Source organism: Ramlibacter agri (assembly GCF_012927085.1).
Lineage (GTDB): Bacteria > Pseudomonadota > Gammaproteobacteria > Burkholderiales > Burkholderiaceae_C > Ramlibacter > Ramlibacter agri.
The window spans coordinates 1,052,992-1,106,379 of the sequence record NZ_JABBFX010000001.1 but is presented as its reverse complement, the minus strand read 5'-3'; the positions used below and the strand labels follow the sequence as shown (position 1 = coordinate 1,106,379).

Below are 53,388 nucleotides of genomic sequence, written 5' to 3'. Positions count from 1 at the left end.
AAGCTGGACCACTGCCTGGTGAACCCGGTGATGACCGAACTGGACGTGTCCTGCCTGCCGGCCGAACTGCCCGAGTTCATCGAGATCGACCTGTCCGGCCTGAAGAAGGGCACGACCCTGACGCTGAAGGACATCAAGCTGCCGAAGGGCGTGAAGGCCGTGACGCACGGCAAGCCGAACCCCGTGGTGGTGTCCGTGGTGACCCCGGCTGCCGAGGAATCGGCTGAAGCCGCTGCCGCCGGTGCCGAAGGCGCCGCTGCTGCCGCTCCGGCCGCTGCCCCCGCCAAGGGCGGCAAGGACGCGAAGCCGGCTGCGAAGGCTCCCGCCAAGAAGTGACGTCGTGCCGCGAAGGCGGCACATCGTCATCCCCGCGCAGGCGGGGATCCGGAAAGGCCCGCGAAAGCGGGCCTTTTTGCATTTCGAGCCGGTGACAATAAGCGCATGTGCGCCCCGGCGCTTTCCACTACCTTCGCACCATCATGATCAAGCTGTTCGTCGGCCTGGGCAACCCCGGCCCCGAGTATGAAGCCACCCGCCACAACGCCGGTTTCTGGTGGGTGGACGAGCTCGCGCGCCAGTTGAAGGTGAACCTGGTGGCGGACCGCGGCTACCACGGCCTGGTCGCGCGCGCCAACGTCCACGGGCAGACGGTGTGGCTGCTGGAGCCGCAGACCTTCATGAACCTCTCGGGCAAGTCGGTGGCGGCGCTGGCGCGCTTCTACAAGATCGCCCCGCAGGAGATCCTGGTGGCGCACGACGAACTCGATGTCGTGCCCGGCCAGGCCAAGCTCAAGCTGGGTGGCAGCCATGCCGGCCACAACGGCCTGCGTGACATCCACGCGCAGCTGGGCACGGACGATTACTGGCGCCTGCGCATCGGCATCGGCCACCCCGGCGTGAAGTCCGAGGTGGTGAACTGGGTGCTGAAGAAACCGGCGCCCGACCAACGCACGGCCATCGAGGACTGCATCATCCGCACGCAGAAGGCCGTGCCGGCCTTCCTGGCAGGCGAGATGGACAAGGCCACGCTGGTCGTGCACACGCACAAGCCGCCGCGCCCGAAGCCGCCCCGGCCGGACGCGCCGCCGCCGGCGCCCTGACGCACGCGTCGGGCGTCGGGCCACGCATCACGTAGGGTGCCGCAGCTTCGCTGCGCACCGCGCGAGGAGGAGGACGCATGAAGACGCTATTCGCAACGGCACTCGCCATCCTGGCAACAACCACCGCCGCCCAACAAGTCTGGCGCTGCGGCAGCAGCTACCAGCAGAAGCCCTGCGAAGGCGGCGCGCAAATCGAGGTTTCCGACACGCGCACCGCAGCCGATGCGGCCAATGCGCGCGCCTCGGTGCAATCCGACCTGAAGACCGCCGCCGCCCTGGAAAAATCCCGCCACGACGCGGAGAAGAACGCGCCGAAGGCGCTGGTGATCGGCGGCGTGCCCAAGGAAGCCGCCTCAGCGCCCAAGCAGGTGGCGCAGCATCACAAGGACAGCAAGGGCAAGAAGAAGGAGCCGGAGAACTTCACGGCCGTCGCGCCGAAGAAATGACGCCCTGGGTTCCCGCCTCCGCGGGAATGAGGATCAGGAAGGTTTCGCCGCGGCCGTGAGGCGCAGGTACTTCTGGTATAGCGTTTCCTTGTCCTCCACCCGCTCGGGGTTCAGGGGGATGCACGCCACCGGGCAGACCTGCACGCACTGCGGCTCGGGGAAGTGGCCGACGCATTCGGTGCACTTGTCCGGGTTGATCTCGTAGATCTCCGGCCCGAGGAAAATGGCCTCGTTCGGGCACTCCGGCTCGCACACATCGCAGTTGATGCACTCGTCGGTAATCATCAATGCCATGGCGTGCAGAAACCTCCGGATACGACTTCTGGCATTATCCCCGGCTTCATGAGCCTGTTCCTCTTCAAGCGCCTGATCACCCTGATTGCGACGCTGGTAGGTACCTCGGTGGTCGTGTTCCTGGTGCTGGAGATCCTCCCGGGCAATGCCGCCCAGATCCTCATGGGCCCGGACGCCTCGCCGGAGGCCGTCACCGCCCTCGCGCACAAGCTGGGCCTGGACCAATCCGGGTGGGACCGCTATTGGCATTGGGTCACCGGCATGGTGCACAGCGACCTCGGCCTCAGCTACGCGTACAGCTCGCCGGTTTCCGAACTGATCCTGGAGCGCCTGTCGCTCACCGTGCCGCTGGCGCTGCTGGCCATGGCGCTGACCATCGCCATCGCTCTCGTCGCCGGCGTCTACGCCGCCGCCCGCCACAACAAGCTGGGCGACGTGGCGATCATGAGCTTCACGCAGGTCGGCATCGCGGTCCCGAACTTCTGGTTCGCCGTGCTGCTGATCCTGCTGTTCTCGGTGCACCTGAAGTGGTTCTCCGCCGGCGGCTTCTACGGCTGGAGCGACGGCATCCTGGAAGGCGCGAAGGCGCTGCTGCTGCCCGCCATCTCGCTCGCGGTGGTGCAGTCGGCCATCCTGGCGCGCATCACGCGCTCCTCGGTGCTCGAAGTGATGCGCGAGGACTTCGTGCGCACCGCCCGCGCCAAGGGCGTGTCGCAGGGCGGCGCGCTGTGGGGTCACGTGCTCCGCAACGCGCTGATTCCGGTCGTCACCGTCATGGGCCTGCAGTTCGCCGAGTTGCTGGCCGGCACCATCGTGGTGGAAAAGGTGTTCTCGTTGCCGGGCCTGGGACGCCTGATCTTCGAATCGATCTCCAACCGCGACCTCATCGTCGTGCGCAACTGCGTGATGCTGCTGGCGGCGATGGTGGTGGTGGTGAACTTCGCGGTGGACCTGCTGTACGCGGTGATCGACCCGCGCGTGAAGGCGAGCGACATATGAATGCCGTCATGCCGACGCCGCCCGTGACGGCTCCGGCGCAAGCGCCGGGCTTCTGGAAGCGCGCCTTCCGCAACCCCAGCTTCGTCATCGGGCTGGTGCTGAGCCTGCTGCTGCTGGCGGCCGCGGCGATCTCCTTCGTGTGGACGCCGCACAACCCGTACGAGATCGACATGGCGCTGAAGCTGCGGGCGCCGGACCTCCAGTACTGGCTGGGAACCGACCCCTACGGCCGCGACATCGCCTCGCTGCTGCTGGTGGGCGCCCGCGCTTCCATCGTGGTGGGCGTCATCGCTGTCGGCATCGGCCTCGTGATCGGCACGGCGCTGGGCCTGCTGGCCTCGGCCCGGCGTGGCTGGGTCGAGGAAGTGATCATGCGCGTGGCCGACTTCGGCTTCGCCTTCCCGGCCATCCTGTCGGCCATCATGCTGACGGCGGTGTTCGGCCCGGGCATGGTGAACGCCATCATCGCCATCGGCATCTACAACATCCCCACCTTCGCCCGCATCACGCGCGCCTCGGCCAACGCGGTGTGGGGCCGCGAGTACGTGCTCGCCGCGCGCGCCTGCGGCAAGGGCAGCTTCGCCATCACGATCGAGCACGTGCTGCCCAACATCCTGTCGGTGCTGATCGTGCAGGCCACGATCCGCTTCGCCATCGCCATCCTCGCCGAGGCCGCGCTGTCCTACCTGGGGCTGGGCACGCAGCCGCCGCAGCCGTCGTGGGGCCGCATGCTCAGCGAAGCGCAGAGCCTGCTGTTCACGGCGCCGCTGCTTGCGGTGTTCCCTGGCATAGCCATTGCATTGGCAGTGATGGGCCTCAACCTGCTCGGGGACGGCCTGCGCGACCTGTTCGATCCTCGCCTGGCCCGCAAACGATAGATGGCATTGCTCGAAGTCCAGGACCTCTCGGTCCAACTGCAAACCCACCGCGGCCCGGCCTACGCGGTGCGCAATGCCAGTTTCTCGCTGGAGCGCGGCGACTCGCTGGGCCTGGTCGGCGAGTCCGGCTGCGGCAAGTCCATCACCGTGATGGCGCTCATGGGCCTGCTGCCCGAGAACGCCAAGGTCACGGGCAGCATCCTGTTCGACGGCCAGCAGCTGGTGGGCAAGCCCGAGCGCGCGATGTGCGCGCTGCGCGGCGACCGCATGGGCATGATCTTCCAGGAGCCGATGACGGCGCTGAACCCGGTGCACAGCGTGGGCCGGCAGGTCGCCGAGCCGCTGCGCCTGCACCGGGGCATGAACGCCACCGATGCGCGCAAGCAGGCCATCGCCTTGCTCGATCGCGTCGGCATCCCGGACGCGGCGCGCCGCATCGACGCCTATCCGCACCAGTTCTCCGGCGGCCAGCGCCAGCGCATCACGATCGCGATGGCGCTCGCCTGCGGGCCCGACCTGCTGATCGCCGACGAGCCGACGACCGCGCTGGACGTGACGATCCAGCGCCAGATCCTGGACCTGATCCGCGAGCTGGTGGCCGAACGCGGCATGGCCCTGATGCTGATCTCGCACGACCTGGGCGTGATCGCGCAGAACGTGCGCCGCATGCTGGTGATGTACGGCGGCATGGTGGTGGAAAGCGGGCCGACCGCTTCGGTCTTCGCCAATCGCAGCCATCCATACACGCTGGGCCTGTTTTCAGCGCGGCCGGGATTGCATTCGGGCAAGGGCAAGCGCCTGGCCACCATCCCGGGCACGGTGCCGGAGCTGGTCGACCTGCCCAAGGGCTGCCCTTTCGCGGGGCGCTGCAGCTACACCATCGCTGACTGCCACAGCGTGGTGCCGCCGGCCGTCGAAGTGGGGAGCGACCATCGTGCGCGCTGCATCCGGCTGGACGCGGTGGCGGCGGCGGCCCTCACCCCAACCCTCTCCCAGAGGGAGAGGGAGGAACAGCCATGAGCGAAGCGCTGCTGAAGGTCGACAACCTGGTCAAGGACTACACGCTGCCGCGCGAAAAGCTGCTGCAGCCGCCGGCCAGGGTGCAGGCGCTCAAGGGCGTGAGCTTCACGATCGAAGCCGGCCGCAGCCTGGGCATCGTGGGCGAGTCCGGCTCCGGCAAGTCCACGCTGGCCCGCCTCGTCATGGCGCTGGACACACCCACCTCGGGCAGCGTGCGCATGCTGGGACGCGACCTGCACGCGCTGCGCAAGGAAGAACTGCGCCTGGCACGGCGCGACTTCCAGATGGTGTTCCAGGACCCCTACGGCTCGCTGGACCCGCGCCAGACCGTGGAGCGCATCGTCTGCGAGCCGCTGGCCGCGCAGGGCGGCGCCACGCGCGAGGAGCAGCACGCGCGCGCCGCCGAAGCGCTGCAGGCCGTGGGCCTGCGCGCCAACGACCTGGGCAAGTACCCGCACGAATTCTCCGGCGGCCAGCGCCAGCGCATCGCCATCGCGCGCGCGCTCATCACGCGCCCGCGCCTGATCGTCGCCGACGAACCCGTGAGCGCGCTGGACGTCTCCGTGCAGGCGCAGGTGCTGAACCTGATGCAGGACCTCCAGCAGGAGTTCGGCATCACCTACATGTTGATCAGCCACGACCTCGCGGTCGTGCATCATCTGTGCGACGACGTCGCCGTGCTCTGGCAAGGCCGCATCGTCGAACAGGGATCGCCCGAGCGCCTGTTCTCCGCGCCGGAGCATCCATACACACGTACCCTGCTGGCCGCGGTGCCGGAGGCCGAACCCCGGTGAGGCCCTCTTGCGAACGCGCGCCGATCTCGGGGATGATCATCGTTCTCAACCATTCCAAGTCGTCGGAGCTTTCGCCATGATCAAACGCCGCAGCGTCCTCACGCATTCCGCATCCCTCGCCGCGCTCGCCACCATGCCCATGCACGTGCTGGCGCAGGCCCGCGGGAAGGACCAGATCGTGATGGGCATGGCGCTGGAGCCCAGCCCGGGCCTGGACCCCACCGGCGGCGCCGCCTCCTCCATCGGCGAGGTGACGCTGTACAACGTCTTCGAGCCGCTCACCAAGATCAACCCCGACGGCTCCGTCACGCCGCTGCTGGCCGAAAGCTGGGAGGTCTCGCCCGACCTCACCACCTACACCTTCAAGCTGCGCAAGGGCGTCAAGTTCCAGAACGGCGAGCCCTTCAACGCCCAGGCCGTCAAGTTCTCCTTCGACCGCGCCGGCGGCGAGAAGAGCACCAACAAGGACAAGCGCACCTTCGCGGCGCTGACCACCAAGGTCATCGACGACCACACGGTGGTGATCCTCACCAAGGAAATCGACCCCGACTTCCCCTTCCTCCTCGGCCAGGCCACCGCGGTCATCGTGGAGCCCAAGAGCGCCGACACCAACATGACCAAGCCGGTGGGCACCGGGCCGTTCCAGCTGGAGAACTGGGTCAAGGGCTCGTCGATCACGCTCGCCAAGTGGGACGGCTTCCGCAACGCCAGCGCGATCCGGATCAAGCGCGCCACCTTCCGCTTCATCGCCGACCCCGCGGCGCAGGTCGCGGCGCTGCTGGCCGGCGACATCGACGCCTTCCCGCGCGTCACGCCGCGCAGCGTCGACCAGTTCAAGGGCAATCCGAAGTTCCAGGTCGTCGTGTCCGGCTCGCGCGCCAAGACCATCCTGGCGATCAACAACAAGAAGAAGCCCTTCGACGACGTGCGCGTGCGCCGCGCGATCTCGATGGCCATCGACCGCAAGGCCGTGATCCAGGGCGCCGGCGACGGCTACGGCGCTCCCATCGGCAGCCACTACCCGCCCAGCGCGCCGGGCTACGTCGACACCACGGGCGTCAACCCCTTCAACCCCGAGAAGGCCAAGGCGCTGCTGAAAGAAGCCGGCATCACCGGCCCGCTGAACGTCACCATCACGCTGCCGCCCCCGCCGTATGCGCGCCAGGGCGGCGAAGTGATCGCCGCGGAACTGGCCAAGGTCGGCATCACCGCCAAGCTGGAAAACGTGGAATGGGCGCAGTGGCTGTCCAACGTGTACGGCGGCGCGCACAACTACGACATGACGATCATTTCCCACGTCGAACCCTTCGACCTGGGCAACTTCGCCAAGCCGGACTACTACTGGGGCTACCACTCGGCCAAGTTCGACGAGCTGTACAACAAGTACAAGACCACGGCCAACGCCAAGGACCGCACCAAGCTGCTGGGCGACCTGCAGCGCCTGCTGGCCGAGGACGCCGCCGCCGGCTTCCTGTACCAGCCGCAATGGGTGACGGTGGCCAACAAGAACGTGCGCGGCCTCTGGAAGGACATGCCGATCTTCGCCAACGACCTGTCCGCCATCTACTGGGGCTGATTCCGCGATGACGAAGCAGTCCCCGACCGCGCTGCACGAACTCGGCGCGGCCGAACTGGTGGCGGGCTACCGCCGCCGCGAGTTCTCCCCGGTGGAAGTGGCGCGCAGCGTGCTGGGACATGCGGAGCGCTGGGAACAGCACCTGCAGGCGCTGTTCCTGCTGCGCCCCGAGCGGGTGATGGAGCAGGCCCGCGCCAGCGAAAAGCGCTGGCTGCAAGGCGCGCCGCTGGGCCTGATCGACGGCGTGCCCGTCACGATCAAGGACAACATCGCGACGCAGGGCGACCCCACGCCGCTGGGCACGGCCGCCACTGACATGGCCCCCGCGCTGCAGGACGCGCCGCCCGCGGCGCGCGTGCGCGAACACGGCGGCGTGGTGCTGGCCAAGACGACGATGCCGGACTACGGCATGCTGTCCTCCGGCCTTTCCAGCTATCACAAGCTGGCACGCAACCCCTGGGACTTCAGCAAGACGCCGGGCGGCTCCAGCGCCGGCGCGGGCTCGGCCGCCGCGGCCGGCTACGGCCCGCTGCACATCGGCACCGACATCGGCGGCTCGCTGCGGCTGCCGGCCGGCTGGTGCGGCATCTTCACGCTCAAGCCCAGCCTGGGCCGCATCCCGATCGACCCGCCCTACACGGGGCGCGCCGCCGGCCCGATGACGCGCACGGTGGCGGACGCCGCGCTGTTCCTGGACGTGCTGTCGCGCCCCGACGAGCGCGACAGCATGAGCCTGCCGGCGCAGCACATCGCCTGGTCCGCCTTCGATGCCGGCGTGGACAAGCTGCGCGGCCTGCGCATCGGCCTGCTGCTGGAAGCCGGCTGCGGCCTGGCCGTGGAGCCGGAGGTGAAGGACGCGATCCAGCGCGCCGCGGCGCTGTTCGAGCGTGCCGGCGCCGTGGTCGCGCCCATGCAGCCCTTCATGACGCAGTCCATGCTCGATGGCATGGATCACTTCTGGCGCATGCGCTCGTACGCCGACATGCGCGCACTGCCGGCCGAGACCAAGGCCAGGGTGCTGCCCTATATCCAGCAGTGGGCCGACAGCGCCGCCGGCATGACCGGCGAAGCGGTCTACCGCGCAGTCCACCAGTTCCACCACACGCGGGTGACGACGGTGAACGCCTGCCGGCCCTTCGACTACGTGATCTCGCCGGTGTCGCCGGTGCCGGCGCCGCCGGCGGAGTTCGCGTCACCGACGAACGACCCGATGCGGCCGCTGGAACACATCGGCTTCACCGTGCCCTTCAACATGTCGGAGCAGCCGGCCGCCAGCATCAACTGCGGCTACACGCGCAGCGGCTTGCCGATCGGCCTGCAAATCGCCGGCAAGCGCTTCGACGACCTCGGCGTGCTGCAGGTCGCGCGCGCCTTCGAACTGGTCCGCGAGGGCCAGCGCCCCTGGCCGCAGCCGCCCTCGGAAGCGCTGCACCATGTCGACTGATGCGCTAGGCAACGCCGTCACGCTGGAGCGCGAGGCCAGCCTCGCGCCGGTGAACGACTTTGTCGAAGGCTTCATCGCCAGCGAGGCGCGGGCGGTGAACGTGCTGCAGGCGCAGGACGACCCCGGCGCCATCGTGCAGGCGTACTGCGCGGCGCTGCACATGTTCGCCGAGACCGGCGATGCGCCGCGCAACGCCAGGCCCTTCCTCGAGAAGGCGCAGGCCAGCGCGGCGCGCGCGACGATGCGCGAGCAGCGCTTCGTCGCGGCGGTCGCGGCCTGGGTCGCCGGCGACATCGCGCGCGCGATCGCGCTGCACGAGGAGCAGGCGCGCGCCTTCCCGCGCGACCTGGCCTCGCTGAAGCTGGGCCAGTACCACCTGTTCAACCGCGGCGACGCGCCCGGCATGCTGCGCATCGCGCTGGCCGCCCTGCCCGCGGCGGGCGACGTGCCTTTCCTGCATGGCATGCTGGCCTTCGGCTGGGAGCAGTGCCATTTCCTGGAGCAGGCGGAAGCCTCCGCCCGCCAGGCCATCGCGATGCGGCGCAAGGAGCCCTGGGCCCATCACGCGCTGGCGCACGTGATGCTGACGCAAGGCCGGCTGATCGAGGGCCACGCGTTCCTGCAGGAGGTGAGCTCCACCTGGACCGGGCTCAACTCCTTCATGGTCACGCACAACTGGTGGCACCAGGCGCTGTTCGCGCTGGACCTCGAGCACTTCGAAGAGGCGCTCGCCATCTACGACCAGCACGTCTGGGCCGAGGTCAAGGACTACAGCCAGGACCAGGTGAACGCCGTCTCGCTGCTGGCGCGGGTGGAGTTGGCCGGCGGCAGCGTCGGCAATCGCTGGCAGGACCTGGGCGACCACCTCGCGCGGCGCGGGCACGACCACGTGCTGCCCTTCCTGGACATGCAATACCTGTACGGGCTGGCGCGCGCCGGCCGCGAAGACGAAGCGCGCGCGCTGTTCGCCAGCATGGAGCGCCATGCCGCGCAGCTGCCGGCCGATTCCGCGCCGGCCTGGCAGCGCGTCTGCATCCCGGCCAGCCAGGGCTTGCTGGCGCATGCGCGCGGCGACTGGAAAGGCGCCATCGAAGGCCTGGGCGCGGCGCTGCCGCGGCTGCTGGAGATCGGCGGCAGCCATGCGCAGCGCGACCTGTTCGCGCAGGTGCACCTCGATGCGATGCTGAAGGGCGGCTCGCTGTCCGGCGCGCAGGACCTGTTGCAACAGCAGGTGCGCACCCAGCCGGAATCGCGGCGCTTGAAGCGCCAGGCCGCCAAGGTCTACGCCGCCTTGGGCTTGCCCGCGCTGGCCGCGACCTTCTTCTGATCGTAGACCGGCTGCGGCGGCAGGTCCGCCAGGTGGCGCGTGTCAGCCCAGTGCAGGATGTCGATGGCGCCTTCCTTGCCAACGCGCACCCGGTTGAGGCCCGCGTTGGGGATCTCGCTCTGGCGCGGCCCGCCCAGGCCCAGCGAACGCGCGGTGCGGTAGATCATGTCCAGCACGCCGCCGTGCGTCACCAGCACCATCCGCTTGCCGGCGTGTTGCGCAGCCAGCCGGTGGACGGCTTCCATCACGCGGGTGTGGAATTGGCGCGTGGACTCGCCCTCGGGCATGGCGAAGTCGGGCTCGAAGCGGGTCCAGGCTTCCCATTGGCCGGGATGCTGCTGCTTGATGTCGTCGACGCGCATGCCGTCGACGCGGCCGAAGGACTGCTCGCGCAGGCCGGTGTCGGCCACCGGCTGCAGCGCCAGGCTGGCGCCGATCGGCTGCGCCGTCTGCTGTGCGCGCAGCAGGTCGGACGCATAGAGCGCGTGCGCGCTCTCGCCGGCCAGGCGCGCGGCCAGGCGGCGGGCCTGCTCCAGGCCCATCGCGTTCAGCGCCACGTCCACATGGCCCTGGAAGCGCAGCTCCCGGTTCATGTCGGTCTCGCCGTGGCGGATCAGGACGAGTTCGGTCATTCCACCCCCAACGCATTATTGGTGCCTGCGGGCAGTGCAGAATTCGCGCAAATCAACGAACGGTTCACGGGACCCGCCGAATGGACAGATTGATCCTGATTCCGGGGCTTGCCGGCAACGCGGCCATGTGGCGCGAACAGCTTGCCGGCCTCGCCGACCTGCAGCCCACGGTCACCGACGTGAACATGCGGCATCGCAGCATCGTCGACATGGCCGCGGCCCTGCTGCACGAGCACGAAGGGCGGCTGGTGCTGTGCGGCGCGTCCATGGGCGGCATGGTCGCCATGGAAGCCGCGCGGCTGGCGCCGCAGCGCATCGCCGGCCTGGCGCTGCTCGGCACCAATGCATCGCCCGAGACGGACGACATGCGCCGGCTGCGCGAGGACGCGATCGTGCTGTTCGCGCAGGGCAAGGTGCGGGAGGTCATCGAGCCGAACGTAGCCTTCGCCTTCCATCCGGCCAACGCCGACGCGCTGGCGCAGCCGTACCTGGACTTCGTGCTGGAAGCGGGCGCGGAGCAATTGATCGCGCAGAACCGCGCCGTGATCGCCAGGCCCGATGCGCGGCTGCATCTCGCGAGCCTGCGCTGCCCGGTGCTGGTGATGTGCGGCGAGGACGACCGCCTGACGCCGCCGGAGCATTCGCGCGAGATCGCGCAACTCGTTCCGGACGCGCGGCTGGTGATGGTGCCCCGTTGCGGGCACATGCTGACGATGGAGCAGCCGGAGGTGGTGAACGCCGTCCTGTGGGACTGGCTCACCGCCTTGTAGTCAATCGCGGCCGAGGCTGCGCACCTTTTCGACCAGGCGCTGCTGCACGGTCGGCGAGGTGAACTGGTGGACTTCGCCACCGAGTACCGCGATCTCGCGCACGAAGGTGCTGCTGATGAACTGGTACTTGTCGCTGGGCGTGAGGAACACGGTTTCCACGTCCGGCATCAGGTGGCGGTTCATGCCGGCCAGCTGGAATTCGTAGTCGAAGTCGGTCACGGCGCGCACGCCGCGGACCATGGCCTTGGCGCCGCGGGCGACGACGAAGTCGCGCACCAGGCCCGAGAAACCTTCCACCGTCACCTGCGGATGCCCGCCCAGGGCCTCGCGGGCCATGTCGATGCGCTCCTGCATGGTGAACAGCGCCTTCTTGTGGTGCCCCGCGGCGACGGCCACGATGATGCGGCCGAATAGCTGGCAGGCGCGCCGCACCACGTCCTCGTGGCCCAGGGTCATGGGATCGAAGGTACCGGGGTAGACGGCGATGACGTCGTTGGCCATGGTGGTGCTCTCCTCAATGGCCGCCTCGGCGCATTGCTGCGCTGCATTATGCAACGCGCTGCAACAGGTGGCCGTGCACCGCCCCGGCTCGCGTGTGCCGCAGCAGGCCCAAGCCGTGGCGGCCCACCGCTTCGGCGTTCCATTCGGCCGGCGCTTCCAGGTAGACGTAGCCTTGCGGCGCCAGCGCCGGCAGGGCCGCGGCCAGCGCCTTGTCGAAGAGGTCCGCCTCGAAGGGCGGGTCCAGGAACACCAGGTCCACGCTGGCAGCGGCAAGCGTCGGCAGGACATTCAACGCGTTGCCACGTTGCACGGTGACGTTGGTGGCTTCCAGCTTCCTAGCGACCGCGCGCAGCTGGTCGACCAGGTCTCCCTCCGCTTCGACCAGCAGCACTTCGGCCGCGCCGCGCGAAGCGGCTTCCAGCCCCAGGGCGCCGGTGCCGGCAAAGGCGTCCACGCAGCGCCAGCCTGTGAGGTCCTGGCCCAGCCAGTTGAACAAGGTCTCGCGCACGCGATCAGGGGTGGGGCGCAGGCCGGGGCGGTCGGCCACTTCGAGCCGGGTGCGTTTCCACTGGCCGCCGATGATGCGGATCTGGTGCGGCGCGGTGCGCGCCACGGCGGCGGCGGAACGGGGAATATTGCGAGGCATGGCGCCGAGCATAAAAAAAAAAGGGGCACGGCCACAGGCCGTGCCCCCACTCTCTCCCTGTGAACCAGTCGGAATCCTTGTTCGCCTGGGTTTTGCGTGACAGCGCATCGCCATTGTTCAGGCTTCGCAAAACGTCCGCTTGAAACCCCCTGTCAACATTGACAGGGGCCCACCCGGCAAGAGGGGGTTACTGTCGGGTGGATGCCACGGGGGCGCCCACAACGACCGTCACCATCCGGTCCGGCTGCAACTTTCGTTCGAAGGCCGCCTTGACCTGGGCCGCGGTCACCTTTTCGACCTCCTTGGTCCAGGTGTCCAGGTAATCCAGGGGCAGGTCGTTCCAGGCGATGTTGGCCAGGTTGTCCAGCAGCTTGCTGTTGCTGTCGATGCGCAGCGCGAAGCCGCCGATCATGAAGTCCTTGGCCGCCTTCATTTCCGCCTCGGTCGGCCCTTCGGCGACGAAGCGCCGCAGCACGTCGCGCGACACCTGCACCGCCTGGGCGGCCTGGTCGGGGCGCGTCTGCAGGCCCAGCGTGAAGGCGCCGGCGTGCATGCCGGGATTGAAGTAGCTGTAGACGCTGTAGCTCAGGCCGCGCTTTTCGCGCACTTCCTGCGACAGGCGCGACACGAAGCCGCCGCCGCCCAGGATGTAGTTGCCCACCAGCAGCGGGAAGTAGTCCGGGTCGGAGCGCTTGTAGCCCGGCTGGCCGATCAGCACCTGCGCCTGCGCGGCCTGGAAGGGGATGTCGCGCTCGGCTGCGGCCTTCAGCGCGGGCACCTCGGGCACCGCCGGCAGCGGCGTGCAGCTGCCCGCGGGCAGCCGCGCCAGCAGCGCAGTGGCGATCTGGTCGGCCTGTGCCTTGTTGACGGCGCCGACGATGCTCACCTTGGCCCGGCAGGGCTGGACCAGCTTGTAGACCTCCTTCATGTCGGCCACGGAGATGTGCGACAGCGACTCCTCGGTCGTTTCGTAGCCGTAGGGATGCCCGCTGTACACGGCCTGCGAGAAGGCGCGGCCGGCCACGGTGCCGGGGCGCGTGTTGGCCTCGCGAATGGAGGCGGACAGGCGCTGGCGCTCGCGTTCCCAGATGTTCTCGGGGAAGGAGGGCTCGCCCAGCTGGCGCGCGGCCAGCGCCACGGCCTTGGGCAGCAGGTCGGGATAAGTCAGCGAGCGCAGGGTGAAGCTCATGCGGTCCGCGCCGGCGCTGGCGCCGAAACCGGCGCCCAGGTCGGCCCAGGCCTCGGACAGCTGGTTCTCGTCCAGCGCCGGCTGGCCGTCGCGGGCCAGCAGGCCCTTGGACGTCATTTCCGCCGTGACGCTGGCCAGGCCGGCCTTGTCGGCCGGGTCGCGGCGGTCACCGGCGTCGAAATCCAGCTCCACGTCGACGATCGGCAGGCTGGGGCTTTCGACCAGGAAGACCTGCGCGCCGCTGGCTTGCTGCCATTTCTGGATCGGCAGGGCGGCATGCGCCGGCGCGGCCAGGCTGGCGGCCACGAAGGCGGGCGCCGCCCACTTGAAGAGGGTGTTCATCGTTCGGGTCATGGCTTATTCGTGGTGGATCTGGACCGTCGGCGTGCGCGGCTTGCGGTTCGGATCGACGGGCAGCGGGCGCAGCACGCCCACCGTGAGCTGGTCATCGCCGAAATACTTGGCGGCGACCGCCTTCACTTGGTCGGCGGTGACGGCGCGCAGGCGATCCAGCAGGCGCTGGTCGGCGTCGAGCGGCAGGCCCACGATCCAGTTGCCTCCCAGTTCGCGCGCCTGGTTCATCAGGGAGTCGAGCTTGTAGACCTCGCCGGCGACCCAGCGGACCTTCACGCGATTCAGTTCGGCCTCGCTGACGCCATCACGCGCCACCTTGGCGATCTCGGCGCGCAGCGCCGCTTCCACCTGTTCCGGGGTCTTGCCCTTGGCGGGCACCCCGGTCATCGTGAACATCTGCGGCCCACGGCCCGACAGGCCGTTGCCGGCGCTGACGCTGTCGGCCACGCGGTCCGGGCCCTGCGTCAGGGCGCGATCGAGGCGCGCGCCTTCGTAGCCATCGAGCACGGCGCCCAGCACCGTCAGCGCCAGGGCGTCATTGGTTTCCACCGAGTTGTCGAAGTTGCGCAGCTGCGGCACCTTGAAGGCCAGTGCGACGTAGGACTGGTCGGCCGGCGCCTTGAAGTCCAGGCGGCGGATGCCGTGCTGCTCCGGCTCCTCGCGCGGCTTGCGCGTGGGCACGGCGTGCGCGGGGATGCTGCCGTAGTACTTGTCGACCAGCTGGCGGACCTTGGCGACGTCGACGTCGCCGGCGATCACCACCGCGGCGTTGGCCGGCACGTACCAGCGCTTGTAGAAGTTGCGGGCATCGTCCGCCTGCATGGAATCGAGGTCGCTCATCCAGCCGACCACCGGCCGACGGTAGGGCGAAGCCATGTAGGCCTCGGCACTGAGCTGCTCGAACAGCTGCGCGCGCGGGTTGTCATCGGTGCGCATGCGGCGCTCCTCCTTCACCACCTCCAGCTCGCGCTTGAATTCGTCGTCCGGCCACTGATTGTGGGCGAAGCGGTCGGATTCCAGCTTGATCACGTCCTCCAGCCGGGAAGCGGGGATCTGCTGGTAGAAACCGGTGTTGTCGCGGGTCGTGAAAGCGTTCTCGCGGCCCCCCAGGGCGGCCACGCGGCGCGAGAATTCGCCCGGCTTCACGTCCTTGGTGCCCTTGAACATCATGTGTTCCAGCATGTGGGCGAGGCCTGTGGATCCATCCACTTCGTCCATGGAACCCACTCGGACGTAGACCATGTGGACGGCCGTGGGCGCCCGGCGGTCGGGCTTGATGATCACCGTGAAGCCGTTGGGCAACTGGTATTCGACGGGTTTTTCCTGGGCCGGGGGCGGGCCGGAGATCTGGGCCGGGGCGGAAGTTGCCGAGAGAAGCGCCAAAGTTGAGAAGAGGGGGAGGACAAAAGCGCGCAGATGCCGTTTCATAGAATCAGTGTGATTCAAGATCGGGTTCCGATGTTCAGTTTCTTCCGCAAAAAAGCTCCGCCGGCGCCGCCGCCCGAGCAGAAACCGGCCACGCCGGCATCCACGCCCGCGCTGGCGCCCGCTCCGGTCGTGGCGCCCGCGCCAGCCCCGGTTCCGGCCCCAGCGCTGGCCCCGGTCCCGGCTTCGGTGCCCATTCCGGTCCCAGCGCCGGTTTCGGCCCCGGTTTCGGCCCCTGCCCCTGCGCCAGCCCGGACCGGCTCCCTGATCGGCAGCCAGCTCGGCGCCGCCCTGGAAATCCCCGCGCCGGCGCCCGTCGCGCCCGAACGGCAAAGCTGGCTGGACCGCCTGAGCGCCGGGTTGCGCAAGACCGGCTCCAATATTTCGCAGGTCTTCACCGGCGCCCAGATCGACGACGCGCTCTACGAGGAGCTCGAGACGGCGCTGCTGCTGGCCGACACCGGCGTGGCCGCCACCGAATTCCTGCTGGCCGAGGTGAAGCGCAAGGTGGCCGCCACCGGCGCCACCCGCCCGGTGCAGGCCAAGAACATCCTGGTGGACGCCCTCACCCAGCTGCTCAAGCCGCTGCAGAAGGAGCTGGTGATCGGTGAGCACCAGCCCACCGTCATCATGGTGGCCGGCGTCAACGGCGCGGGCAAGACCACCTCCATCGGCAAGCTGACGAAGCATCTCGCCGACGCCGGCGAGACGGTGCTGCTGGCCGCGGCCGACACCTTCCGCGCCGCCGCCCGCGAGCAGCTGGCCGTCTGGGCCGACCGCAACCGGGTGGAGATCGTCAGCCAGGAAGGCGGCGACCCGGCAGCCGTGAGCTTCGACGCCGTTACGGCGGGCCGCGCGCGCAAGAAGGACGTGGTCATCGTCGACACCGCCGGCCGCCTGCCGACGCAGCTGCACCTGATGGAAGAACTGCGCAAGATCAAGCGCGTGGTCACCAAGGCCGAAGCCAGCGCGCCGCACGAGGTGCTGCTGGTGATCGACGGCAACACCGGCCAGAACGCCTTGCAGCAGGTGAAGGCTTTCGACGGCACGCTGCAGCTCACGGGCCTGGTCGTCACCAAGCTCGATGGCACGGCCAAGGGCGGCGTGCTGGCGGCCATCGCGCAGGAGAAGCCGATCCCGGTCTATTTCATCGGGGTGGGCGAGAAGCTGGAAGACCTGGAGACCTTCGACGCGCGGGAGTTCGCGCTGGCGCTGTTGTCGTAAAACGGCGCGGCGCGGGTGCCGGCCGTGGTGGTGACGGCCAGGATGTCGCGGTCTTTACAGCCGTCCATGGCGCGGCCTTCCACAATGGTCCCATTGTCCCGCCGTCCGCAGGAGAGCGAAGCATGTCCACGATGATCGAAGCCCGCAAGGTCGACCAGCTGCTGACGCACTACGAAGAGAGCCACCGCAACCCGGCCAACGAGCGCATCCACTTCGTGGCCATCCCGCTGATCATGCTCAGCCTGCTGGGGCTGCTGGCGGCCATCCACCCCTGGGTGCCCTACGCCTTCGTGCTGGCCAGCATGGCCTACTACGCCCGGCTGTCCACGGTCTTCCTGGCGGCCATGACGCTCCTGTCCCTGGTCGGCCTGGGCCTGGTCCATGCCATGGGCGACCAGGTGCTGGCCATCTCGGCCGCCATCTTCGTGGGCGCCTGGATCGCCCAGTTCGTGGGCCACAAGCTCGAGGGCAGGAAGCCGTCCTTTTTCGAGGACTTGCAGTACCTGTGGGTCGGCCCCATCTTCGTCCTGAGCAAGTTGTTCCTGAAGCTGGGCATCCGCTGGTAAGCGCACGCTTACGGCTCAGCTACGGCCGGCCGGCCGTCGGGTTGCCACCCCTTGCTCATTCTCGGGTAAACAAGGGATTACCCGGAATCGGCTATTCTGACTACGGAACCCAAGCCTTAGCACTCTCTCTAACAGAGTGCTAATATGAAAATGAAGGAAGGAGTTTCGGTCATGTCCTCAACCATTGGAACCGCAGGAACCACCGCGCTGGCTGTCGCCAACCCGTGGGCCGTCGTTCCGTCGCTGGGCAACCTGGACGCCTACATCTCGGCGGTCAACCGCCTCCCGATGCTGACGCCCGAAGAGGAAGTCGAGTACGCGAAGAAATACCGCGAGACCAACGACCTGGAAGCCGCCGGAAAGCTGGTGCTGTCGCACCTGCGGCTGGTCGTGTCGGTGTCCCGCAAATACCTGGGTTACGGCCTGCCCCACGGCGACCTGATCCAGGAAGGCAACATCGGCCTGATGAAGGCCGTGAAACGCTTCGACCCCAACCAGGGCGTGCGCCTGGTGAGCTACGCGCTGCACTGGATCAAGGCGGAGATCCACGAGTACATCCTGAAGAACTGGCGCATGGTCAAGGTCGCGACGACCAAGGCCCAGCGCAAGCTGTTCTTCAACCTGCGCTCGATGAAGCAGGGCTTCAAGGACGACGCCAACGCGGAAACGCACCGCGACACGCTGACGGACGCCCAGATCGAAGTGATGGCGCGCGAGCTGAACGTCAAGCGCGAGGAAGTCATCGAGATGGAAACCCGCATGTCCGGCGGCGACGTCATGCTGGACCCGGGCCCGGGCGATGACGGCGAGGAGTCCTTCGGCCCCATCGCCTACCTCGCGGACGCTTCGCACGAGCCGACGGCGGAACTGGAGAACCGCGAGCGCGACACCATGGCCAGCGACGGCATCGCCGCGGCCCTGGAGCAGCTCGACCCGCGCAGCCGCCGCATCGTCGAAGAGCGCTGGCTCAAGGTCAACGACGACGGCTCCGGCGGCATGACGCTGCACGAACTGGCCGCCGAATACGGCGTGTCGGCCGAGCGCATCCGCCAGATCGAATCGGCGGCCATGAAGAAGATGAAGAAGGCACTGGCGGCATACGCTTAAGCCTGCGCCCTGCCCCGACGTGAAAGCCCGGCCCCGCCGGGCTTTTTCGTTGTGGGAGCGCGCCAAAGCAGGGCCCGCGCGAGCCAAAACAGGTGCTGAACTCAGCCGTGCCTGCAACAATCGTGGGCGATGCTGAGGTTCGTATTCCAGACGCTGTGCGCCCTGCTGCTTGCCTGCGCCACGGCAATGGCCGCGGCGCCCGCGCGGCTCCCGGCCGGTGACATTCCCATTGCGGAACCGCAGGGCGAAGAGCCCACTCCGCTCTACCCTTTCATGCGGTCCTGGATCGACGACGAGGGCCTGGCGAAGATCGACCAGGTCGAGAAGCAGGCCGAGACCCTGCCCTGGACGCGCCGCCGCGCGGAACAGTCCGACCGCCTCGACGGCAAGGCCTTGTGGCTGCAGTTCGACGCCCGCATCGCGGACGCGGATGAATGGTTCGTCGAGGTCGGCGGCGCCGGCATCGACCGCGTGCAGCTGTTCTACCGCAACAAGGCAACTGGCGCCTGGGTGGTCCAGGAAGCCGGCGACAGCCAGCCCACCTCCGTCTGGCCCATCCCGGGCCGCTACCCCACCTTCGAGCTCGCGCCCGCGAGCAATGGCGTGGTCCGCTACTGGATGCGGATCGAGCACACCCACCTGGACTTCGCAGCCCCGGTGACGCTGTACCGCGAGCGCACGTTGCTGTCCAAGCGGGACCGCGAGCAGTTCCTGCTGGGCGCCTACTTCGGCGTCTCCGCCCTGCTGGCGCTGGCCGCGCTGGCGAGCGGCCTGGCCTTCCGCGACCGCGCCTTCCTGGCCTTCGCCGCCTACATCGTGGTGGTGGGCGCGAGCCAGCTGGCACGCGCCGGCCTGGGCGCGGAGCACATCTGGCCCGACTGGCCTTACTGGAACGACCTGGCGGTGCTGGCCTGGCCAGGGCTGCCGGTGGCCGCGGGACTCTGGTTCGTGCGCCTGGTCACCGAGCCGGCGCGGCTCTCGCGCGGGCTGGACCTCGGCGTCTTTGGCCTGGTCGCGGCGATCCTGCTGGCCGTGGCGCTGGACGCCATGCTGCAGACGCGCGGCACCATGGAGCTGGTTCTGATCTTCAGCGGCCTGGCGCTGGCGGCGCTGGTGGCGATGATGGTCTGGGGCTGGATCGACGGGCGCGACCGCGACCTGCGGTTGATCGCCCTGGGCTTCCTGCCCCTGGTCGTGCTGGCGTTGTTCCCGCTGGCGCGCGCCTTCAACCTGATCCCGGTGAGCCTGCTCACGCGCTACGCCGTGTTCTTCGGCACCGCGCTGCAGATGCCCGTCCTCTATTACGCGCTGCAGGTGCGCAGCGTGCGCCGGCGCGAGGCCTCGGTGCGGGCCGCGGCGCTGGCCCACACCGACGCGCTCACCGGCCTGGCGCACCGCGGCACGCTGGTCGGGCGGCTGGAGACTTCGCTGGTCCGCGCGCGCAACCAGAAGGTGAAGCTCGCGCTGCTGGGCGTGCGCATCGCCAACCTCGGCGCCATCGCCGACGAGTTCGGGCGCGAAGCGGTCGACAAGGCGCTGGTGGTGGCGGCCTCGCACCTGCGCCGCTGCATCAACGACATCGAGATGGCCGCGCGCGTCGGCGACGCCGAGTTCGCCGTGCTGATGGAAGGCCCGATGGACGGCCCGTCCGTGACGTCGCGGGCCCAGCAGATCGTCGCCAGCGGCTTGCGCCAGACCGAAGCCTTGCCGGCGGCGCTGACGCTCAAGTTCAACGTGACCGTGGCGCTGATCCCGCACGAGGCGCTGGATGGAGCCACCACGCTGCAGTGGGTGGTGGACGCGCTGGACCTGTTCGAGAAGGATGCGCGGAAGCTGATCCGGCCGTTGAATTTCTAGGCCATGCTCCGGCGGGCGCGCTTGACGATGTACGCGGTCGCCGGGGAAGCATCGGAAGCCGCCCACTCTTCGCACACCCGATCCACCCACTCCGGCTGGGTCTTCGCCGCGTCGTTCAGCCAGTTCGCCACCGAGTTCTGCACGTAGCGGCTGGCGTCGGCGCGCAGCGGCTGCAGCAGGGGCAGGCCGCGCCAGGGCTCGGCCTTCAGCGCGTCGATCTGCGCGCACCAGACGCCACGCGGGCGCGTCGCCTCGCTGGCGAAGCGGCGGATGTTGGGGTCGGGATGCGTGGCCCAGGGCGCGAGCAGGCACACGGCGGTCTCCACGTCGCCCGCGATCTCGTCGCGCACCGCCATCCACGCCATCTCGCGGACGCCGAAATGCGGATCGGCGGCGAAGCGGAAGACCGCCTGCAGTTTCTCCGGCAGCGGCATGCGCGCAAAGGCGACCCACTGCGCGGCCCAACAGCGCGCGACGTCGCTGGCGTGCGTGGCCAGAGCGTGCGCGATCGCATCGCGATCGACGCGCGGCTCGGCCAGGTCGTAGAAGGCGCGCGCCACGTGCGAGTGGCGCTTCACCGGCGGGAAGGCTGGGAGCATCGCCAGCGTGTCCTGCAGGCGCTCGGCCTGCGGCTCCAGGCCGATGTGCTGGGCGACGTTGGCGGCCAGCAGCGGCAGGTCCAGTGCCAGGAACTCGTTGAGGTTGACCGTGGGAATCGCGCCGGCGTTCAGCGCCAGCAGCACCTCGGGCGGGATCAGCGCGATGCGCGCGGCGCCCTTTCGCCCAAGGAGCTGTTCCATCACGCCTGCTGCTGGATCAGCAGCTTGATGTCGTCGGCCAGCGCCTGCGGGCCGCTGCCGAAGCGCGTGTACAGGCGCAGCCGCCCTTGCGGGTCGTAGACGAAGCTGGCCGCCGAATGGTCCATGGTGTAGCTGCCGGGCGTTTTGCCTTCGACCTTCTTGTAGTAGACCTTGAAGTCCTTGGCGACGGCGGCGGTCTGCTCGAGGTTGCCGCGCAGCGCGATGAAATTCGGGTCGAAGTTGGCCATGTAGGCCTTCAGGATCTCGGGCGTATCGCGCTCCGGGTCGACCGTGATGAAGATGCCCTGCACCTTGTCGCCGTCCGGCCCCAGCAGCTTCTTCGCCTGCGCGATCTCGGCCAGCGTCGTCGGGCAGACGTCGGGGCACTGCGTGTAGCCGAAGAACACCACCACCACCTTGCCGGCGAAGTCCTTCAAGGTGCGGACCTTGCCGTTCTGGTCGGGCAGCTGGAAATCGCGGGCGTAGTCGACGCCGGTGATGTCCACGGCCTTGAACTGCGGCTTGCTCTCGGTGCAGGCCGCCAGCGCGGCAAGCGAAAGAAGGACGGTGCGTCGGTGCAGCATGGCAGCCTCAGAAGAACAGGTAGTGGTCCACCAGCAGCGCCGCGAACAGCACGCTCAGGTGGATCAGGGAGAAACGGAAGGTCTTGCGCGCGAGCGCGTCGGAGTACTCGCGCCACAGCCGGAAGCCGTACCAGGTGAAGCCGGCGCTCAGCACCAGCGCGACGACCAGGTACAGCCAGGAGCTCATGCCGTAGGCGAAGGGCATCAGGCAGGCGGCGAACAGCACCAGCGTGTACAGCAGGATCTGCAGCCGCGTGAACTCGTTGCCGTGCGTCACCGGCAGCATGGGCAACCCGGACTTGCGGTAGTCCTCCACCCGGTACAGCGCCAGCGCCCAGAAGTGCGGCGGGGTCCAGAGGAAGATGATCAGGAACAGGATCAGCGCCTGCGGCCCGACCTCGCCGGTCATCGCAGCCCAGCCCAGCACCGGCGGCATGGCGCCCGAGGCGCCGCCGATCACGATGTTCTGCGGCGTCAGCGGCTTCAGGATGACGGTGTAGATGACGGCATAGCCGACGAAGGTGGCGAGCGTCAGCCACATCGTGAGCGGATTCACCCAGGCGTACAAGACGCAGCAGCCGATCGCGCACAGCACCGCGGCGAACAGCAATGTCTGCCAGTCGCTCAACTCGCCGCGCGCGGTGGGCCGCCAGGCCGTGCGGCGCATCTTGGCGTCGATGCCCTTCTCCACCAGGCAGTTGAAGGCGGCGGCCGCGCCGGCCACCAGCCAGATGCCGGCGCAGGCGATGACCGCCAGCAGCACTTCGTGCCACGAGGGCAGGCCGGGCACGGCCAGCACCATGCCGATCAGCGCGCAGAAGACGATCAGCTGCACGACGCGCGGCTTGGTGAGCGCATAGAACTGGCGCCAGTGCGAAGTCATGCCCGCACCTCCCGCGCGTGCGCGCTGCGCGCCACGGTGTCTTCGGCGCGGCTTTCGCGGATCGCCCAGGTCAGGGCGACCACGAGGCCGGCAGCGCCACCCGTGTGGGCCAGCGCCGCCACCATCGGCCAGCCCAGCACGACGTTCGACAGGCCGGACAGGAACTGCCACCCAAGCAGCACGCCCAGCCATTTCGCGAAGCGGTGCAGCGGACCGCGCCGCAGCTGCCAGGCCAGCACGCCCAGCACCAGGAACACCGCGTAGGCCGCGAGCCGGTGCGTGTAATGGATGGCGGTGAGCGCGTAGAAGGTGATCGGTTCGCCGGCGCCCGTCATGCCCAGGTGGCGCCACAGCTCGAAGCCCTGCGCGAAATTCATCGGCGGCCACCACGAGCCCTGGCAGGTCGGGAAGCTGCTGCAGGCCAGCACCGCATAGTTGGTGCTGACCCAGCCGCCCAGCGCCACCTGCAGCCACAGCAACGCATAGGCCGCGATCAGCCACCCGCGCAACGGCGCGGCAAGCGCCAGCGGCCCCGAGCCGCGCTGGGCCTGGCGGTATGCGACTTCCTGCACCGTCAGCAGCGCCAGCAGCACCATGCCGCCCAGCAGGTGCAGGGTGACGATCGCCGGGAACAGCTTCATCGTCACCGTGAGCGCGCCGAAGGCGGCCTGCACGCAGATCCACAACACGGTCGCCGTCGGCCACCAGGGGCTGACGGCGAGGTCGCGGCGGCGCCACCAGGTCGCGGCGGCGAGGGTCAGCGCCAGGATGCCGATGCCGCCCGCGAGATAGCGGTGGACCATCTCGATCCACGCTTTCGAATGCGTCACCGGGCCTTCGGGCAGGCGCACTTCCTCGGCGCGGATCTGCGCCGATGCGCCCGTGGGGCTGGTGTTGCCGTAGCAGCCCGGCCAATCGGGGCAGCCGAGGCCGGAGTCGGTGAGGCGCGTGAAGGCGCCGAACAGCACCAGGTCGAAACTCAGGAACAGGGTGAGCACCGTCAGGGCCACGACCCACTGGCCGCGCCCGGCCTGGCGATGGCGCAGCCAGACCCAGGTCAGCGGGCCGCTGGCCACGGCAAGGCCCACCAGCAGCAGGCTGATGGCGGGCGTGAGGTCGTACAGCGAAGCGTCCGTCATGCCAGTCAGTTGTTCGGGCGTCCGGGCTGGTCCCAGCCCGCGGAGCCGCGCATCAGCCGCTCCAGGTCGCGCCGCGCCTTCGCCGGTTCCACGCCGGCGGGGAAACGCATCATCCAGTGGCCCATGGGGTCGACCACGTACAGGTGCTCGGCCAGCGCATGGCCAGCCTCGGGTGCCAGCCATTGCGCCAGCTGCGCCGGGTCCATGCGCAGCACGGTGGCGGTGGCCAGGCCGGGCTTGAGCGCCTCGCGCACCGGTGCCTGGTCGTCGACCAGCCAGACCCAGTCCATGCGCTCCTTGTCCCGGCCCAGGCCCTCGCGCAGCTGCCGCTGCAGGTACAGGTGGCGCTCGCACTTCGCGTCGCAGGCGCCGCCGGCCACGCTCACCAGCAGCCACTGGCCCTGCAGGCTGGTCAGGTTCACCGCCTGGCCGTCGAGCGTGCGCGCGGCCACCGGCGGGATCGGGCGCTGCGGCTCGATCAGCTCGCCGTAGCTGCGATGGCCCTCCGGCCGGATCACGTAGTACGTCAAATAGGAGGCGACCACGGGCGCTGCGCACACCAGCATCACGGCCAGCATCTTCCAGCGGCCGGAGCGCGTGCGCTGCTCGTCGACGAGCGCCGCTTCCTGCGGCAGCGGCAGCGAGTGCACCGTCAGCCCGAGCGGCTGGTCAAAGGCCCCGGTGTCGGCGGCGGCGGGGTTGGACGAGTTGGAACCAGACATAGAGGACGGCGATCAGGCCGGCGATGGCCCACCACTGGAAGGCATACCCATAGTTCTTGTCGGCGCCGCTGCCGGCCTGCGGCCACTGCCGCTGCAGGCCTTCGGAGGCGGCGCCTTCCTGCTGCACGGACACGGGCAGCAAAGGCAGGCCGGTTTCCGCACGGAAGCCGGCCACTTCGAGATTCTGCCGGATCGTCCCGGCCTCATCCGGGCCGAAGGAATAAAGCTTGGCCGGCGACGGGGCGACGCGGCCTCGCACCTCCACCGTGCCGGGCGGCGTCTGCACCAGCGGCAGCGCCGTGCGCTGCTGGAAATTGCGCGGCGCCCAGCCCCGCTGCACCAGCACCACGTCGCGGCTGTGCTCCAGCCGCAGCGGCGTGACCACGTAGAAGCCCGGCGCGCCATTCATCTGCCGGTTGTCGAGCCAGACAGTGTGTTCGGGGAGCCACTGGCCACGCACGGTGACCGCCCGGTGCAGGATTTCCGGATCGTCGCCCTTCGGGTGCACGGCCGCACTGCGCACCAGCGCCTCCGCATCGACCGGCGCCAGTTGCTCCTGGCGCACCTGGGCGTCGTGCAAGGCGGTGCGCATCTCGCCGCGGCCCCATTGCCAGAAGCCCAGGGAGACCGTGACCGCGATGCCAATAAGGGCCGCCAGCGCGATGATCACGCGTTTCATCATGCGGCCTGCCCCGGCGGGATAATCGCAGCCATGAAAATCCTCGTGGCCCTGGGCTTCGTCGCCATCCTCGCCAGCCTGGGCTCGGCGCTGTATTTCATGATGACCGAAGGCAGGAACGGCAAGCCCAAGACCAACAACATGGCCCGGGCGCTGGCTTTCCGCGTCGGTTTTTCCATCCTGGTGTTCCTCGGAATCCTGCTGGCCTGGAAGCTGGGATATATCCGGCCCACCGGAATTCCCCTGCACTAAGAAAAAAGGGCCGCGCTTGCGGCCCTTTCCTCAGGCGCCGGGCCCGGCTTCAGAGCCAGTACACCAGCGTGTACAGCCCCAGCCAGACCACGTCCACGAAGTGCCAGTACCAGGCGGCGCCTTCGAAGCCGAAGTGGCGCTCGGGGGTGAAGTGGCCCTTCATGATGCGGATGGTGATGAAGAACAGCATCAGCATGCCGACGAGCACGTGGAAGCCGTGGAAGCCGGTCAGCATGAAGAAGGTGGAACCGTAGGCGCCCGAGCGCAGCGTCAGGTTCATCTCGTGGGCGGCGTGCCAGTACTCGAAGGCCTGCACGCAGACGAAGGTGAAACCCAGCAGCACGGTGACCCACATCCAGAAGATGGTGGCGCCGCGCTTGTTGTCGCGCAGCAGGTGGTGGGCAATCGTCAGCGTGACGCCGGACGACAGCAGCAGCGCCGTGTTGATGGTCGGCAGCCAGAACGGCGTCATCGTCTCGAAGGGCTCGATGATGCCGCCGGGCGAAGCGGTGGCACCGGGCGAGACGCTGGGCCACACGGCCTTGAAGTCGGGCCACAGCAGCGCGTTGTCCACGCTGCCCAGCGCCGGCACGGAGTGCGAGCGCATCCACCACAGGGCGGTGAAGAAGGCGCCGAAGAACATCACCTCCGAGAAGATGAACCAGCTCATGCTCCAGCGGTACGAGAGGTCGATCTTGCGGCCGTACAGGCCGCTTTCGTTTTCGCGGATCGCGTCGCCGAACCACTGGGACAGCACCCAGAACAGCCACAGCAGGCCGAAGGCCAGCGCGTACATGCCGAAGTGCTCGCCGTTGATCCAGTTGGCGGCGCCGAAGATGACGAAGAACAACCCGAACGCCGCGAACACCGGGTGGCGCGAGGGCTGGGGAACGAAGTAGTGGGGCGTGGTGCCCGGTGCGCTAGAGCTCATCTTGACTCCTGATCCTCTATCCGTTTCTTTCTTTCGATCTTCAGTGCTTGACCACCCAGTTCACCAGGGCGATCAGCGCTCCCACAAAGACTGCCACCGCCACCAGCGCCACCGCGATCACCGCGAACGGGTTGACCTTGCCCAGGTCCTCCTCCATCCCGCTGCGCTTGCGGATGCCGATGAAAGACCACAGCACGGTCTTCACGGTGCGCCCGAAACTCATCCCGGCGCCTCCGGCATCTTGCCTCCCACCTCGAAGAAGGTGTACGACAGCGTGATCGTGTTCACGTCCTTGGGCAGCTTGGGGTCGACCACGAAGGCCACCGGCCACTGCCTCTTCTCGCCCGGCTCCAGCGTGTACTGGTTGAAGCAGAAGCATTCCAGCTTGTTGAAGTACGGGCCGGCGTTGCGCGGCGCGTAGCTGGGGATGGCCTGCGCCGACATGCGCCTGGGCTGCGTGTTCTGGAATTCGTACATCACCGTGGCCAGTTCGCCCGGATGCACGGTGACCTGCGCGGTCAGCGGCTTGAACGCCCACAGCCCGTGCGAATTGCCGTCGAACTGCACGGTGATCGTGCGGGCGGCGTCGACCTGGGTGTTGGGCCGCGCGGTGGAACCGCCCGGCACTTCCTTCTCGCCGAACGCCAGGATGTTGATGCCGGTGATTTCGCAGATATGCCGGTACAGCGGAATCATCGCGTAGCCGAAGCAGAACATGCCGGCCGCCACGACGGCCAGCTTGCGCAACATCAGGGCGTTCTCGCGGCGCATTTCAATGGCCCAGGAAAGCCATCTTCGCGAAGAAGCCGAGGAAGAACACCAGCGCGATGGAGGCCAGGATCAGCCCCAGCCGCACGTTGGCCTTGCGGCGTTCCTTGTCGTCCATGTCCATGCTCAGTGGTGCACCGCGCCGGGGTGTTCCGGCTGCACGCGGGCGTCGAGCACGCGGGTGGCGGTCGGGTCCAGGCGGGGCGGCGTCTCGAAGGTGTGGAAGGGCGCCGGCGACGGCACTTCCCATTCCAGGCCCTCGGCGCCCTTGCCGTCCGGGTCGTTCCACGGGCGCTGCGGCGCCGGCTCGCCCTTGCCGCGCAGCATGGGCAGCACGATGGCGAAGAAGAAGTACACCTGGGCGAAGCCGAAGAAGAACGCGCCGACGGAAGCCACCGCGTTGAAGTCGGCGAACTGCGCCGGGTAGTCGGCGTAGCGGCGCGGCATGCCGGCCAGGCCCAGGAAGTGCATCGGGAAGAAGGCGACGTTGAAGGAGATCAGCGACCACCAGAAGTGGATCTTGCCGCGGGCCTCGTTGTACATCACGCCGGTCCATTTGGGGGACCAGTAGTAGAAGCCGGAGAACATCGCGTACAGCGAGCCGGCCACCAGCACGTAGTGGAAGTGCGCCACCACGTAGTAGGTGTCCTGCAGCAGCAGGTCGATCGGCGCCATGGCCAGGATCAGGCCCGTGAAGCCGCCCATCGTGAACACGAAGATGAAGCCCACGGCGAACAGCATCGGCGTCTCGAAGGTCATCGAGCCCTGCCACATCGTCGCGATCCAGTTGAAGATCTTCACGGCCGTCGGCACCGCGATCAGCATCGTCGCGTACATGAAGAACAGCTGGCCCGTCACCGGCATGCCGGTGGTGAACATGTGGTGCGCCCACACGATGAAGGACAGGATGGCGATCGAGCTGGTCGCGTACACCATCGAGGCGTAGCCGAACAGGCGCTTGCGCGCGAAGGCCGGCACGACCTGGCTGATGATGCCGAAGGCCGGCAGGATCATGATGTAGACCTCGGGGTGGCCGAAGAACCAGAAGATGTGCTGGTACATCACCGGGTCGCCGCCGCCCGCGGGGTTGAAGAACGTCGTGCCGAAGTGGCGGTCGGTCAGCGTCATCGTGATCGCGCCGGCCAGCACGGGCATCACCGCGATCAGCAGGTAGGCCGTGATCAGCCAGGTCCAGGCGAACATCGGCATCTTCATCAGCGACATGCCGGGGGCACGCATGTTGAGGATGGTCACGATGATGTTGATCGAGCCCATGATCGAGGAGGCGCCCAGGATGTGCATCGCGAAGATGCCGGCGTCCATCGACGGGCCCATCTGCAGCGTCAGCGGCGCGTACAGCGTCCAGCCGGCGGCGGGGGCGCCACCGGGCACGAAGAACGAGCCCACCAGCATCAGCGCCGCCGGGATCATCAGCCAGAAGCTGAAGTTGTTCATCCGCGCGAAGGCCATGTCGGGCGCGCCGATCTGCAGCGGGATCATCCAGTTCGCGAAGCCCACGAAGGCCGGCATGATCGCGCCGAACACCATGATCAGGCCGTGCATGGTGGTGAGCTGGTTGAACAGCTCGGGGTTCACCAGCTGCAGGCCGGGCTCGAACAGCTCGGCGCGGATCAGCATCGCGAGCGTGCCGCCGATCATCAGCATGGTGAAGGAGAACAGCAGGTACAGCGTGCCGATGTCCTTGTGATTGGTCGCGTAGACCCAGCGACGCCAGCCGGTCGGGGCGTGCGCGTGGTGGTCGTCATGGCCTTGGGCGTGGCCGTGGCCGTGGGGATCGAGAACTGCGCTCATGGTCTTCCTCTATTCCTCTGCCCGGTTCACTTGCCGCGCTGCGCCAGCACTTCGGCGGGCTGGACCAGCTGGCCCGTCTTGTTGGACCAGTGGTTCTTCGTGAAGGTGATGACGGCGGCGATGTCGGTGTCGCTCAACTGGCCCTTCCAGGCCGGCATGGCGTTGCGGCCGTTCAGCACGACGTGGATCTGCTTGGTCTTGTCGGCGTCCTGGACGATCGCCGAGCCGTCCAGCGGAAGGATCGGGCCGGCGCCCTTGCCGTTCGGCTGGTGGCAGGCGGCACAGGTGTTGGCGTAGACCTTCTCGCCGCGGACCATGATGTCGTTCAGCGCCCAAACCTTGTTCGGGTCATCCTGCTTGGCGGCCATCACCTTCTTCTGGTCGTCCACCCACTTGGTGTAGTCCTGGGCCGAGACCACCTTCACGTGGATCGGCATGAAGGCGTGTTCCTTGCCGCACAGCTCGTAGCACTGGCCGTAGAAGTCGCCCACCGTTTCGGCGCGGAACCAGGTGTCGCGCACGAAGCCGGGGATGGCGTCCTGCTTGACGCCGAAGGCCGGCACGCCCCAGGCGTGGATCACGTCGTTGGCGGTGGTGATGATGCGGACCTTCTTGTTGACGGGGACCACCAGCGGGTTGTCCACCTTCAGCAGGAAGTTGTCGGGCAGGTCGGCGGTGGCGCCTTCGTTGGACAGTTCGCGGTGCACCGGGTCCAGCGTGGACAGGAAGCTCACGCCCTGGCCTTCGCCGGCCAGGTAGTCGTAGCCCCACTTCCACTGGTAGCCGGTGGCCTTGATGGTGAGGTCGGCGTTGCTGGTGTCCTTGGAGGCGACCAGCACCTTGGTGGCCGGCAGCGCCATCAGGATCACGATGACGAAGGGGATGATGGTCCAGATCACTTCCACCGTCACCGACTCGTGGAAGTTGGCCGGCTTGTGGCCCACGGACTTGCGGTGCTTCCAGATGGAATAGAACATCACCGAGAACACCGCCACGAAGATCACCACGCAGGTGACCATCATGAAGGAGTGCAGCCACGCCTGCTCCTCGGCGATGCGCGTCACGGGGGGATGCAGGTTGATTTGACGGACGGCGGGCCCGCCGGGCAGGGAGTTCACCGCGTGGGCCGCTCCGACGCCGGCGCCAATGAGTGACGCCACGATCTTCGAAACACTCTTCATCGTTTTCAGCCTCAAGCCTTCAATTCAAAAAACCGTCCCGTGCGATCCTGGCAGCCGCTCAAGTCTCCCGCAGCGCCTGCCGGATCTCCCTCGCCAGCGCCGGCCGCAGTTCCGGCCTGAGATAGCGCCCCACAGTCACCCTCCGGCCCTGGCCGGACACCTCGATCAGCGATCGCTCGTCCGCCGCCGGCTCCACCCGGACCCAGTCCCGGTTGAATTCCGCCCGCTCCAGGCGGCCCGCGTTCTCCGTCTCCACCACCAGCCTGCGGCCCTGCAGCAGGATGTGCTCGCGGTCGGCCGCGTGCCGTGCATACGCCAGGAAGGCAATGCCGACAGCGGCCAGTTCGAGCCAGGCGAAGGGGAGAATCAGTACCGCCCCCTGGAACCAGAAAAAGGTTCCGATTCCGAGCGACACGACGCACAGCGAGGCGTATAGCCAGCCCAGCTGGGCCGGCGTCACCGAGCAGTTGCGCCTCAGGAACCAGTGGATGGCCTGGCCCTGGACAGTGGCGAAACGAAATACGAGGTTCGACACGGGCGACGCACGCAAAATCAACCGGGGATTGTAGCGGGAGCCTGCCTAAGGCTTTCCCTAGCTTGCGCTCTTGAGAAAGCTCAACTCCGGGCTATTCGCGGCCACGCTTGTCAGCCTGCAGCATGGCCCGCATGTCTTCCAGCGAGACGCTGCTCTTTTCGCTGACCTTCGCGCGCGGCAGGGGCTTCAGCGCGTGGCCGTAAATGACCTCGAAGGTGAGTGCAAGCTGCCCGTCCGGGCCGCGCAGGTGCTGGTCCAGCGCATCCTCGAGGCGCTGTTTCCAGGCCCGCCCGCGCAGCGCCGGGAAGCGCCCGGGATGCAGGTTGGCGCCCAGCTCGCGCAGCTCCTGCAGCAGCCGCCCGGGGCTGGCAAAGGACAGCGTGATGCGCTCCATGTCCATCACCGGCTCGGCGAAGCCGCTGGCCACCAGCATGTCGCCCCAGTCGTGCATGTCGGTGAATTCGTGGGCCGGCGCCGGCCAGACTAGGGCCGCATACAACGCGCGCAGCTCCTTCAGCGTGTCGGGCCCGAGGCAGGAAAACATCAGGAAGCCGTCGACGGCCAGCGCCTGGTGCCACTCGCGCATCAGCTCCGTCGGCTCCGCGCTCATGTGCAGCAGCATGTTGGCCCAGAGCATCTGCACCGTGCCGGGGGCGACCGGGCCGATGGCGGGGCCGCCTCCGCCCAGGCGCCGCCACCAGGGCTTGGCCAGGCTGGCCTTGGCCACCGCCTCCCGCCGCGGCTCGGGCTCGACCACGTGCACCACGGCCTGGGGATAGCGCTGGGCGATCTGCTGGTGGACGGCCAGGCCGCCGCGCACCGGCTCCCAGTCGGCCCAGGCCGTGGGGGCGCGCTTGATCCACTCCAGGCGCTCCTCCATGCGGCGGCCCACTTCCTCGTGCAGCCAGGGGCTGCCGGCGGGCGCGGCGTGCTGCCAGCGCGCGGCGGCGGCGGGGCTGATGGTGGGCGGACGTTCTGTGGCCATGGGGCGCCGAGTATATTGACCCATGCGCACCGCCTGGCTGCAAAAGGTGGCGAAAGCCGCCCCGAGCCGCTGCGCCGTCTGCGGCGCCTGGCCGGCCCATGCCCTGTGCGCCGCCTGCCTGGAGCGCTTCGCCCGCCCGCGGCTGCGCTGCCGGCGCTGCGCCCTGCCGGTCCCGGAAGGCATCGTCACCTGCGGCGCCTGCCTGCACGCCAGCCCGCCCCTGGACGCCTGCTACGCCGCCGTCTCTTACGGCTATCCCTGGTCCAGCCTGGTCGCGCGCTTCAAGTTCCACGGCGAGCCCGGCTGGGCCCGCAGCCTGTCGGGGTTGATGCGTTCCGTGCCCGGCGTGGCCCAGGAGCTGGACGCCGCCGACCTCGTCCTGCCGATGCCGCTGGCCACGACCCGGCTGGCCGAGCGCGGCTTCAACCAGGCCGTGCAGCTGGCCCGGGAGATCGCGTCCGGCAAGACCGAAACCCGCCTGCTGCTGCGCCTGCGTGACACGGCAGCCCAGGCCTCGCTGGACCGGTCGGCGCGCGAAGGCAACGTCAAAGGGGCTTTCGGGGTGGATCCCCTGCGGGTTCACGAGCTGAAGGGGAAGTCGGCGCTGCTGGTCGACGACGTGATGACCAGCGGGGCGTCGCTGCATGCGGCAGCGGTGGCCGTGCGCGCGGCGGGAGCGGCGCGCGTCAGCGCCCTCGTGTTGGCGCGGACCGACCCGCCCTGACAATCGGGGCATGTTCCGCATCGTCCTGGTCACCCCCGAGATCCCGCCCAACACCGGCAACGTCATCCGCCTGGCCGCCAACACCGGCTGCGCGCTGCACCTGATCGAGCCGCTGGGCTTCTCCATGGACGACAAGCACATGCGGCGCGCCGGCCTGGACTACCACGAGTACGCCGAGGTGAAGCGGCACGCGGACTGGGACGCCTTCCTGCAGGCTGAATCCCCCGACGCTCGACGCATGTTCGCCCTCACGACCAAGGCGACGCGGGCCGTGCACGACGTGGCTTATGCGGCCGGCGACTGGCTGGTGTTCGGCTCGGAAACGCGCGGCCTGGGCCCGGAGATGCTGGAGCGCTTCGCGCCGCCGCAGCGCCTGCGCCTGCCGATGCGCCCGGGCCAGCGCAGCCTGAACCTGTCGAACGCGGTGGCGGTGACGGTGTTCGAAGCGTGGCGGCAGCTGGGCTTCGCTGGGTCAGCGGGCTGAATTGAGGCACAAAAGCAATATTTGGTTTCGATCGGCTGTGTTTGAAAGCCAACGCGGCCCCACCATCTCTTTCTTGACCAGCCCTGACAAGGCAGGCCAGGCAACCCAGACTCCTTTCTTCACTCGCCCCACTTCGGTGGGGCTCTTTTTTGCCGTTCAGGGGTACGCCCTGGACAGGGACTCGGCGATACAGGCCGGTTTGTCGCTTCCTTCACGCTGCACCGTCACTTGCCAGGTCAACTGCGTGCCGCCGTCGGCGAGTTGCTCGCAGGCGAGCAGCTTGATCGCGGCGCGCAAGCGGCTGCCAGCCGGCACGGGAGCGGTGAAACGGACGCGGTTCAAGCCATAGTTCACGCCCATCCGTGTGTTACGGATTTCCAGCGCCGTTGCGAAGAATGTCGGCAGCAGCGACAGCGTCAGGAAGCCATGGGCGATGGGCGCGCCGAAGGGGCCCGCCTTGGCCCGCTCTACGTCGACGTGGATCCACTGGTGGTCACCGGTGGCCTGGGCGAAGAGGTCGATCTGCTGCTGGGTGACGGTGAGCCAGTCGCTGGTCACGACCTCCTGGCCCACGCAGGACGGCAGCTCGGCAAGGGATTCGAAGATGCGCATCGGCGCAATGTAGCGCCGGGCCGGGCCGCGCTATGTCCCTCACGCGTCGAGCCAGTGGCAGATCCCTTCCCACTGCTCGAGGTCGCGCTCCACCTTGCCCGGCGCCAGGTCCCACAAGGTCAAGCCGCGGGCCGCCAGGTGCACGTAGTTCTGCGTCGGCCGCAGCAAGCCCAGCACCGGCAGCCCCAGTCCACCGACGAACTCCTGCAGTTTCTCCGCCGCGATGGTGCGGCTGTCCACGCGCGTGCCGATGATGCCCACCTGCATGCGGCTGGCCTTGCCATGCTGCGCCAGCTGGTCGACGAAGTTGCGGGTGGCGTAGATGTCGAAGATGCTGGGCGACAGGGGAACCACGACCTTGTCCGCCAGCTTCAGCGCCTCCTGGAACATTCGCCCGTGCAGCCCCGCGGCCGTGTCCAGCACCACGTGCGTGGTGCCCTTGGGCGGGCGCGCCAGCTTGTCCTTGTGCACCTCCCAGCTGCTGATGGGACGCGCCTCGGGCGGGCGCAGGCGCAGCCAGAGCAGGGAGGACTGCTGCCTGTCGGCATCTCCCAGCATGACCTGATGGCCACGGCTGGCGTAGTAGCCTGCGATATTGGTGGCGATGGTCGATTTCCCGACTCCGCCCTTGGGGTTCGCAACGACGACGACCGGCATGCAACGGACTCCTCGGCTGCGCGGCCCCACAGCAGAAGCCGCTTACGCTATGTTAACGACCATGGATGAGTTCGCAAACCGGCCTTCCGGACCAGGCATCCACGTCCTGGCCGCCCACCCCAACTGGCGCGAATCCCGGGTCAACCGGGTGCTGTTCCAGCGGGCCCGGGCCGTGCCCGGCGTGACCGTGCAGGACCTGTACGCCCGCTACCCCGATTTCGACATCGATACCGCCGCCGAACAGGCCCAGGCCAGCAACGCGCGCCTGCTGGTGCTGCTGCACCCGATCCAGTGGTATTCGATGCCCGCCCTCATGAAGCTCTGGCTCGACGAAGTGCTCGCCTACGGCTGGGCCTACGGACCCGGCGGCACCGCCCTGCAGGGCAAGGATATCTGGCTGGTGGCGACCACCGGCGGCCCGGAATCCTCGTACCACCCGCAAGGTTACAACCGCTACTTCTTCGACGCCTTCCTGCCGCCCTACGAGCAGACCGCGGCGCTATGCGGCATGCGCTTCCTGCCGCCCCTGATGCTGCATGGTGCCCACCGCGCGAGCCCGGCGGAAGTGCAGGCGCACGCCGAGGTTTTCGCGCAGCGGCTCGCCAGCTATCCCGACTGGCCCGAGATGGCCGACCTCGCATCCTGCCCCGCCTGCAACGTGCCCACCACCGACCGGCCGGTCCCCCACGACGAAAGGTTGGCCTGAATGGAACACACGCCTGCGTGGCTGACCAATACGCTGGTCTATCTTGCCGCGGCCGTGGTCGCGGTGCCGCTGTCGCGCGCCATCGGCCTCGGCGCCATCCTCGGCTACCTCGCCGCCGGCATCGTCATCGGCCCCTGGGGCCTGGGCCTGGTGAGCAACGTGGAGGACATCCTGCATTTCGCCGAGTTCGGCGTGGTGCTGATGCTGTTCCTGATCGGCCTGGAGCTGGAGCCGCGCCGGCTCTGGAGCTTGCGCCGGCCCATCTTCGGCTGGGGCAGCGCACAGGTGCTCGGATGCGCAGCTTTGCTTGCTGTCGTCGGCGTGCTGGCCGGTGCGCCCTGGCGCGTCTCGCTGGTGGCGTCGCTGGGGCTCGCGCTGTCGTCCACCGCGATCGCGCTGCAGGTGATGGGCGAGCGCAACCTGCTGCCCACCAGCAGCGGGCAATCGGGCTTCTCCATCCTGCTGTTCCAGGACGTCGCCGCCATTCCCATCCTGGCGCTGCTGCCGCTGCTGGGCGTGCACCTGGCCGACGACGCGCAGCCGGATTCGCTGTGGCTGCTGGCCGGCAAGATCGTCGGCGTCATCGTCGTCATCGTGCTGGGCGGCCGGCTGGCGATGCGGCCGCTGTTCCGCATGATCGCCAAGAGCCGCACGCCGGAGATCTTCACCGCCGCGGCGCTGCTGCTCGTGGTGGCGATCGCCGCGCTGATGCAGCTGGTGGGCCTGTCGATGGCACTGGGCGCCTTCCTGGCCGGCGTGCTACTCGCAGAGAGCGAATACCGGCGCGAGCTGGAAACCGACATCGAGCCCTTCAAGGGCCTGCTGCTGGGCCTGTTCTTCATCGCCGTCGGCATGAGCATCGACTTCGGCGTGCTGCTGCAATCGCCCGGCAAGGTGGCCCTGCTGGTGCTGTCGCTGCTGCTGCTGAAGTCGCTGGTGATCTGGACGATCGCCAAGCCCATGGGCATCCCGCTGCAGGAGCGGCCGGTGTTCACGGTGCTGCTGGCGCAGGGCGGCGAGTTCGCCTTCGTGGTCTTCCAGGCCGCCGTGACCGAGCGCGTGTTTCCAGCGGAGACGGCTTCGCTGCTGGTCGGCGCGGTGGCGGTGTCGATGCTGCTCAGCCCGCTGCTTCTTGTTGCCGTGGACCGCTACGTGCTGCCGCGGCTGAACGCGGCGAGCCGCCCTGTTCTATCGGAGCTGAGCGAGCAGCAGCACGCGCCGGTCATCATCGCGGGCTTCGGCCGCTACGGCCAGATGGTGGGCCGCCTGCTGAACGCGCAGGGCTTCGGCGCCACGGTGCTGGACCACGACGCCGACATGATCGAAGCCGCGCGCTCCTTCGGCTACAAGGTGTTCTATGGCGACGCCACGCGGCTGGACATGCTGCGCACCGCCGGCGCCGAAACGGCGCGCGTGCTGGTGGTGGCGGTGGACGACCGCGACCAGTGCCTGCGCATCGTCGACCTCGTGCGCGAGAACTTCCCCAAGCTCGAACTCGTCGTGCGCGCGATCGACGTCACGCACTGGAACGAACTGCGTGACCGCGGCGTGATGCGCGTGGAGCGCGAAGTGTTCGAGTCCAGCCTGCGCAGCGGCCGCACCGTGCTGGAGCTGCTGGGAATGCAGCCCTACGAAGCGCGCCGCCAGGCCCAGCGCTTCCGGCGCCACAACCTGGAACTGTTCGAGAAGATGTACCCCTTCCACCGTGACCGCGCCAAGATGATCGCCGTCATCAAGGAAGGCCGCCAGCAGCTGGAGGAACAGATGGCACGCGAGCGCGCCGAGAACGAGGAGCGCCGCAAGCAGAACGAGGACCGGCGGCCGGGTTGGGACGAGCCGGAGATGGATTTCAACGAGCGGCCGGCGACGGAGAAGGACGGGCTCCACTGAGGGAGCAAGAGACTCTAGCCCGCGATGAACCCATCCCACACCAGCTTGCACCCGGTCAGCAGCATGCCGATCGTGATCAGCCGGTAGAACAGCTTCGGGTCGATGCGGCGCGCCATCTTGATGCCCAGCACCACGCCGATGGGCGCGAAGGGCAGCAGCGCGATGGAGGTCGCCATGTTGCGCAGGTCCAGCAGGCCCAGCCAGGCGTACGGGATCCACTTGCTCAGGTTCATCACGAAGAAGAACACGGACATCGTCGCCGTGAACACCACCGGCGCCAGCCGCAACGGCATCACGTAGGCGTTGATCGGCGGGCCGCCCGCATGGGCGACGAAGCTGGTGAAGCCGGAGAGCGCCGTGAGGATGCCGCCCAGCCACTTGGGCGGATGCGGGCTGTCCGGCCGCGGCGGAAAGGCGAGGCGCTGCGCGAGGAAGACCAGCGTGAAGGCGCCGACGATGCCCGACACCAGGCGCTCGTCGAGCATGCGGAAGGACAGCGCGCCGATGACGATGCCGGCCAGCCCCGCGGGGATGAGGAAGCGCAGCAGCTTCCAGTCGAAGTCGCGCCGGAAGGCCGCCAGCCCCATCACGTCCATCACGAACAGGATGGGCATCAGGATCGCGGCGGCTTCGGGCACAGTGACCGCCATCGCCATCATCGGCACGGCCAGCGAGCCGAAGCCGGCGCCGAAGCCGCTCTTGCTGATCCCGAGCAGGATGACCGCGGGGACCGAAGCCGCGTAGAAGGTCCAGGAAGTGACGATGGGCAGGCTCAAGGGGCGGATTGTCCCCCGGAAAACGAGGCGATCTCGCGCGCCGCGAAATCGATGAAGGCCCGCGTCCGCGCCGGCAACAGGCGCGCGTGCGGGTAGACGATGCTGATGGGACGAGGCGGCAGTTCGAAGTCATCCAGCACGATGCGCAGCTTCTTCGCCCGCACCAACTGCTCCACCTGGTACGAAAAGAACATGCCCAGCCCGGCGCCGTCCGCGCAGGCCTGCACGGTGGGCCAGACGTGGTTGAACTCGAGGTTGCCGCTGACGGCCACCTGGAAGACGCGCCCGTTCTCCTGGAAGTCGCCCCAGGCCGTGCGCGCGCCGCCGACGGTGCGAATGCAATTGTGCCGCGCGAGCTCGCGTGGATGCCGCGGCAGGCCGTGCCGGCGCAGGTAGGCCGGCGTGCCGACCACGACGCGGCGGATGTGGCCGATGCTCCGCGCCACGAGCGACGAGTCTTCCAGCTTGCCGATGCGGATGCCCAGGTCCTGCCCTTCCTCCAGCAGGTTCACCACCCGGTCCAGCAGCAGCAGCGTGCAGCGCAAACCGGGATGCTGCTGCGCGAAGCGCGTGACGACGGGCGCCACGTACATCTGCCCGAACAGCACGGGCGCGGTGATCTGCAGGTGGCCGCTGGGTGCGGCGGCGCCGGCGCGCAGCGCGGCTTCCGCCTCTTCCAGCCCGGTGAGCAGGTGGCGCGAGCGCTCCAGGTGCTGCCGGCCCTCGTCGGTCAGGGTGATGCGCCGCGTGGTGCGATGGAAGAGGCGCACGCCCAGTTGCGCCTCGTAGGCCGCCAGCGCGCGCACGACGGCCGGCACCGAACTCCCCAGCTCGCGCGCGGCGGCCGTCAGGCTGCCGGTGTCGGCGATCCGCACGAAGGTCTGCATGGCCTTGAAGCGATCCATGGGCGGATTATTGCTGCACAGACCGGAGCAGTCTTGTGCAACTTGCGCCATTTATTCCGACGATCGGAGTAAACAGAATGGGCGCCATGAACCCCATCAAGCTGCACCGCCTGGCCCTGTCCGGCCACTGCCACCGCGTCGAACTCCTGCTGTCGCTGCTCGGACTGCCGTACGAAGTGGTGGACGTCGACCTCGCCGCCGGCGAGCACAAGCGCCCGCCCTTCCTGGCGCTCAACGCCTTTGGCCAGGTGCCGGTGATCGAGGACGGCGACGTGGTCGTCGCCGATTCCAACGCCATCCTCGTCTACCTGGAAAGCCGCTACGCGCCGGGCCGCTGGATGCCGCGCGATCCGCTGGCGGCCGCGCAGGTGCAGCGCTGGCTTTCCGTCGCGGCGGGGCCGTTGGCCTTCGGGCCGGCATTGGCACGCGTCATCAAGCTGTTCGGGCGCAGCGACGACCCGGCGCCGGCCGTTGCGCGCGGGCAGCAGCTGCTGGCGGTGATGGAAGGCGAGCTGGCCGCGCGGCCCTGGCTCGCCGGCGACGCGCCCACCCTGGCTGACATCGCCAACTACGCGTACGTGGCACGGGCGCCGGAGGGCGGCGTATCGCTGCAGGACTTCCCCGCGGTGCGGAGCTGGCTCGAGCGCGTGGAAGCGCTGCCCGGCTTCTTGCCCTTCCCGCGCAGCGCGGTCGGATTGCCGTCATGAACTGGCACCCGGGCGAGATCGCCATGCAGCAAGCGGCCGGTGTGGCTGCGCGCATGGAGCCGGTCGCGGCGCGCGTCCTGCGCGACCACATGCCGGACCAGCACCGCGAGTTCTTCGCGCTGCTGCCTTTCGTCATCGCGGGAACACTGGACGCGAATGGGCAGCCGCGCGTTTCGCTGCTCGCGGGAGAACCGGGTTTCGCCCACTCGCCGGATCCCAGGCGCTTGAGGCTCGATGCACCCACCGGCACGCGCGGCTTCGCGGACGAAGACCTGGCGGAGGATTCGCCGGTTGGCCTGCTGGGCCTACAGGCGCACACCGGCCGGCGCAACCGCATGAACGGACGCATCGAAACCAGCGACGCCGAGGGATTCACGGTGCACGTGGACCAGAGCTTCGGCAACTGCCCGAAGTACATCCACCAGCGCGAAGCCGTGCACGCACCCGCAGCCACGGCTGCCCACAGCATCCTGATGACGGAATTCGATGGAGCGGCCCGCGCGCTGGTGGAAAGCGCCGACACCTTCTTCATCGCGACGGCCCACCCTGCCGCGGCGCACGGCCAGGATGCCAGCGAAGGCGTCGACGTCTCGCACCGCGGCGGGCCAGCGGGGTTCGTGCAGGTGCAGGACGGCAGCCTGCTGGTGCCGGACTACACCGGCAACTCCTTCTTCAACACCCTGGGCAACCTGCAGCTGGAACCCCGCTGCGCGCTGCTGTTCGTCGACTTCGAGACTGGCGAACAGGTGCACGTGCAGGCGCGCGGCGAGGTGCTGCAGGCCGGCGCGCAACGCATGCTGCGGCTCATCCCGGCCCAGGTGAAAAACACGGCAGGCGGGCTGCCGCTGCGCTGGCTTTAGCCCAGCCGCTTCGCCAGCGCCTGCAGCGACACCAGCAGGTCGCCGATGAACTTCTTCGTGGCCTCGTCGGTCGGTTCGCCCTCGGCGTTGAACTTGGTCTGGGCGCTGCCGATGAAGACCTCCGGCTTGTTGACCGTGAAGGTGTTCATGTAGACGAAGATCTTGCGCAGGTCGTACTGCGCACGCGCGGTGCCCAGCGGGCCGCCGCTGGCGCCCATGATCGCGACCGGCTTGCCTTCGAAGGGCGGCTCGGGCGGGCGCGACATCCAGTCCAGCACGTTCTTCAGCACGCCCGGCACCGAGAAGTTGTACTCGGGCGTGGCGATCAGCAGGGCGTCGGCTTCGCGCACCTGCGCCTTGAGCGCTGCCACGCTGGCCGGCTCGCCGGCGGCGCGCACGTCGTCGTTGAAGAAGGGGATGGCGCTGATGTCGGCGATGGTGATTTCCATGCCGGCGGGCGCCAGTTTCTGCGCGGCGCGCAGCGCCATTGCGTTGTAGGAAGCCTTGCGCAGGCTGCCGCAGATGCCGAGGACTTTCATTCTTGAGTTTGCTTCGTTGTGGATGTCATTCCGCCCGGATGGCCAGCGTCTTCACGATGCGCGGCCAGGTGTCGACGTCGCGCCGCACCACCGTGCGGGCATCGTCGCCCACCAGGGCCAGCGGCTTGCCGCCGCCCTTCACGAGCGCCTCCTGCACTTCGGGCAGGGCCGCCATTTTCGCGAATTCGGCGCGCAGGCGCTGCAGCACCTCCGGCGGCGTCTTCGCCGGCGCGAACAGGCCGAACCAGGATTCCAGCTGCAGGTCGGCGCCGCTCTCCTGCACGGTGGGCACCTCCGGATGCATGGGATTGCGCGCCGCGCCCGAGACGGCCAGCGCCTTCGCCTTGCCGGCATCCACCTGCACGCGCGCCGTGGGCGAGAGGTCGAAGAACAGGTCGACGCGGCCACCCAGCAGGTCCTGGTAGGCCGGCTGCGCGCCGCGGTAGGGGATGTGCGCGACGTCCACGCCCGCCATGTGCCACAGCGCCGCGGCCAGCACGTGCTGGCCGGAGCCGACGCCGGCCGAGGCGTAGGTGAGCTTGCCCGGGTTCGCCTTCGCGTAGGCCAGCACATCGCGCAGGTTCTGCTGCGGCAGGTCCTTGCGCGCGACCAGCGTGTAGCTGTAGCTCACCAGCAGGCCCACGGGCTCGAAGTCCCGCATGCTGTCGTAAGGCAGGTTGGCGTACAGGCCCGGGTTCAACGCGAGGTTGGACACCGAACCCACCAGCAGCGTGTAGCCGTCGGCCGGCGCCTTGGCCGCGAAATCGGTGCCGACCAGCGTGCCCGAGCCGGTGCGGTTGTCCACCACGAAGGGCTGGCCCGTTTGCCGGCCCAGGCGGTCGGCCATCAAGCGGCCCACGGTGTCGAAGCCGCCGCCGGGCGGCTGCGGCACGACGACGCGCACCGGCTTGTTCGGATAGACCTGGGCCTGCGCTGCCAGCGGCAACGCACAGGCCAGTGCAAAAGCGGTGAGCAGGCGGCGGCGCATCGTCACCTCAGCGCTCCAGCGCGCCGCCGGCCAGCCAGCGTTCGCCCCGCTTGTACAGCTCCTGGACCACCGGGCCCTTCAGCATCGGCATGTCCATCTTCACCTTGTAGCCGATGCGCGTCTGGATGTAGGCGAGGTGGCGGTAGCCTTCCGGCATCGAGGCGAGCAGTTGCGCGTCCAGCGTCAGCTGCGCCGTCGGGTCCAGCGGATCGATGCGGTCCTTCTCGTAGATCGGCTGGCGGTGCAGCACCTTCCACACGCCTTCGTGCTTGACGATGAAGTCGTAGAAGCGGCCGGTGCAGAGCACGTCGCACAGCACCGGACCCGCCTGGCCTTCGACCATGCCGCGCTGGGAGATCGTCATCTTGGTCTGGGCGATGGCGCGGTCGCCCGCCACCTCGATGGCCGAGCCGCCGAGGAAGTGCAGGATGCTCACGCCCTTGTCCCAGCCCTCCTGGGTGACGCGGATGAAGTCGCGAAAGGAGCCCTGGAACCAGGTGGCCATCATCACGCCTTCGGGGTGCCACACGGTGGCGAAGCGGTCCCAGTCGCCGGCGTCGCGCCACACGGCCCAGCGCTCCACCAGTTCGCGGATCAGGAGCTTGTCTTGCATGTCGTCTTTCATGGCATACCTCTGTCGATTCGGCCCGAACTGTAGGCTTGCCGCCAGCCGCCGGGAAGGCCTGCGCGGCAAATGACTTTTCCGCGGCGCGGAAGACCGCGCTGCTACGCTGAAAGCATGGAGACCCTGGATACGGAAGTGTTGGTGGCAGGCGGCGGGCCCTGCGGCCTGATGCTGGCCAACGAGCTGGGCCGGCGCGGCATCCGCACGCTGGTCGCCGATGCCAAGCCCTCGACCGCCTTCAACCCGCAGGCCAACGCGACGCAGGCGCGGACGATGGAACATTTCCGCCGCCTCGGCTTCGCGCAGGAGATGCGGGCGCAAGGCCTGCCCGCGGACCACCCGACCGACATCGCCTATTTCACCCGCTACACGGGCTGGGAACTGGCGCGGCTGACCTTGCCCACGGCCGCCGAAGCGGTGCGCAACGTGAAGAAGATGGCCGGCTCCTGGAGCGCGGCCGAACTGCCGCATCGCGTCTCGCAGAAGTTCGTGGAGGCGGTGTTGCGCCGGCAGGCGGACGCACTGCCCGGCAACGACATCCGCTATGGCTGGCAGCTGCAGTCCTTCACCGATGACGGCGACGGCGTGGGCGCGGTCGTGCAGCCCGTGGCCGGGGGCGAGCCGCTGCAGGTGCGCGCCCGCTACCTCGTGGGCGCCGACGGCGCGCGCAGCCTCGTGCGCAATGCGCTGGGCATCCGCTGGGGCGGGCACAGCGGCGTGCGGCGCGACTTCATGGGCGGGCAGATGTTCGCGCTGTACATGCGCGCGCCGGCCTTCTACGACGCCTTCCCGCACGCGCGTGCCTGGATGTACGTGAGCGTCAACGCGCAGCGGCGCGCCTTCATGGCTTCGGTGGACGGCCGCAGCGAGTTCGCCTTCCATGCCGCGGTGCATCCGGGCGAGGACGCCGACGCCTGGACCGCAGCGGACGCGCGCCGCGTGTTCGCCGAAGCGCTGGGCCGGGAGATCCCGATCGAGATCCTGTCCTTCGGCACCTGGACCGCCGGGCACTCGCTGGTGGCGGAATCGTTCCAGCGTGGCCGCGTCTTCATCGCCGGCGATGCGGCGCACCTGTTCACGCCCACCGGCGGGCTGGGCTACAACACCGCCGTCGAGGACGCAGTGAACCTCGCCTGGAAACTGGCGAGCGTGCTGCGCGGCACCAGCTCGCCTGCGCTGTTGGACAGCTACGAGGTGGAACGCAAGCCACTGGCCGAGCGCAACACCGCGTATGCGCGGCGCTTCGCCGACTCCGTGGGGCTGTTCGCCGCGCTGCCGGTGCTGGAGGAGTCCGGCCCCGCCGGCGACGCCGCGCGCGCCGAAGCTGCACGGCACCTCAACGCGCATGTGCGGCTGGAGTTCAACATTCCTGGCGTCACCTTCGGCGGGCGCTATGACGGCTCGCCCTGGATCGTCGGCGACGGCAGCCGGCCACCGCCGGACGAGCCCAACGCCTATGTGCCGACGGCGTGCCCGGGCGGGAGGCCGCCGCATGCGTGGCTGGCCGATGGTTCTTCGCTGTTCGACGGTTTCGGGCCGGGGTGGACACTCCTCGTGCTGGGCCGGGAAGCCCCCGATACCTCCGCGTTCGAGGAGGCCGCTGCGCGCCTGCATCTCGACCTGCGCGTGGTGCGGCACGCGGACCATGCCTTGCGCGAGCTCTATGAAGCGCCGCTGGCGCTGGTCCGACCCGACCAGGTCGTGGCCTGGCGGGGCGCGACTGCCGCGGAGGCGGAACGCGCGCTGCGGATCGCCGCCGCTATCATGCGCCGATGAAACGCGCCCTCCTCTTCATCCCAGCGCTGCTTGCCTGCATCGGAGCACAAGCCGACGAGGTGCCTTCGGTCACGCCCTACCGTCCCAGCGTGTCGACGCCAGCTGCCCTCTCGGCGCCCGGCTGGCTGGAGGTCGAAGCCGGCGTGCAGCGCAGCAACGCCGAAGACCCGCGGCGGCGCGACACCGTGCCCTACACGCTCAAGCTGGCCTTCACGCCCGACTGGGGCATCCGCGTCGGCGGCGACGCCTTCGTCCACCAGCAGGATGCGGCCGGCACCAGCGAGCGCGGCATCGGCGACACCTCCATCGTGCTGAAGCGGCGCTTCGCGGTGAACGATGCGAACGCCTTCGGCCTGGAGGCTGGCGTCAAGCTGCCCACCGCCCGCGCCGGCATCGGCAGCGAGCACACGGACGCCGGCTTGAACGGCATCTTCAGCAGCGACTTCGCGCCGAAGTGGCACGTGGACGTCAACCTCACGGCGACGCACCTCGGGGGCACGCCGGCCGGCGAAAGCGCCTGGCAGAAGGGCTGGGCCAGCGCCTTCTCGCGCAACCTCGACGAGCATTGGTCCGCGCAGGCCGAGTTGTCCGGCACCTGGCGCGGCGGCGCGGACCGCACCACGCAGGCGCTGGTGGCGGCCGCCTACGCCGTTTCGCCCGCCATCGTCATCGACGCCGGCGTCAGCAAGGGCCTGAACACGGCCTCCGGCGGATGGTCCGTGTTCAGCGGCATCACCTTCCTCGCCGCCAAGGTGTTCTGAGTTCAGAGGCCGAGATAGGCCTTCTGGATCTCGGGCCGGTCCATCAGCTCCCGCGCCGCGCCTTCGGCGACGATGCGGCCTTCTTCCATCACGTAGGCCCGGCGGGCGATCTCCATCGCCATCGCCACGTTCTGCTCCACCAGTAGCACCGAAGTGCCCTGCGCGTTGATGCCGCGGATGGCCTGGAACATGTCCAGCACCACCGCCGGCGCCAGGCCCAGCGAAGGCTCGTCGAGCAACAGCAATTGTGGCCGGCTCATGAGCGCGCGGCCGATCGCCACCATCTGCTGCTGGCCGCCCGACAACGAGCCGGCCGGCATGGGCAGCTTGGCCTTCAGCGCCGGAAACAGCGCCAGCACGCGGTCCAGCGTCTGTGCGCGCTGCGCCTTGGCATCCGGCAGGAAGCTGCCCAGGGCCAGGTTCTCCTGCACCGTCATGCCGGTGAAGAGCCGCCGCCCCTCGGGCACGATGGCGATGCCGCGGCCGCAGAAGCGGTGCGCAGCCAGCCTCGTGATGTCCGCGCCCTCGAAGCGCAGCTTGCCTTCGCGCGCGCGGTGCAGGCCGGCGATGACGTTGATCAGCGTGCTCTTGCCGGCGCCGTTGGGCCCGACCACGCACACGAGTTCGCCTCGCTCGACGTTCAACGACACGCCCCACAGCGCCGGCGCCGCGCCGTAGTTCGCCTTCAGGTCCGCGACTTCAAGCATGGGCCGGCCGTCCGAGATACGCACTCACCACCTCGCTGTCCTGCATCACTTCCGTGGCCTGGCCCTGCGCGATCAGCTTGCCGTGGTTCAGCACCACGATGCGATCGGTCAGCGCCATCACCGCGCGCATCACGTGCTCGACGAACACGATGGTCGCGCCCTGGTCGCGGATGCGCCGGATCAGCTCGATCGCCTCGTTGATCTCGCCCGGCGTCAGCCCCGACAACACCTCGTCCAGCAGCACCAGCCGCGGCCTGGCCGCCAGCGCGCGCGCCAGTTCCAGGAACTTGCGCTGGTGCAGGTTGAGGTCGTCGGGCAGCGCGTTCGCGCGGTCCTGCAGGCCGGTGAACTCCAGCCACTTCCAGGCTTCGCGGGTCGCGGCTTGCGCATCGAGCGAAGCGCAGCCGAACATCGCCACCATGGACACGTTCTCCAGCACAGTCATATGCTTGAAGGGCCGCGGGATCTGGTAGGTGCGGGCGATGCCGGCCTGCGCCATGCGGTGCGCCGGCGCGCCGGTCAGCACCTGGCCGTCGAACACGAGCTCGCCCGCGCTCAGCGGGTAATGCCCGCTCACCACGTTGATGAAGGTCGACTTGCCGGAGCCGTTGGGCCCGAGCAGGCCGAGGATCTCGCCCTGGCGCACCTGCAGGTTCACCTTGTCCAGCGCCTGCACGCCCTTGAAGGCCTTGGACAGGCCGCGGACTTCGAGCAGCGGCCTGGACGTGACGACGGCCGGCGCGCGCGGCGGCGGCGCCGGCGTGGGCCCCGGCAACACCTCCTTCGCCACCGGCTTGCGCCGCTTCTTCAGCAAGGTGCCCAGCACGCCTTCCGGCATGAACAGGATCACCACCACCAGGATCCCGCCCACCGCCGCCCGCCCCGCCACCGCGTGGTCGCCCGCCGTGAAGGCATACAAAAGCCCGGTGATCGCAGCCGCGCCGATGGCCGGCCCGCCCCACCAGCGCGTGCCGCCCAGCACGCTCATGAGCACTACCGTCAGCGGCACCGTGATGTTGAAGGTCTCGGCCGTGGTCACGTACTGCACGAACAGCGCATGGATGCCGCCGGCCACGCCCGCCAGCCCGCAGGACAGCGCGAAGGCGAGCAGCTTGTAGCGGAAGGTGGGCACGCCCATCACCTCCGCCACGTCCTCGTCGTCGTGGATCGCGAACAGGCCGATGCCCAGCTTCGAGTTCTGCACCTTCCACGCCACCAACAGGGTCACGATCGCGGCGATCAGCACCATCAGGTACAGCGCCGAGGCTGGCGAAGGCGCGATCTTCGGCACCTGCACCGTGTTCAGGTAGATGCCCGGGCCGCCGTCGATGGGCGTGTTGACGATGATGGTGGCGACCACGAAGGTGACCGCCAGCGTCAGCAGCGCGAACAGTTCGCCGCGCACGGACTTCACGCGGAACACGACGAAGCCCAGCCCCAGCCCGAACAGCGCGGGCACCAGCGCCGCGAAAGGCAAGGTCGCGAGGAAGGGCCAGTCGAACTTGGCCCCCAGCACCGCCGTCGTGTACATGCCGATGCCGAAGAAGGCGCCATGTCCGAAGGAGAAGTAGCCCGAGTAGCCCGAGAGGATGTTCCAGGACAGCGCCAGGATCATCCAGTGGAACACCAGGTACAGGAAGGACTCGTAGAAGGCCGGCAGCCCCAGCCAGGGAATGCAGGCCAGGCCAGCACCGGCCGCAAGAACAAGAGTGAGGGTCCGTTTCATGTGCCGGCCTTCGCGGGTCGCAGCAACAGCATCGCGATCAGCAGCGAAAAGGAGACGATGGGCGCCCACGAAGGCGAAGCCACCGCCATGGTGATCGCTTCGCTGACGCCGATGATGACGCCGGCGGCCAGCGGCCCGAGCGCGCTGCCCAGGCCGCCCAGCATGACGGCGGCGAACACCACGCCCACCCAGGCATAGATCTGCGAAGGCGTCAGCGAGAAGGTCAGCGCCAGGCAGACGCCCGCCACGCCGGCCAGCGCGGCGCAGCCGCCGGCCAGCACCAGCGCCAGGGTCTGCGCGTTGACGCCGAAGGCCGCCGCGATCTTGCCGTCCTCGGCCATCGCCCGCATCGCCTTGCCCAGGTCGGTGTAGCGCATCGCTGCCCACACGCCGAAGCAGGCGGCAAGCGCCAGCGCCAGGGTCACGAGTTCGGGCACCGGCAGGTACAGCTTGCCGACGGTGAACTTCATCGCGTTGTAGGGCGACTCCAGCTTGCGGTAGTCCGCCGTCCAGATGCCCTGGATGCCGCTCTCGATCACCACCGTGATGCCGAAGCTCACCAGCAGCGAGTTGAAGGGCGTGATCGCGAACTTGGACAGCACCCACTGCATGCCCACGCCGATGGCGAAGAACAGCGGCGGCACCAGGACGAGCGCCAGCAGCGGGTCCAGCTTCCAGCTGGCGGTCATCTGGTAGCTGAGGTAGCCGCCCAGGAACACCAGCCCGAAGTGCGCCAGGTTGATCTGGCGCAGCAAGCCCCAGGTGAGGCCCAGCCCCAGGCCGATCAGGCCGTACAGCGCGCCGATGAAGATGCCCGAGAGGATGGACTGCGCCAGCAGGTTCAGGCTGGGCAGCGTCATCGCACCTGCAGGCTGGCGCCGGGGGATGCGAAGGACGTCGGCCAGATCACCTTCCAGGTGCCGCCCTGCACCTGCTTGATCTTCATCAGGTCGTCGCCGTAGTTGCCGGGGCCGTCGAAGCGCAGGCGCCCCTGGATCGTGTCCACCTTGTTCTTGCGCAGCCACTCGCCGATCTTCTTGTCGTCCAGGCTGTTGGCGCCGCGCACGCCCGCTTCCAGGATCTGCCAGGCGCTGTACGAAGCCGCTGCCTGCACTTCCACGTGCGTGTCGGGCAGGCCGGCTGCCGTGGCGCGCTCGTTGAAGGTCTTCACGAATTCGGCGGCGGTGCCGCTGTTGGTGAAGGGCGGCTGCTCCTCGAAGATGGTCACCGACAGCGCGTTGGCGCCTTCCGGCGAGTGCGTCATCGGGCCGGGCGCGGGATACAGGTGGAAGTGGATCGGCGGCGTGTAGTCGATCTTCTTCATGGCTTCCAGCAGCTGGTTGCCTTCCAGGCCGATGTCGCCGATCCACACCATGTCGGGGTTGGCGTCCTTCACCCGCGCGGCGATCGGGCCGAAGTCGCGGTTGCCGAACTCCCACTCGAGGAACAGCACCTCCTTCAGTCCGCGCTGCTTGGCCACCTCGCGGCCGCCCAGCGACATGAAGTGCACCGAGGGGAATTTGCTGGTGACGATGGCGATGGTCTTGGGCGGCTTCTTGGCCGTCTCCATCAGGTCGAACAGCGAGTTGGACACCGTCTTCTGCGGGTCCGGGCCCAAGGACCAGGCCGGGAACTGCATGTCGTACTTGGCCATCGACGGGATGCCGAAGGTGTGGTGCACCAGCACCTTGTTGTAGCGCTGGGCCACGCCCATGGCGGACAGGATGGCGCCGGTGGCGTACGGCCCCATCAGCAGGTCCACCTTGTCGGAGGTGATCAGCTGTTCGTACAAGGTGCGGGCCAGCTCCGGCTTGGACTGGTCGTCCTTCACGATCCACTGCACGGGCCGGCCCAGCAGGCCGCCGCGCTTGTTCAACTGCTCCACGTAGATCTCGCCCACCAGCTTGTGCGTGAGGGCGGTGGCCGAAAGCGGCCCGGTGAGCGCCAGGGTGCTGCCGATGCGGATCGGCGCGCCGGCCGCCTGCTGCGCAAGCGCAGGCAGGCCGAACAGCGCGCCGGCAGCGGCGCTCGTGGCAGAGAGAATCCGGCGGCGGGTCAGGCTCATGCTTTGTCTCCTCTTGTGAATCTCTTGTCGTGGAATCAGTCGACGTGCGCGCCCGAGCGCTTGACCAGCTCGGACCACTTGGCGATCTCGACGCGGCTGAAGGCGGCCATCTCGTCCGGCTTGAGCACCGGCACTTCCAGGCCCTGGGCCTCCAGCTTCGCCTTCACTTCGGGGTTGTTCACGGCCTGCACGACGGCGTCGCGCAGCTTCGCCAGCACGGGCGCGGGCGTGCCGGCCGGCGCGTAGAGCATGAACCAGGCGACCAGGTCGAAGTCGCCGTAGCCCTGCTCGCTGATCGTCGGCACGTCGGGCGCGGCGCTGCTGCGCTTGGCGCTGGACACGCCCAGCGGGCGCAGCTTGCCCGCCTTCACCTGCGGCATCACCGCCGCCGGGTGATAGAACATGAACTGCACCTGGCCGCCCATCACGTCCGTCATGGCCAGCCCGCCTTCCTTGTAAGGCACGTGCACCATCTCGCCGCCCAGGCGCGCCTTCAGCAGCTCGCCGGCCAGGTGGCCCGAGGTGCCGTTGCCGGCACTGGCGAAGTTGACGCCGCCCGGCTTGGCGGCCGCGGCCTGCAAGTCCTTCAGCGACTTCACGGGAGAAGCGGTGCTCACCACCAGCAGGGTCGGCGTGTAGCCGGCGAAGCCGATCGGCGCGAAGTCCTTCAGCGCGTCGTAGGGCATCTTGCGGTACAGGCCCGGGTTGATCGCGTGCGTGCCCACCGTCCCCATGACGATCGTGTAGCCGTCCGGTTGCGCCTTGGCGACGAGGTCGGCGCCGATGTTGCCGCCCGCGCCCGCCTTGTTCTCCACCACCACCGGCTGGCCCAGCGGCTTCACCAGCGCCTCGGCGAACACGCGCGCAACGATGTCGGTGGTGGTGCCGGGCCCGAAGGGCACGACCAACTTCAGCGGACGGCTGGGAAAGTCCTGCGCCGCGGCGGCGAGCGGCAGGGCGGCCAGCAGGGCCAGGACGGCACGGCGCAACATCACTTCCTCGTCTCCTTCGCGGGTGCCGCGGCGCGCGGCTTCCAGCCGGCGTGCAGCTCCTCGTTGTGTTCCCCCAGCAGCGGCGGGGCGCTCACTTCCAGCGGGCGCTCGCCGTCGAAGCTGACCGGCGAGCGCACGGTGCGCCAGTGGCCCACCACCGGATGCTCGGTCTCCACGAACAGTTGCAGGTGCCTGGCCTGCGCATCCTCGGGCACTTCGGCCGTCGTGTACATCGGGGAATGCGGCACGTCGTTGCTGTCCAGCCGGCGACACCATTCGGCGCGGTCATGGCGCTTGAAGATCGGCCGCATCACGGCGATCAGCGCCTCCTGGTTGGCGATGCGGGCCTGCCGGCTGGCGAAGCGCTCGTCCAGGAAGATGTCCGGCTTCTCCATGGCGTTGGCCAGGCCTTGCCAGAACTTCTCCGGCGACGACATGTGCAAGGCGATCCAGCTGCCGTCCGCGCACTCCAGCACATAGGACTGCGAGACGCTGGGCCGGCTGAAGGGGCCCATCACCTCGTCGGCCGAGAACAGGTGCTGGAAGGCGTCGAGGTTGAAGTGCGTCATCGCCTCGAACATCGACAGTTCGACCTTGCGCGCGACGCCGCTGTGCTCGCGTTCGTACAGCGCGCCCAGGATGCCGTAGGCCGCGTAGAAGCCGGTGACGAAGTCGGCGATGGCCGGGCCCACCACGCGCGGATTGGCCGGGTTCACCAGCAGCCGCAGGTAGCCGCTGGCCGCCTGCGCCACGCTGTCGTAGGTGGGCCGGTGCGCCGCCGGGCCGGTGGCGCCGAAGCCGCTGATGGCGCAGTAGATGAGGCGCGGGTTCAGCTCCTTCAGGCGCTCGTAGCCGGCGCCGATCTGCTCGGCGAAGCCCGGGCGGAAGTTCTGGATGTAGACGTCGGCGTCCTTCACCAGCGCATCGAACTGCTCGCGGTCGGCCGCCTGCTTGGTGTTGAAGGTGACGCTGCGCTTGTTGCGGTTGACCGTCTGGTAGTGCGGCGAATAGAGCCCGCCCTTGAAGGCGCGGAAGGGGTCGCCGGTGCCGGGCAGTTCCACCTTCACGACGTCGGCGCCCAGGTCGGCCAGCAGCATCGAAGCCGCGGGCCCGGTGATGAAGGTGCCGTGCTCCAGCACGCGCACGCCGTCCAGGACCTTGATCACCGCCCGCCCTCCGGCATCTTGCCCGTGTAGAGGTATTCGCGCGTGGCCTGGTAGGACAGCGCGAAGCCGATCGGGTCGTCCAGTTCCTCGTTGAGGTGGGCGATGAGGCTGGCGGTGCGCGCCAGCATGGGCACGCCCTTCAGCGCGTTCACCGGGAAGCCCACGCCCAGCAGCACGGCGGGGATGGCCGCCGACACGTTGAGCTTGAGGTCCTTGCCGACCACCTCGGGAATCACGTCTTCCACCGCCTTCGCGATCTCGATGAAGCGCTGGCCGCCGCCGGCGCGCGCCGACACGTTGAACAGCGCGTCTACGCGCGGGTCGCGCCGTTTGTGCTCGGGGTGGCCGTAGCCCGGGATGGGCAGCTTTTTCTCGCGCCGCGCACTCACGACCGCGCGGGCCGCGGCATGCAAGTCACCACCGGCCGCGGCCTGGTCGATTTCGACGAACATGCGGCCCGCGGTCTCGGACGCGCCCAGGATCACCGAGCCCGAGCCCAGCAGGCCTGCCGCCACTGCGCCCTGCATGGCGTCGGGCGCCGCCGCCATCGTCATGCGTGCGGCCTGCACGCTGGGCACCAGGCCGTGCTCCGCGATCGCCACCAGGGTGGAGTTGAGCACCGCGCTGGCCGCGGCATCCGGCTTGCGGCCGGTGAGCAGCAGGAAGAAATAGTCGCCGAAGCCGACCTGCCCGATCAGGTCGCGCGCCAGGTCGTGCCCGCGCACGACGATGCGGTCTTCGTTGGACGTGCAGATCGCCGAACGCGGCGCGGTGGCCTTGCCGATTTTCAAGGGCGCCTCCTCAACCCGCGGACGGAACCAGGCGGAAGTCGTACTTCGCCGTGTAGTAGGGCTTGCTCATGGCCCGCCCGTCCGGCGCCTTGCCCGGTCCGTGCTTGGGGAAGTCCACCACCAGGCTGTTCCGCACCCCGAACACCGCATCCGAATCGAGGTAGGGGCTGTCCTTGACGAAGATGTGCGTGACCAGCTTCTCGTGCCCCGGCGCGTTCAGCATCATGTGCATGTGGCCCGGCCGGTTCAGGTGCCGGCCCATCTTGTCCAGCATCGCGCCGACGGGCCCGTCGCCCGGCACCGGGTAGAAGGTGGGCTTGATCGACCAGAAGCGGTAGTTGCCGTCCTGGTCGGTCTGGAACTGGGCGCGCAGGCTCATGCTGTCGCCCTTCTGCATGTCGTACAGGCCGCCCTCGTCGCCGGACCATACATCGAGTTCGCAGCCCGCCAGCGGCTGGCCGGAGGTGTCGGTCACGCGCCCGTGGTACAGCGTCGGCTCGCCGTAGCCCTCGCCGATGTCGGCGCCCAGGTCCAACTTCGGCGCGCCGGGCCAGAAGAAGGGGCCTTGCACCGTGGCTTCGGTCGGCATCTCGCCGGGGTGCGCATCCAGCCCCTTGGCGCCGCGTGCCTGCGCCAGCGCCACGGTCAGCATCGAGATGCCCAAGGTGTCCGACAGCAGGATGAACTCCTGCCGCCGCTCGTCGCACTTCTGGCCGGTGGCGGTCAGGAACTGGATGCCGGCCATCCACTCCTCCGGCGTCAGGTCCACCTCGCGCATGAAGGCGTGGGCGTGCTTCACGAGCGCGGTCATCACCTGCTTGAAGCGTTCGTCTCTGCACTCGCCCATGCGGTCGATCACCGCCTGCGCGAAATCGCTGACCTCGAGTTGAGCCATGGCTTGTCTCCTTGACGTTCCGGCGGGAGTCTAGGAGCCTGCGGACGGGCCGGAAAGTGATGAATTTCGACGGTTATGATCGATGCCATCGATCGCAATCCGGGCGAACCCGCACATGGAACTGCGCCACCTCCGCTACTTCGACGCCGTCGCCGAGACGCTCAATTTCACGCGCGCCGCGGAGCGGCTGCACGTCACGCAGTCGACGCTGTCGCACCAGATCAAGCAGCTGGAGGAGGAGCTGGGCACCGCGCTCTTCGACCGCAGCGGCAAGCACGTGCGCATGACGGAAGCGGGCGAGATCCTGCGCAGCCACATGACGCCCGCGCTGGAGAAGATCGACCTGGGGCTGCAGGCGCTGCGCGCGCCGGCGGACACCATCACGGCCAGCATCCGCCTGGGCACCACCTCCAGCTTCAACACGCGCATGGTGCCGGGCTGCGTGGCGACCCTGCTCAATCACTACCCCAGCATCCAGGTGACGGTGGAGGAGCTGGCGGCCAGCACCATCATCAAGCGGCTCGGCTCCGGCCACCTGGACCTGGCCGTGTCCTACCGGCCGCCGGAAGGCAGCGAGCTCTGGTTCGAGCCGCTGTACAACGAGGAGCTGCGGCTG

At 68.7% G+C, this 53,388-nt stretch carries 60 protein-coding genes (2 of these 60 cut by a window edge); 25 read left to right on the top strand and 35 right to left on the bottom strand.

The window, feature by feature from the left end; all coding sequences use genetic code 11:
* The 3 genes from HHL11_RS05375 to HHL11_RS05365 form a co-directional block, all read left to right on the top strand.
* Nucleotides 1–336, top strand: partial view of a 50S ribosomal protein L25/general stress protein Ctc gene (locus HHL11_RS05375; RefSeq protein ID WP_169417399.1) — the end only. The gene continues 348 nt to the left of window position 1, outside the view; the window shows 336 of its 684 coding nt (coding positions 349–684); the start codon falls outside the window, past its left edge; the stop codon is at nt 334–336.
* Nucleotides 337–479: 143 nt separating this feature from the next.
* Complete coding sequence (pth, locus tag HHL11_RS05370; RefSeq protein ID WP_169417398.1) at nt 480–1,100, top strand: aminoacyl-tRNA hydrolase; 621 nt, start codon at nt 480–482, stop codon at nt 1,098–1,100.
* A 77-nt stretch (nt 1,101–1,177) separates the two neighbouring features.
* On the top strand, nt 1,178–1,546 hold the full coding sequence (locus HHL11_RS05365) for a hypothetical protein (RefSeq protein WP_169417397.1): 369 nt from the start codon (nt 1,178–1,180) through the stop codon (nt 1,544–1,546).
* A gap of 33 nt (nt 1,547–1,579) precedes the next feature.
* Here the strand turns inward: HHL11_RS05365 and HHL11_RS05360 are convergent, their stop codons facing one another.
* Nucleotides 1,580–1,840, bottom strand: coding sequence for a YfhL family 4Fe-4S dicluster ferredoxin (locus HHL11_RS05360; protein WP_169417396.1), 261 nt, complete (start codon nt 1,838–1,840; stop codon nt 1,580–1,582).
* 48 nt (nt 1,841–1,888) lie between these two features.
* Between HHL11_RS05360 and HHL11_RS05355 the strand changes: the two genes are divergently transcribed.
* From HHL11_RS05355 to HHL11_RS05325, 7 genes are all read left to right on the top strand, one after another.
* The gene (locus HHL11_RS05355; protein ID WP_169417395.1) at nt 1,889–2,839 is read left to right on the top strand and encodes an ABC transporter permease; all 951 of its coding nucleotides are present in this window, start codon (nt 1,889–1,891) and stop codon (nt 2,837–2,839) included.
* Nucleotides 2,836–3,717 (top strand): ABC transporter permease, encoded by an 882-nt coding sequence (locus HHL11_RS05350; protein ID WP_169417394.1) that lies wholly within the window; start codon nt 2,836–2,838, stop codon nt 3,715–3,717. The genes HHL11_RS05355 and HHL11_RS05350 overlap by 4 nt, the downstream gene beginning before the upstream one ends.
* Nucleotides 3,718–4,737, top strand: coding sequence for an ABC transporter ATP-binding protein (locus tag HHL11_RS05345; protein ID WP_169417393.1), 1,020 nt, complete (start codon nt 3,718–3,720; stop codon nt 4,735–4,737).
* Nucleotides 4,734–5,531, top strand: coding sequence for an ATP-binding cassette domain-containing protein (locus tag HHL11_RS05340; protein WP_169417392.1), 798 nt, complete (start codon nt 4,734–4,736; stop codon nt 5,529–5,531). Before HHL11_RS05345 ends, HHL11_RS05340 begins: the two co-directional genes overlap by 4 nt.
* Nucleotides 5,532–5,607: 76 nt before the next feature.
* Nucleotides 5,608–7,107: an ABC transporter substrate-binding protein gene (locus HHL11_RS05335; protein WP_169417391.1), complete on the top strand. Its 1,500-nt coding sequence runs from the start codon at nt 5,608–5,610 to the stop codon at nt 7,105–7,107.
* A 7-nt stretch (nt 7,108–7,114) separates the two neighbouring features.
* Nucleotides 7,115–8,551 (top strand): amidase, encoded by a 1,437-nt coding sequence (locus HHL11_RS05330; protein WP_169417390.1) that lies wholly within the window; start codon nt 7,115–7,117, stop codon nt 8,549–8,551.
* Nucleotides 8,541–9,878, top strand: a complete 1,338-nt coding sequence (locus HHL11_RS05325) for a tetratricopeptide repeat protein (protein ID WP_169417389.1) — start codon at nt 8,541–8,543, stop codon at nt 9,876–9,878. Before HHL11_RS05330 ends, HHL11_RS05325 begins: the two co-directional genes overlap by 11 nt.
* Here HHL11_RS05325 and HHL11_RS05320 read toward each other — a convergent pair.
* Nucleotides 9,833–10,510: a histidine phosphatase family protein gene (locus HHL11_RS05320; RefSeq protein ID WP_169417388.1), complete on the bottom strand. Its 678-nt coding sequence runs from the start codon at nt 10,508–10,510 to the stop codon at nt 9,833–9,835. The two genes, HHL11_RS05325 and HHL11_RS05320, sit on opposite strands and share 46 nt — an antisense overlap.
* 80 nt (nt 10,511–10,590) lie before the next feature.
* Between HHL11_RS05320 and HHL11_RS05315 the strand changes: the two genes are divergently transcribed.
* Nucleotides 10,591–11,280, top strand: coding sequence for an alpha/beta fold hydrolase (locus HHL11_RS05315; protein WP_169417387.1), 690 nt, complete (start codon nt 10,591–10,593; stop codon nt 11,278–11,280).
* Here HHL11_RS05315 and coaD read toward each other — a convergent pair whose 3' ends face one another.
* The 4 genes from coaD to HHL11_RS05295 all read right to left on the bottom strand — a co-directional run bounded on the left by coaD (nt 11,281) and on the right by HHL11_RS05295 (nt 15,398).
* Nucleotides 11,281–11,781, bottom strand: coding sequence for a pantetheine-phosphate adenylyltransferase (coaD, locus tag HHL11_RS05310; protein ID WP_169417386.1), 501 nt, complete (start codon nt 11,779–11,781; stop codon nt 11,281–11,283).
* 46 nt (nt 11,782–11,827) lie between these two features.
* Nucleotides 11,828–12,427, bottom strand: coding sequence for a 16S rRNA (guanine(966)-N(2))-methyltransferase RsmD (gene rsmD / locus HHL11_RS05305; RefSeq protein ID WP_240980012.1), 600 nt, complete (start codon nt 12,425–12,427; stop codon nt 11,828–11,830).
* A gap of 187 nt (nt 12,428–12,614) precedes the next feature.
* Complete coding sequence (locus HHL11_RS05300; protein WP_240980011.1) at nt 12,615–13,958, bottom strand: M16 family metallopeptidase; 1,344 nt, start codon at nt 13,956–13,958, stop codon at nt 12,615–12,617.
* A 15-nt stretch (nt 13,959–13,973) separates the two neighbouring features.
* Nucleotides 13,974–15,398, bottom strand: a complete 1,425-nt coding sequence (locus tag HHL11_RS05295) for a M16 family metallopeptidase (RefSeq protein WP_169417383.1) — start codon at nt 15,396–15,398, stop codon at nt 13,974–13,976.
* A 30-nt stretch (nt 15,399–15,428) separates the two neighbouring features.
* Here HHL11_RS05295 and ftsY point away from each other — a divergent pair, with 30 nt between their 5' ends.
* The 4 genes from ftsY to HHL11_RS05275 all read left to right on the top strand — a co-directional run bounded on the left by ftsY (nt 15,429) and on the right by HHL11_RS05275 (nt 20,149).
* Nucleotides 15,429–16,619, top strand: a complete 1,191-nt coding sequence (ftsY, locus tag HHL11_RS05290; RefSeq protein WP_169417382.1) for a signal recognition particle-docking protein FtsY — start codon at nt 15,429–15,431, stop codon at nt 16,617–16,619.
* A 122-nt stretch (nt 16,620–16,741) separates the two neighbouring features.
* Nucleotides 16,742–17,185: an Mpo1 family 2-hydroxy fatty acid dioxygenase gene (locus HHL11_RS05285; protein WP_169417381.1), complete on the top strand. Its 444-nt coding sequence runs from the start codon at nt 16,742–16,744 to the stop codon at nt 17,183–17,185.
* Nucleotides 17,186–17,356: 171 nt separating this feature from the next.
* Nucleotides 17,357–18,292 carry an RNA polymerase sigma factor RpoH gene (rpoH, locus tag HHL11_RS05280; RefSeq protein ID WP_169417380.1) on the top strand — a complete coding sequence of 312 codons (936 nt, stop codon included), beginning with the start codon at nt 17,357–17,359 and terminating at the stop codon, nt 18,290–18,292.
* Nucleotides 18,293–18,565: 273 nt separating this feature from the next.
* Nucleotides 18,566–20,149: a sensor domain-containing diguanylate cyclase gene (locus HHL11_RS05275; RefSeq protein WP_169417379.1), complete on the top strand. Its 1,584-nt coding sequence runs from the start codon at nt 18,566–18,568 to the stop codon at nt 20,147–20,149.
* Here the strand turns inward: HHL11_RS05275 and HHL11_RS05270 are convergent.
* The 6 genes from HHL11_RS05270 to HHL11_RS05245 are packed head-to-tail and all read right to left on the bottom strand — an operon-like array spanning nt 20,146 to nt 24,959.
* On the bottom strand, nt 20,146–20,949 hold the full coding sequence (locus HHL11_RS05270) for a DNA alkylation repair protein (protein WP_169417378.1): 804 nt from the start codon (nt 20,947–20,949) through the stop codon (nt 20,146–20,148). The genes HHL11_RS05275 and HHL11_RS05270 overlap by 4 nt on opposite strands.
* On the bottom strand, nt 20,949–21,533 hold the full coding sequence (locus HHL11_RS05265; RefSeq protein WP_169417377.1) for an SCO family protein: 585 nt from the start codon (nt 21,531–21,533) through the stop codon (nt 20,949–20,951). The genes HHL11_RS05270 and HHL11_RS05265 overlap by 1 nt, the downstream gene beginning before the upstream one ends.
* Before the next feature lie 7 nt (nt 21,534–21,540).
* Nucleotides 21,541–22,416, bottom strand: coding sequence for a heme o synthase (gene cyoE, locus HHL11_RS05260; protein WP_169417376.1), 876 nt, complete (start codon nt 22,414–22,416; stop codon nt 21,541–21,543).
* Nucleotides 22,413–23,555 carry a COX15/CtaA family protein gene (locus HHL11_RS05255; protein ID WP_169417375.1) on the bottom strand — a complete coding sequence of 381 codons (1,143 nt, stop codon included), beginning with the start codon at nt 23,553–23,555 and terminating at the stop codon, nt 22,413–22,415. Before HHL11_RS05255 ends, cyoE begins: the two co-directional genes overlap by 4 nt.
* Before the next feature lie 5 nt (nt 23,556–23,560).
* Nucleotides 23,561–24,277, bottom strand: coding sequence for an SCO family protein (locus tag HHL11_RS05250; protein WP_169417374.1), 717 nt, complete (start codon nt 24,275–24,277; stop codon nt 23,561–23,563).
* Entirely contained in the window at nt 24,225–24,959 is a 735-nt protein-coding gene (locus HHL11_RS05245) for an SURF1 family protein (protein ID WP_342593177.1), read from the bottom strand. The genes HHL11_RS05250 and HHL11_RS05245 overlap by 53 nt, the downstream gene beginning before the upstream one ends.
* 30 nt (nt 24,960–24,989) lie before the next feature.
* Between HHL11_RS05245 and HHL11_RS05240 the strand changes: the two genes are divergently transcribed.
* Entirely contained in the window at nt 24,990–25,208 is a 219-nt protein-coding gene (locus HHL11_RS05240) for a twin transmembrane helix small protein (protein WP_205964210.1), read from the top strand.
* A 49-nt stretch (nt 25,209–25,257) separates the two neighbouring features.
* On the opposite strand, the gene HHL11_RS05235 is transcribed toward HHL11_RS05240, so the two are convergent.
* From HHL11_RS05235 to HHL11_RS05205, 8 genes are all read right to left on the bottom strand, one after another.
* Nucleotides 25,258–26,139 (bottom strand): cytochrome c oxidase subunit 3, encoded by an 882-nt coding sequence (locus HHL11_RS05235; RefSeq protein ID WP_169417372.1) that lies wholly within the window; start codon nt 26,137–26,139, stop codon nt 25,258–25,260.
* 40 nt (nt 26,140–26,179) lie between these two features.
* A complete protein-coding gene (locus HHL11_RS05230) occupies nt 26,180–26,362 on the bottom strand; it encodes a DUF2970 domain-containing protein (protein WP_169417371.1) in 183 nt (60 codons plus the stop codon).
* Nucleotides 26,359–26,916 carry a cytochrome c oxidase assembly protein gene (locus HHL11_RS05225; RefSeq protein WP_169419921.1) on the bottom strand — a complete coding sequence of 186 codons (558 nt, stop codon included), beginning with the start codon at nt 26,914–26,916 and terminating at the stop codon, nt 26,359–26,361. The genes HHL11_RS05230 and HHL11_RS05225 overlap by 4 nt, the downstream gene beginning before the upstream one ends.
* Nucleotides 26,912–27,025 carry a cytochrome oxidase small assembly protein gene (locus HHL11_RS34295; protein WP_240980009.1) on the bottom strand — a complete coding sequence of 38 codons (114 nt, stop codon included), beginning with the start codon at nt 27,023–27,025 and terminating at the stop codon, nt 26,912–26,914. The genes HHL11_RS05225 and HHL11_RS34295 overlap by 5 nt, the downstream gene beginning before the upstream one ends.
* A gap of 8 nt (nt 27,026–27,033) precedes the next feature.
* The gene (gene ctaD, locus HHL11_RS05220; RefSeq protein WP_169417370.1) at nt 27,034–28,719 is read right to left on the bottom strand and encodes a cytochrome c oxidase subunit I; all 1,686 of its coding nucleotides are present in this window, start codon (nt 28,717–28,719) and stop codon (nt 27,034–27,036) included.
* 26 nt (nt 28,720–28,745) lie between these two features.
* Nucleotides 28,746–29,900 (bottom strand): cytochrome c oxidase subunit II, encoded by a 1,155-nt coding sequence (coxB, locus tag HHL11_RS05215; RefSeq protein ID WP_169417369.1) that lies wholly within the window; start codon nt 29,898–29,900, stop codon nt 28,746–28,748.
* Between the two features lie 58 nt (nt 29,901–29,958).
* A complete protein-coding gene (locus tag HHL11_RS05210; protein WP_169419920.1) occupies nt 29,959–30,435 on the bottom strand; it encodes a DUF2244 domain-containing protein in 477 nt (158 codons plus the stop codon).
* Between the two features lie 91 nt (nt 30,436–30,526).
* On the bottom strand, nt 30,527–31,420 hold the full coding sequence (locus tag HHL11_RS05205) for a malonyl-ACP O-methyltransferase BioC (RefSeq protein ID WP_169417368.1): 894 nt from the start codon (nt 31,418–31,420) through the stop codon (nt 30,527–30,529).
* Nucleotides 31,421–31,442: 22 nt separating this feature from the next.
* On the opposite strand from HHL11_RS05205, the gene HHL11_RS05200 reads away from it, so the two are divergent.
* Together HHL11_RS05200 and trmL are read left to right on the top strand one after the other, a co-directional pair.
* Nucleotides 31,443–32,144: a phosphoribosyltransferase family protein gene (locus tag HHL11_RS05200; protein WP_169417367.1), complete on the top strand. Its 702-nt coding sequence runs from the start codon at nt 31,443–31,445 to the stop codon at nt 32,142–32,144.
* A 10-nt stretch (nt 32,145–32,154) separates the two neighbouring features.
* The gene (gene trmL, locus HHL11_RS05195) at nt 32,155–32,628 is read left to right on the top strand and encodes a tRNA (uridine(34)/cytosine(34)/5-carboxymethylaminomethyluridine(34)-2'-O)-methyltransferase TrmL (protein WP_169417366.1); all 474 of its coding nucleotides are present in this window, start codon (nt 32,155–32,157) and stop codon (nt 32,626–32,628) included.
* 156 nt (nt 32,629–32,784) lie between these two features.
* On the opposite strand, the gene HHL11_RS05190 is transcribed toward trmL, so the two are convergent.
* Nucleotides 32,785–33,240: a MaoC family dehydratase gene (locus tag HHL11_RS05190; protein ID WP_169417365.1), complete on the bottom strand. Its 456-nt coding sequence runs from the start codon at nt 33,238–33,240 to the stop codon at nt 32,785–32,787.
* A 39-nt stretch (nt 33,241–33,279) separates the two neighbouring features.
* Complete coding sequence (locus HHL11_RS05185; protein ID WP_169417364.1) at nt 33,280–33,897, bottom strand: ParA family protein; 618 nt, start codon at nt 33,895–33,897, stop codon at nt 33,280–33,282.
* A 61-nt stretch (nt 33,898–33,958) separates the two neighbouring features.
* Between HHL11_RS05185 and kefF the strand changes: the two genes are divergently transcribed.
* The gene (gene kefF, locus HHL11_RS05180; protein ID WP_169417363.1) at nt 33,959–34,603 is read left to right on the top strand and encodes a glutathione-regulated potassium-efflux system oxidoreductase KefF; all 645 of its coding nucleotides are present in this window, start codon (nt 33,959–33,961) and stop codon (nt 34,601–34,603) included.
* On the top strand, nt 34,604–36,493 hold the full coding sequence (kefC, locus tag HHL11_RS05175; RefSeq protein ID WP_169417362.1) for a glutathione-regulated potassium-efflux system protein KefC: 1,890 nt from the start codon (nt 34,604–34,606) through the stop codon (nt 36,491–36,493).
* A gap of 14 nt (nt 36,494–36,507) precedes the next feature.
* Here the strand turns inward: kefC and HHL11_RS05170 are convergent, their stop codons facing one another.
* Entirely contained in the window at nt 36,508–37,269 is a 762-nt protein-coding gene (locus HHL11_RS05170) for a sulfite exporter TauE/SafE family protein (protein WP_169417361.1), read from the bottom strand.
* Entirely contained in the window at nt 37,266–38,174 is a 909-nt protein-coding gene (locus HHL11_RS05165) for a LysR family transcriptional regulator (RefSeq protein WP_169417360.1), read from the bottom strand. Before HHL11_RS05165 ends, HHL11_RS05170 begins: the two co-directional genes overlap by 4 nt.
* An 86-nt stretch (nt 38,175–38,260) precedes the next feature.
* Between HHL11_RS05165 and HHL11_RS05160 the strand changes: the two genes are divergently transcribed.
* Together HHL11_RS05160 and HHL11_RS05155 are read left to right on the top strand one after the other, a co-directional pair.
* Nucleotides 38,261–38,881, top strand: a complete 621-nt coding sequence (locus tag HHL11_RS05160) for a glutathione S-transferase family protein (RefSeq protein ID WP_169417359.1) — start codon at nt 38,261–38,263, stop codon at nt 38,879–38,881.
* The gene (locus HHL11_RS05155; RefSeq protein WP_169417358.1) at nt 38,878–39,741 is read left to right on the top strand and encodes a pyridoxamine 5'-phosphate oxidase family protein; all 864 of its coding nucleotides are present in this window, start codon (nt 38,878–38,880) and stop codon (nt 39,739–39,741) included. Before HHL11_RS05160 ends, HHL11_RS05155 begins: the two co-directional genes overlap by 4 nt.
* Here HHL11_RS05155 and HHL11_RS05150 read toward each other — a convergent pair.
* The 3 genes from HHL11_RS05150 to HHL11_RS05140 are packed head-to-tail and all read right to left on the bottom strand — an operon-like array spanning nt 39,738 to nt 41,881.
* Entirely contained in the window at nt 39,738–40,280 is a 543-nt protein-coding gene (locus tag HHL11_RS05150; protein ID WP_169417357.1) for an NADPH-dependent FMN reductase, read from the bottom strand. The genes HHL11_RS05155 and HHL11_RS05150 overlap by 4 nt on opposite strands.
* A 25-nt stretch (nt 40,281–40,305) precedes the next feature.
* Nucleotides 40,306–41,268, bottom strand: a complete 963-nt coding sequence (locus HHL11_RS05145; RefSeq protein WP_240980170.1) for a Bug family tripartite tricarboxylate transporter substrate binding protein — start codon at nt 41,266–41,268, stop codon at nt 40,306–40,308.
* A gap of 7 nt (nt 41,269–41,275) precedes the next feature.
* Complete coding sequence (locus tag HHL11_RS05140) at nt 41,276–41,881, bottom strand: nuclear transport factor 2 family protein (RefSeq protein ID WP_240980008.1); 606 nt, start codon at nt 41,879–41,881, stop codon at nt 41,276–41,278.
* Between the two features lie 126 nt (nt 41,882–42,007).
* Between HHL11_RS05140 and HHL11_RS05135 the strand changes: the two genes are divergently transcribed.
* Both HHL11_RS05135 and HHL11_RS05130 read left to right on the top strand, forming a co-directional pair.
* The gene (locus HHL11_RS05135; protein ID WP_169417354.1) at nt 42,008–43,669 is read left to right on the top strand and encodes an FAD-dependent oxidoreductase; all 1,662 of its coding nucleotides are present in this window, start codon (nt 42,008–42,010) and stop codon (nt 43,667–43,669) included.
* Nucleotides 43,666–44,430 carry a transporter gene (locus tag HHL11_RS05130; RefSeq protein ID WP_169417353.1) on the top strand — a complete coding sequence of 255 codons (765 nt, stop codon included), beginning with the start codon at nt 43,666–43,668 and terminating at the stop codon, nt 44,428–44,430. Before HHL11_RS05135 ends, HHL11_RS05130 begins: the two co-directional genes overlap by 4 nt.
* Before the next feature lie 2 nt (nt 44,431–44,432).
* Here the strand turns inward: HHL11_RS05130 and HHL11_RS05125 are convergent, their stop codons facing one another.
* Genes HHL11_RS05125 through HHL11_RS05090 form a run of 8 tightly spaced genes read right to left on the bottom strand, consistent with a single transcriptional unit; the run spans nt 44,433 to nt 52,772 of the window.
* Nucleotides 44,433–45,137: an ABC transporter ATP-binding protein gene (locus HHL11_RS05125; protein WP_169417352.1), complete on the bottom strand. Its 705-nt coding sequence runs from the start codon at nt 45,135–45,137 to the stop codon at nt 44,433–44,435.
* Entirely contained in the window at nt 45,130–46,863 is a 1,734-nt protein-coding gene (locus HHL11_RS05120) for a branched-chain amino acid ABC transporter ATP-binding protein/permease (protein WP_169417351.1), read from the bottom strand. The genes HHL11_RS05125 and HHL11_RS05120 overlap by 8 nt, the downstream gene beginning before the upstream one ends.
* Nucleotides 46,860–47,723 carry a branched-chain amino acid ABC transporter permease gene (locus HHL11_RS05115; RefSeq protein WP_240980007.1) on the bottom strand — a complete coding sequence of 288 codons (864 nt, stop codon included), beginning with the start codon at nt 47,721–47,723 and terminating at the stop codon, nt 46,860–46,862. The genes HHL11_RS05120 and HHL11_RS05115 overlap by 4 nt, the downstream gene beginning before the upstream one ends.
* Complete coding sequence (locus HHL11_RS05110; protein ID WP_169417350.1) at nt 47,720–48,928, bottom strand: amino acid ABC transporter substrate-binding protein; 1,209 nt, start codon at nt 48,926–48,928, stop codon at nt 47,720–47,722. The genes HHL11_RS05115 and HHL11_RS05110 overlap by 4 nt, the downstream gene beginning before the upstream one ends.
* A gap of 35 nt (nt 48,929–48,963) precedes the next feature.
* Nucleotides 48,964–49,920 (bottom strand): Bug family tripartite tricarboxylate transporter substrate binding protein, encoded by a 957-nt coding sequence (locus HHL11_RS05105; protein ID WP_169417349.1) that lies wholly within the window; start codon nt 49,918–49,920, stop codon nt 48,964–48,966.
* The gene (locus tag HHL11_RS05100) at nt 49,920–51,086 is read right to left on the bottom strand and encodes a CoA transferase (RefSeq protein WP_169417348.1); all 1,167 of its coding nucleotides are present in this window, start codon (nt 51,084–51,086) and stop codon (nt 49,920–49,922) included. Before HHL11_RS05100 ends, HHL11_RS05105 begins: the two co-directional genes overlap by 1 nt.
* Nucleotides 51,083–51,877 (bottom strand): citryl-CoA lyase, encoded by a 795-nt coding sequence (locus HHL11_RS05095; protein ID WP_169417347.1) that lies wholly within the window; start codon nt 51,875–51,877, stop codon nt 51,083–51,085. Before HHL11_RS05095 ends, HHL11_RS05100 begins: the two co-directional genes overlap by 4 nt.
* Nucleotides 51,878–51,887: 10 nt before the next feature.
* The gene (locus HHL11_RS05090; protein WP_169417346.1) at nt 51,888–52,772 is read right to left on the bottom strand and encodes a dioxygenase family protein; all 885 of its coding nucleotides are present in this window, start codon (nt 52,770–52,772) and stop codon (nt 51,888–51,890) included.
* An 82-nt stretch (nt 52,773–52,854) separates the two neighbouring features.
* Here HHL11_RS05090 and HHL11_RS05085 point away from each other — a divergent pair, with 82 nt between their 5' ends.
* Nucleotides 52,855–53,388: the 5' portion of a LysR substrate-binding domain-containing protein gene (locus HHL11_RS05085; RefSeq protein WP_240980006.1), read on the top strand. 384 nt of this gene lie beyond the right edge of the window; 534 of the gene's 918 nt are visible here — the first part of the coding sequence; the start codon lies at nt 52,855–52,857; its stop codon lies off the right edge, out of view.

Excerpts from the sequence above, each read along its gene's own strand:
- pth (WP_169417398.1), top strand. The coding sequence starts at position 480 with ATGATCAAGCTGTTCGTCGGCCTGGGCAACCCCGGCCCCGAGTATGAA.
- HHL11_RS05365 (WP_169417397.1), top strand. The coding sequence starts at position 1,178 with ATGAAGACGCTATTCGCAACGGCACTCGCCATCCTGGCAACAACCACC.
- HHL11_RS05360 (WP_169417396.1), bottom strand. The coding sequence starts at position 1,840 with ATGGCATTGATGATTACCGACGAGTGCATCAACTGCGATGTGTGCGAG.
- HHL11_RS05355 (WP_169417395.1), top strand. The coding sequence starts at position 1,889 with ATGAGCCTGTTCCTCTTCAAGCGCCTGATCACCCTGATTGCGACGCTG.
- HHL11_RS05350 (WP_169417394.1), top strand. The coding sequence starts at position 2,836 with ATGAATGCCGTCATGCCGACGCCGCCCGTGACGGCTCCGGCGCAAGCG.
- HHL11_RS05345 (WP_169417393.1), top strand. The coding sequence starts at position 3,718 with ATGGCATTGCTCGAAGTCCAGGACCTCTCGGTCCAACTGCAAACCCAC.
- HHL11_RS05340 (WP_169417392.1), top strand. The coding sequence starts at position 4,734 with ATGAGCGAAGCGCTGCTGAAGGTCGACAACCTGGTCAAGGACTACACG.
- HHL11_RS05335 (WP_169417391.1), top strand. The coding sequence starts at position 5,608 with ATGATCAAACGCCGCAGCGTCCTCACGCATTCCGCATCCCTCGCCGCG.
- HHL11_RS05330 (WP_169417390.1), top strand. The coding sequence starts at position 7,115 with ATGACGAAGCAGTCCCCGACCGCGCTGCACGAACTCGGCGCGGCCGAA.
- HHL11_RS05325 (WP_169417389.1), top strand. The coding sequence starts at position 8,541 with ATGTCGACTGATGCGCTAGGCAACGCCGTCACGCTGGAGCGCGAGGCC.
- HHL11_RS05320 (WP_169417388.1), bottom strand. The coding sequence starts at position 10,510 with ATGACCGAACTCGTCCTGATCCGCCACGGCGAGACCGACATGAACCGG.
- HHL11_RS05315 (WP_169417387.1), top strand. The coding sequence starts at position 10,591 with ATGGACAGATTGATCCTGATTCCGGGGCTTGCCGGCAACGCGGCCATG.
- coaD (WP_169417386.1), bottom strand. The coding sequence starts at position 11,781 with ATGGCCAACGACGTCATCGCCGTCTACCCCGGTACCTTCGATCCCATG.
- rsmD (WP_240980012.1), bottom strand. The coding sequence starts at position 12,427 with ATGCCTCGCAATATTCCCCGTTCCGCCGCCGCCGTGGCGCGCACCGCG.
- HHL11_RS05300 (WP_240980011.1), bottom strand. The coding sequence starts at position 13,958 with ATGAACACCCTCTTCAAGTGGGCGGCGCCCGCCTTCGTGGCCGCCAGC.
- HHL11_RS05295 (WP_169417383.1), bottom strand. The coding sequence starts at position 15,398 with ATGAAACGGCATCTGCGCGCTTTTGTCCTCCCCCTCTTCTCAACTTTG.
- ftsY (WP_169417382.1), top strand. The coding sequence starts at position 15,429 with ATGTTCAGTTTCTTCCGCAAAAAAGCTCCGCCGGCGCCGCCGCCCGAG.
- HHL11_RS05285 (WP_169417381.1), top strand. The coding sequence starts at position 16,742 with ATGTCCACGATGATCGAAGCCCGCAAGGTCGACCAGCTGCTGACGCAC.
- rpoH (WP_169417380.1), top strand. The coding sequence starts at position 17,357 with ATGTCCTCAACCATTGGAACCGCAGGAACCACCGCGCTGGCTGTCGCC.
- HHL11_RS05275 (WP_169417379.1), top strand. The coding sequence starts at position 18,566 with ATGCGGTCCTGGATCGACGACGAGGGCCTGGCGAAGATCGACCAGGTC.
- HHL11_RS05270 (WP_169417378.1), bottom strand. The coding sequence starts at position 20,949 with ATGGAACAGCTCCTTGGGCGAAAGGGCGCCGCGCGCATCGCGCTGATC.
- HHL11_RS05265 (WP_169417377.1), bottom strand. The coding sequence starts at position 21,533 with ATGCTGCACCGACGCACCGTCCTTCTTTCGCTTGCCGCGCTGGCGGCC.
- cyoE (WP_169417376.1), bottom strand. The coding sequence starts at position 22,416 with ATGACTTCGCACTGGCGCCAGTTCTATGCGCTCACCAAGCCGCGCGTC.
- HHL11_RS05255 (WP_169417375.1), bottom strand. The coding sequence starts at position 23,555 with ATGACGGACGCTTCGCTGTACGACCTCACGCCCGCCATCAGCCTGCTG.
- HHL11_RS05250 (WP_169417374.1), bottom strand. The coding sequence starts at position 24,277 with ATGTCTGGTTCCAACTCGTCCAACCCCGCCGCCGCCGACACCGGGGCC.
- HHL11_RS05245 (WP_342593177.1), bottom strand. The coding sequence starts at position 24,959 with ATGATGAAACGCGTGATCATCGCGCTGGCGGCCCTTATTGGCATCGCG.
- HHL11_RS05240 (WP_205964210.1), top strand. The coding sequence starts at position 24,990 with ATGAAAATCCTCGTGGCCCTGGGCTTCGTCGCCATCCTCGCCAGCCTG.
- HHL11_RS05235 (WP_169417372.1), bottom strand. The coding sequence starts at position 26,139 with ATGAGCTCTAGCGCACCGGGCACCACGCCCCACTACTTCGTTCCCCAG.
- HHL11_RS05230 (WP_169417371.1), bottom strand. The coding sequence starts at position 26,362 with ATGAGTTTCGGGCGCACCGTGAAGACCGTGCTGTGGTCTTTCATCGGC.
- HHL11_RS34295 (WP_240980009.1), bottom strand. The coding sequence starts at position 27,025 with ATGGACGACAAGGAACGCCGCAAGGCCAACGTGCGGCTGGGGCTGATC.
- ctaD (WP_169417370.1), bottom strand. The coding sequence starts at position 28,719 with ATGAGCGCAGTTCTCGATCCCCACGGCCACGGCCACGCCCAAGGCCAT.
- coxB (WP_169417369.1), bottom strand. The coding sequence starts at position 29,900 with ATGAAGAGTGTTTCGAAGATCGTGGCGTCACTCATTGGCGCCGGCGTC.
- HHL11_RS05205 (WP_169417368.1), bottom strand. The coding sequence starts at position 31,420 with ATGGCCACAGAACGTCCGCCCACCATCAGCCCCGCCGCCGCCGCGCGC.
- HHL11_RS05200 (WP_169417367.1), top strand. The coding sequence starts at position 31,443 with ATGCGCACCGCCTGGCTGCAAAAGGTGGCGAAAGCCGCCCCGAGCCGC.
- trmL (WP_169417366.1), top strand. The coding sequence starts at position 32,155 with ATGTTCCGCATCGTCCTGGTCACCCCCGAGATCCCGCCCAACACCGGC.
- HHL11_RS05190 (WP_169417365.1), bottom strand. The coding sequence starts at position 33,240 with ATGCGCATCTTCGAATCCCTTGCCGAGCTGCCGTCCTGCGTGGGCCAG.
- HHL11_RS05185 (WP_169417364.1), bottom strand. The coding sequence starts at position 33,897 with ATGCCGGTCGTCGTCGTTGCGAACCCCAAGGGCGGAGTCGGGAAATCG.
- kefF (WP_169417363.1), top strand. The coding sequence starts at position 33,959 with ATGGATGAGTTCGCAAACCGGCCTTCCGGACCAGGCATCCACGTCCTG.
- kefC (WP_169417362.1), top strand. The coding sequence starts at position 34,604 with ATGGAACACACGCCTGCGTGGCTGACCAATACGCTGGTCTATCTTGCC.
- HHL11_RS05165 (WP_169417360.1), bottom strand. The coding sequence starts at position 38,174 with ATGGATCGCTTCAAGGCCATGCAGACCTTCGTGCGGATCGCCGACACC.
- HHL11_RS05160 (WP_169417359.1), top strand. The coding sequence starts at position 38,261 with ATGAACCCCATCAAGCTGCACCGCCTGGCCCTGTCCGGCCACTGCCAC.
- HHL11_RS05155 (WP_169417358.1), top strand. The coding sequence starts at position 38,878 with ATGAACTGGCACCCGGGCGAGATCGCCATGCAGCAAGCGGCCGGTGTG.
- HHL11_RS05150 (WP_169417357.1), bottom strand. The coding sequence starts at position 40,280 with ATGAAAGTCCTCGGCATCTGCGGCAGCCTGCGCAAGGCTTCCTACAAC.
- HHL11_RS05145 (WP_240980170.1), bottom strand. The coding sequence starts at position 41,268 with ATGCGCCGCCGCCTGCTCACCGCTTTTGCACTGGCCTGTGCGTTGCCG.
- HHL11_RS05140 (WP_240980008.1), bottom strand. The coding sequence starts at position 41,881 with ATGCAAGACAAGCTCCTGATCCGCGAACTGGTGGAGCGCTGGGCCGTG.
- HHL11_RS05135 (WP_169417354.1), top strand. The coding sequence starts at position 42,008 with ATGGAGACCCTGGATACGGAAGTGTTGGTGGCAGGCGGCGGGCCCTGC.
- HHL11_RS05130 (WP_169417353.1), top strand. The coding sequence starts at position 43,666 with ATGAAACGCGCCCTCCTCTTCATCCCAGCGCTGCTTGCCTGCATCGGA.
- HHL11_RS05125 (WP_169417352.1), bottom strand. The coding sequence starts at position 45,137 with ATGCTTGAAGTCGCGGACCTGAAGGCGAACTACGGCGCGGCGCCGGCG.
- HHL11_RS05120 (WP_169417351.1), bottom strand. The coding sequence starts at position 46,863 with ATGAAACGGACCCTCACTCTTGTTCTTGCGGCCGGTGCTGGCCTGGCC.
- HHL11_RS05115 (WP_240980007.1), bottom strand. The coding sequence starts at position 47,723 with ATGACGCTGCCCAGCCTGAACCTGCTGGCGCAGTCCATCCTCTCGGGC.
- HHL11_RS05110 (WP_169417350.1), bottom strand. The coding sequence starts at position 48,928 with ATGAGCCTGACCCGCCGCCGGATTCTCTCTGCCACGAGCGCCGCTGCC.
- HHL11_RS05105 (WP_169417349.1), bottom strand. The coding sequence starts at position 49,920 with ATGTTGCGCCGTGCCGTCCTGGCCCTGCTGGCCGCCCTGCCGCTCGCC.
- HHL11_RS05090 (WP_169417346.1), bottom strand. The coding sequence starts at position 52,772 with ATGGCTCAACTCGAGGTCAGCGATTTCGCGCAGGCGGTGATCGACCGC.